This is a genomic window from Marinobacter shunpengi, from assembly GCF_045449715.1.
Lineage (GTDB): Bacteria > Pseudomonadota > Gammaproteobacteria > Pseudomonadales > Oleiphilaceae > Marinobacter.
The window spans coordinates 111,924-164,332 of the sequence record NZ_JBJJLA010000012.1 but is presented as its reverse complement, the minus strand read 5'-3'; the positions used below and the strand labels follow the sequence as shown (position 1 = coordinate 164,332).

Below are 52,409 nucleotides of genomic sequence, written 5' to 3'. Positions count from 1 at the left end.
TGGCCGTTGACAGGAATCGGTGAGGCTGTAGAATGCGCCCCACTTCGACGGACACGGCCCATGAGGCTTGAACGGGAAGGCGAAGTAAGCGGTTGTTTGATTTGGGTTTTTGCGGTTCAGGTCTTCTTCGGGAGCGGCGTTAAAAACCTTGAAATAATCGTTGACAAGGTGGCGATCTGATGTAGAATACGCGGCCTTGATTGAGCAGATGCTCAACGCTCTTTAACAAGTTGACCAAGTAATTCGTGTGGGCGCTGGCCGAGACTATCTGGCGACAGATAATCGAGGCAAGCGACTCGTCGAGAATGAGTTTTGTCTTGAGCAAGATTAGAGATCTTCGGATCTTGTATGATTTAAACTGAAGAGTTTGATCATGGCTCAGATTGAACGCTGGCGGCAGGCCTAACACATGCAAGTCGAGCGGAAACAGGGGGAGCTTGCTCCCCGCTGTCGAGCGGCGGACGGGTGAGTAATGCATAGGAAACTGCCCAGTAGTGGGGGATAGCCCGGGGAAACCCGGATTAATACCGCATACGCCCTTCGGGGGAAAGCAGGGGATCTTCGGACCTTGCGCTATTGGATGTGCCTATGTCGGATTAGCTAGTTGGTGGGGTAATGGCCTACCAAGGCGACGATCCGTAGCTGGTCTGAGAGGATGATCAGCCACATCGGGACTGAGACACGGCCCGAACTCCTACGGGAGGCAGCAGTGGGGAATATTGGACAATGGGGGCAACCCTGATCCAGCCATGCCGCGTGTGTGAAGAAGGCTTTCGGGTTGTAAAGCACTTTCAGCAAGGAGGAAAACGTGTTGGCTAATACCCAGCATGCTTGACGTTACTTGCAGAAGAAGCACCGGCTAACTCCGTGCCAGCAGCCGCGGTAATACGGAGGGTGCAAGCGTTAATCGGAATTACTGGGCGTAAAGCGCGCGTAGGCGGTTTGATAAGCGGGATGTGAAAGCCCTGGGCTTAACCTGGGAACGGCATTCCGAACTGTCAGGCTAGAGTATGGTAGAGGGTAGTGGAATTTCCTGTGTAGCGGTGAAATGCGTAGATATAGGAAGGAACACCAGTGGCGAAGGCGGCTACCTGGACCAATACTGACGCTGAGGTGCGAAAGCGTGGGGAGCAAACAGGATTAGATACCCTGGTAGTCCACGCCGTAAACGATGTCTACTAGCCGTTGGGACTCTTGAAGTCTTAGTGGCGCAGTTAACGCACTAAGTAGACCGCCTGGGGAGTACGGCCGCAAGGTTAAAACTCAAATGAATTGACGGGGGCCCGCACAAGCGGTGGAGCATGTGGTTTAATTCGACGCAACGCGAAGAACCTTACCTGGCCTTGACATGTTGGGAACTTTCCAGAGATGGATTGGTGCCTTCGGGAACCCAAACACAGGTGCTGCATGGCCGTCGTCAGCTCGTGTCGTGAGATGTTGGGTTAAGTCCCGTAACGAGCGCAACCCTTATCCCTAGTTGCCAGCACATCATGGTGGGAACTCTAGGGAGACTGCCGGTGACAAACCGGAGGAAGGTGGGGATGACGTCAGGTCATCATGGCCCTTACGGCCAGGGCTACACACGTGCTACAATGGCGCGCACAGAGGGCTGCAACCCCGCGAGGGTGAGCTAATCTCATAAAACGCGTCGTAGTCCGGATCGCAGTCTGCAACTCGACTGCGTGAAGTCGGAATCGCTAGTAATCGCGAATCAGAATGTCGCGGTGAATACGTTCCCGGGCCTTGTACACACCGCCCGTCACACCATGGGAGTGGATTGCACCAGAAGTGGTTAGTCTAACCTTCGGGAGGACGATCACCACGGTGTGGTTCATGACTGGGGTGAAGTCGTAACAAGGTAGCCGTAGGGGAACCTGCGGCTGGATCACCTCCTTAACGATAGCTGGAGGTTTCGGTCAGAGTCCACACGAATTACTTGGTCAATGAGAAGAGAGCAAAGGGTCTTTCGGGCCCGACTTGGCTTGTTTGTGACAAGCAAAACCGGGTCTGTAGCTCAGGTGGTTAGAGCGCACCCCTGATAAGGGTGAGGTCGGTGGTTCAAGTCCACCCAGACCCACCAAAATTGACCAGCTCGTCGTTGCGCCAGGACTCGCGTACTGATGTACGCTTCACCTTGGCGCGCCTAGATCTGATCAATTTTCCGAGTACGGCGAGTGAACACGGTTTGCCGGCTTGGTGAGTGGCTGATATTAGGGGCCATAGCTCAGCTGGGAGAGCGCCTGCCTTGCACGCAGGAGGTCGGCGGTTCGATCCCGCCTGGCTCCACCAAAACCTGGTCGACGATCCCTGAATACCTGACGCAAGTCAGTGTGCAGAAACAAGTGTTTCGAATTGATGACCATCGAAGCCCTTCTTTCTGATCACTGGGTCAGAATTGCTCTTTAACAATTCGGATGAGATTGAAACACGAGATTGATTCTTCTAGTTCAGAGTCAATCTCAGCGATAACGATCAAGCGTTATCCGGTGTGTCGTTGAAGTGGTTGTTTATAGCTTCAGTCGGCTGTCTCTGAATCTCGTCGAGAAGCGAGAAATGGTGAATCACTTCGGTGGTTGGCGATTTCCTGTTGAACGATGAGGCGCAGGTCAGTTGTCTTGGGGTTATATAGTCAAGCAACTAAGCGCATACGGTGGATGCCTTGGCAGTCAGAGGCGATGAAAGACGTGGAAGCCTGCGATAAGGCTCGGGGAGCTGGCAAACAAGCTGTGATCCGGGCATCTCTGAATGGGGAAACCCACCGACTTTCGGGTCGGTATCTTACACTGAATCCATAGGTGTAAGAGGCGAACCGGGGGAACTGAAACATCTAAGTACCCCGAGGAAAAGAAATCAACCGAGATTCCCTTAGTAGCGGCGAGCGAACGGGGACCAGCCCTTAAGCTGGACGACTGGTAGGAGAAGGTTCTGGAAAGGACCGCCATAGTGGGTGATAGCCCCGTATCCGAAACCTGAGTTCAGTGAAATCGAGTAGGACGGGTCACGTGTAATCCTGTCTGAACATGGGGGGACCATCCTCCAAGGCTAAATACTCCTGACTGACCGATAGTGAACCAGTACCGTGAGGGAAAGGCGAAAAGAACCCCTGTGAGGGGAGTGAAATAGACCCTGAAACCGTATGCGTACAAGCAGTCGGAGCCCCTTCGTGGGGTGACGGCGTACCTTTTGTATAATGGGTCAGCGACTTATGTTCAGTGGCGAGGTTAACCGTGTAGGGGAGCCGTAGGGAAACCGAGTCTGAATAGGGCGACTTAGTCGCTGGGCATAGACCCGAAACCGGGCGATCTATCCATGAGCAGGGTGAAGGTGCCGTAACAGGCACTGGAGGCCCGAACCCACTGTCGTTGAAAAGCCAGGGGATGACTTGTGGATCGGAGTGAAAGGCTAATCAAGCCCGGAGATAGCTGGTTCTCCCCGAAAGCTATTTAGGTAGCGCCTCGGACGAATACCACTGGGGGTAGAGCACTGTTTCGGCTAGGGGGTCATCCCGACTTACCAACCCGATGCAAACTCCGAATACCAGTGAGTACTATCCGGGAGACACACAGCGGGTGCTAACGTCCGTTGTGGAGAGGGAAACAACCCAGACCGCCAGCTAAGGTCCCCAAGTACCAGTTAAGTGGGAAACGATGTGGGAAGGCTCAGACAGCTAGGAGGTTGGCTTAGAAGCAGCCATCCTTTAAAGAAAGCGTAATAGCTCACTAGTCGAGTCGGCCTGCGCGGAAGATGTAACGGGGCTCAAACTGGTCACCGAAGCTGCGGCTGCATACGCAAGTATGCGGGGTAGGGGAGCGTTCTGTAAGCCTGCGAAGGTGTGTCGAGAGGCATGCTGGAGGTATCAGAAGTGCGAATGCTGACATGAGTAACGATAATGGGGGTGAAAAACCCCCACGCCGGAAGACCAAGGGTTCCTGCGCAACGCTAATCGGCGCAGGGTGAGTCGGCCCCTAAGGCGAGACCGAAAGGTGTAGTCGATGGGAAACGGGTTAATATTCCCGTACCTTGGGTAGCTGCGATGGAGAGACGGAGAAGGCTAGGTGAGCCGGGCGACGGTTGTCCCGGTTTAAGCGTGTAGGAAGGGGACTTAGGCAAATCCGGGTCCTCAATTCCGAGACGTGACGACGACTGCCCTTTCAGGGCGGGAAGTCATTGATGCCAGGCTTCCAGGAAAATCTTCTAAGCTTCAGGCTACTCGGGCCCGTACCCCAAACCGACACAGGTGGTCAGGGTGAGAATCCCAAGGCGCTTGAGAGAACTCGGGTAAAGGAACTAGGCAAAATGGTGCCGTAACTTCGGGAGAAGGCACGCCGGCGTTAGGTGAAACCCCTGCGGGTGGAGCCGAGGCCGGTCGAAGATACCAGGCCCCTGCGACTGTTTATTAAAAACACAGCACTGTGCTAACACGAAAGTGGACGTATACGGTGTGACGCCTGCCCGGTGCCGGAAGGTTAATTGATGGGGTTAGTCCTCGGACGAAGCTCTTGATCGAAGCCCCGGTAAACGGCGGCCGTAACTATAACGGTCCTAAGGTAGCGAAATTCCTTGTCGGGTAAGTTCCGACCTGCACGAATGGCGTAACGATGGGGGCGCTGTCTCTACCCGAGACTCAGTGAAATTGAAATCGCCGTGAAGATGCGGTGTATCCGCGGCTAGACGGAAAGACCCCGTGAACCTTTACTATAGCTTCACAGTGAACTTTGAGCATGTTTGTGTAGGATAGCTGGGAGGCTTTGAAACCGGGACGCCAGTTCCGGTGGAGCCAACCTTGAAATACCAGCCTGACATGTTTGAGGTTCTAACTTGGTCCCCTGATCGGGGATGAGGACACTGTGTGGTGGGTAGTTTGACTGGGGCGGTCTCCTCCCAAAGCGTAACGGAGGAGCACAAAGGTGGGCTAAGCATGGTCGGACATCATGCGGTTAGTGTAATGGCACAAGCCCGCTTAACTGCGAGACAGACACGTCGAGCAGGTACGAAAGTAGGTCATAGTGATCCGGTGGTTCTGTATGGAAGGGCCATCGCTCAACGGATAAAAGGTACTCCGGGGATAACAGGCTGATACCGCCCAAGAGTTCACATCGACGGCGGTGTTTGGCACCTCGATGTCGGCTCATCACATCCTGGGGCTGAAGCCGGTCCCAAGGGTATGGCTGTTCGCCATTTAAAGTGGTACGCGAGCTGGGTTTAGAACGTCGTGAGACAGTTCGGTCCCTATCTGCCGTGGACGTTGGAGATTTGAGGAAAGCTGCTCCTAGTACGAGAGGACCGGAGTGGACGAACCTCTGGTGTTCGGGTTGTCACGCCAGTGGCACTGCCCGGTAGCTATGTTCGGACGGGATAACCGCTGAAGGCATCTAAGCGGGAAGCCCCTTCCAAGATGAGATCTCCCCGGGCCCTCGAGGCCCCTGAAGAGCCGTTCAAGACCAGGACGTTGATAGGCCGGGTGTGTAAGCGCTGCGAGGCGTTGAGCTAACCGGTACTAATTGCTCGTGCGGCTTGACTATATAACACCCAAGACAACTGCGATAACCTTGATCGTAAAGCACTTCAATCTCATCCATCCCAGTGATCAACCGTTTTGCCTGACGACCATAGCGGTCTGGAACCACCTGATCCCATCCCGAACTCAGCAGTGAAACAGACCAGCGCCGATGGTAGTGTGGCGTTGCCCATGCGAGAGTAGGTCATCGTCAGGCTCTTAATCCCAAAACCCCGACAGCTAACGCTGCCGGGGTTTTTTATTGGCCGTTAGAAAGAGATGACCTACGAGAGTGTGAGCCTCGGTGCCCGACAGGGCAGGCGACGCGCAGCGTTGCCAGGGGCGAACGCCCGGAGCGTCTCGCGAAGGGCCGGGTCATCGTCGCAGCCCGAAGGGCTGCCGGTATCAGGTCACTTCGGATTCCAATTATGCGGTCCCAGGCCCGCTGACCGTGGAGCCTGAGCCGACGCGGTAAGGGGGGGCAGGACACGCCCGGCAAGTACATCCCAGGCCGATTCTTGCTCCTGCAACATCGGCATTTCCGCCATCCATGGCGGTCATAGAGCTCGACGAGCGCCTTCCCTGACGCTCGACGGTCCTGAAACCTCTTCCCCCGCCAGCTCTTCCAATCTTTTGAGATAACGCAACATCCAGAAAATAAAAAGCCCCAACACCAACCGGCATCAGGGCTTTACACTCCGTTAAAAGCAGCCTCTCAGTCCCGCAATCCCCCAAACCGCTTGTAAAAGCCCTCATTGGGCCCGGGCAACGGTCCTGAGGCATTCTCCAGGGTCTCGTCCAGCCAGGCTTCCGCTCTTTCATAGAGCTGCCGATAGAGGTTGCGACACAGTTGCCTGGCGCTTCGGCCTTCCCAATCACCGGGCAGCAGGGCGTCGGGCAGCAGTGGATCCCTCAGCAGGATCTTGCGGTACTCGTGGATCAGGAGTGTACGGGCGATGAGGCATTCCTCGGGCGAAAGGTTGTCTTCGTCCTTGAGTTCCTGCCAGAGGGGGCGGAACTGGTTCAGGAACCGTCGATAGCGCCCGCCCAGTTCATCCAGATTCCAGCTTTCTCGGACTTCCCGGCGCATGGCCCTTGAGCTTAGTGGTTCCACCGGATGGGTCTGCATCACGATGGTGTCATCGAACGCCTCCCATTCCTGGAGCAGAGGCAGGAGCTCCTCCCGGCGGATTCTGGGGTGAATCATCACGCCCTGTCCTATACTTCCAAAACTCAACCATTTCAGCTCTTCGCGAACCCGTCGTCGAGTGTCGCTGTCGAGCTGGGTCAGTAGTACCAGGGTCCAACTGCCGGTCCATTCCAGGCTGGACATGTCGTAGACGTTCTTGAAGGCCTGCTCAAACCGGCGTAGCCCCGGCCCTGTCAGGCTGTAATAGCTGCAACGACCGATCTTCTCCGCCTGCAGCCAATGCTCCTTGACCAGCCGATAGACGGACGTGCGGACCAGTCGCTCGTTGATACCGACGGGTTCAAGCAGACGGGCGAGGCTACCAAGCCATACGGTGCCGCCGCGGGGCACGATGGAGTCACCGTAAAGGGTGATGATAAGGGAGCCGGCCCGGATCGGGCGTTTTTTCTGGAACTGGTCAACCAACTGATCAAGCTGTTTTGTCGCGGACATAGGCTGGCACTGTGCTCAAGGGAAACTATGGCGAATTGGGTGCTTATTATCCTTATCTACCGGCCGCAGGTAAAACAGCCTCTTACCGATGGCCCTGATACGTCAGGTCTGAAACCGGTTGACACAAAGAATACGATACAATAACGTTAATTGTAAGTCTTGATATGTGTCAGGTATAGCAGGGACCGAGTTGATCAGCATGCTTATTGGTATCTGGCAACTGACAAACAGGGCAATCTGTTTCAGGGCACCGCTGGGACTTTCTGGTGAGGAAAGTGAATCATAATTACAACCACAAAATCCTCATTCGGTAACAAAAACAAACCGGAGCATATGCTGCTCTAAAACCTGGGAGAAAAACAATGGCCAAGAAAAGCCTCTTGCGTCGTGCTGGTGTGTTGGCGGCTTCGCTGGCAACCAGTCTGCTTGTGTCCGCACAGGCCGCTGAACCCATCAAGATTGGTACGTTCCTGTCTGTAACCGGTCCTGCGTCGTTTCTCGGCGATCCCGAACTCAAAACCCTTGAGATGTACGTCGAGAAGATCAACGAAGACGGCGGCGTACTCGGTCGTCCCCTGGAGCTCGTTCACTATGACGATGTGGGGGATGCCTCCAATGCCCGTAACTTCGCGGGGCGCCTGATCCGTTCCGATCGGGTGGACATCATCGTCGGGGGGAGCACCACCGGAGCCACCATGGCGGCCGCACCGCTGGTGGAACAGGCCCAGATTCCCTTCATTTCCCTGGCGGGCGCCGTCACTATCATCGATCCGGTAAAGAAATGGGTGTTCAAGACCCCCCAGTCGGACCGCATGGCCGCCGAGCGTATCCTGTGGGATATGAAGCGTCGCGGCTTTGACAAGATCGGGTTGATCTCCGGCACCGGTGGCTTCGGGGCGTCCGGTCGCACCCAGACCCTGGCAGTGGCTGATGAGTATGGCATCGAGGTGGTTGCCGACGAGACCTATGGCCCGTCCGATTCCGACATGACCGCCCAGTTGACCAATATCCGCAACACCGAGGGTGTGGATGCCGTGCTTAACTTCGGCTTTGGCCAGGGCCCGGCTATCGTGACCAAGAACTACGCCTCGCTGGACATTCAACTGCCGTTCTACCAGTCCCACGGTGTTGCCTCCGATGCTTTCCTGGATCTGGCAGGCTCCGCCGCCGAGGGGCTGAGGTTGCCGGCGTCACCCTTGCTGGTGCCGGACTCCCTGCCGGATGATGATCCCCAGAAGCCGGTCGTACAGGGCTACAAGGAAGCCTATGAGGCTCGCTGGGATTCCAAGGTATCCACGTTCGGCGGCTACGCCTATGACGGTCTGATGCTGGCTGTCCAGGCTATCGAAACCGCGGGTTCCACCGACAAGGCGGCGGTTCGTGATGCCCTGGAGGACATCGTGGGATACGTGGGCGTTACCGGTATCTACAACCTGGGGCCGGACGACCACAATGGCCTGACTCCGGAGTCCTTCCGCATTCTGGAAGTCAAGGATGGCGACTGGATGCTGGTCGAGTAACACCCTGACCAACCCTCAACCCCCGGTTCCGGTCATGGGGGCCGGGGGTGCCCGACGGTACGAATCCTATGCTCTCAGAATTCCTTCAATACCTGTTCACCGGTATCACCATCGGTGCCACCTACGCGCTGGTGGCCCTTGGTTTTACCATCATCTACAACGCCAGCCATGTCATTAACTTCGCTCAGGGCGAGTTCCTGATGATTGGTGGTATGGGAACCGTGGCCTTCATGGGCCTGGGCATTCCCATGTTCTTTGCGATCGTACTGGCCGTACTGCTGGCCTGCGCGGTGGGGGTTGCCCTGCAGCGACTGGCGATCGCTCCGGCCAAAAATGCCGATGTGGTGACTCTCATCATCATTACCATTGGTGCGTCCATCTTCATCCGTGGTATCGCACAGGTGATCTGGGGCAAGGATTACCATGTGGTGCCGCCGTTCAGTGGCGACGAGCCCATCCGCCTGTGGGGTGCCGTGCTTAACTCCCAGAGCCTCTGGGTGCTGGGGATTGGCGCCGTCCTGGTGGTGGCGCTGATTCTGTTCTTCACCCGGACCCTGGTGGGCCGGGCCATTCTCGGGACTTCCATGAACAAGCTGGCCGCCCAGCTCGTCGGTGTAAAAACCCAGATGGTATTAATGCTGGCGTTCGGGCTGTCCGCCCTGCTGGGCTCCGTTGCCGGGGTGACCGTGGCTCCGATTACATTTACTTCCTATGACATTGGCATCCTGCTGGCGCTCAAAGGTTTCGTGGCGGCGGCCATGGGTGGTCTCGGCAGCGGTCTGGGTGCCGTGGTAGGCGGCCTGCTGCTGGGCATCGTGGAAGCCATGACTGCCGGTTACATCTCTTCTGAGTACAAGGATGCCGTTGCCTTTTCAATGATTCTTCTGGTGCTGTTCTTCATGCCTCGTGGTCTGTTCGGTGCCCGTACCGTGGAGCGTGTGTAATGCTGGATCGATTCCTGAACTGGCGAATGAACTACGTGGTGGTTATCGCCATTGTGGTGTTCGTTCTCCCGCTAATGATGGAGAACCCGTTCTACTATGACATGGCAACGCAGATTGCCCTGATTGCCGCCACCGTGGTGGGCCTGAACCTGCTGGTGGGCTACGCCGGACAGATCAGCCTCGGGCATGCGGGGTTCTATGGCCTGGGCGCCTATTTCAGCGCCATTGCCTCTGGCACCTATGGGTGGCCATCGCTGCTGGCGCTGGTGGTGGGCGCCGCCCTGGTAGGGTTGATCGCCTTTATCGTCGGGCGTCCCATCCTGCGGCTGAAGGGGCACTACCTGTCTATGGCGACTCTGGCGGTGGGCTTTATCATCGCCATTATCCTCAACAACGAGGCCGGGCTGACCGGTGGTCCCGATGGCATGCCGGTGCCGTCGCTGTCCCTGTTTGGGTGGGAGCTGAGTATCTTTGGCATGTATTCCGTGCTCGGCATGGAAGTGCCCGGGCATGTAGCCTGGTACCTGGTGGCGGGCGTGGTGTTGCTGGTGGCGGTCGTCCTCGCCCAGAACATCATTGACTCGCCCATCGGCCGTGCCCTGCGTTCCATCCACGGTTCCGAGATCGCCGCCCGCACCGTTGGGGTGGACACCGCCCGTTACAAGAGCATGGTGTTCGTCATCTCGGCAGTATTTGCCAGCGTGATGGGCAGTCTGTTCGCCCATTTCAGTGGCTTTATCACGCCGGCCATTGCCAGCTTCGATCATTCGATTGTGCTGATTACCATGGTGGTCCTTGGCGGCATGGCGAGCCCTCTGGGGGTTATTATCGGTGCCATCGCGCTCAAGCTGCTGCCGCAGTTGCTGTCCGGTTTCCATGAATACGAGACCGCGGTGTTCGGCTTTATTCTCATGGCCACGATGATCTTCATGCCCAAGGGTTTCTACCCGACCGTGTCCGGATTTGTCCGGAGCAAACTGGCCAGGCAATCCGGAGGTGGGGCATGAGTGCCATGATCGATGTGAAAGGGCTCGACAAGGAGTTCGGCGGTGTCCATGCCATCGAGGGTCTGGAATTCTCCGTGGAACGGGGCCAGGTCTATTCGGTGATCGGGCCCAACGGGGCCGGTAAGACCACCCTGTTCAACCTGATCACCGGGTTCTATACCCCCACCCGGGGGGAGATTACGCTCAATGGCGAGAGTGTTGTGGGCATGGATCCCAACCGGCTTGCGGAGCGGGGCATGTGCCGTACCTTCCAGCAGATGCAGGTCTGCATGAACATGACGGCATTGGAAAACGTCATGCTCGGCCGCCATCTGCAGATCCGTAGTGGCCTGCTGACGTCCATGTTCCGATTGCCCCGGCTCTACCGGGAAGAGCGGGCCTGCCGGGAGCGCTGCCGGGAGCTGATGGAGTTTGTCGGGTGTGGTCAGTACCTGGAAACCGACGCGTCGGCCATGTCCTACGGCGCGTTGAAGCGACTGGAAATCGCCCGGGCCCTGGCCGCAGACCCCAGGATCCTGTTGCTGGATGAGCCGGCGGCGGGCCTGAACGCCACCGAAACCGCCGAGCTGGAGGAACTGATCCGCCGGGTGGCCAAAGAGGGTGTGACCGTGATGCTGGTTGAGCACGACATGAAGCTGGTCATGGGTATTTCTGACCGCCTGCTGGTGATCAACTACGGCCGCAAGCTGGCCGAGGGTACTCCCGAGGAAATCCGCAATAATCCGGACGTGATCGCTGCCTACCTGGGTGGCTGAGTGCAAGGGCTAGTCTTATGAATGAACAGAATCAAGGCAAGGTGCCTGCCCGGTCGCGCGGCGAGCAGGCGGTGGGCATTATCATCCGTGAACACCAGGGGTTGTGGCGGGTGCTCGACCTGCTGGATCAGCTACAGCAGGATATGAATGTGAACGATCAGCGCCCGGATGAGGTGCTGTTCAGTACCATCTTCGACTACATCCAGCACTTCTCCAACCGGGTGCACAGCCAGCCCACGGAGATCGTGCTGTATCGGAAGGTGCGGGAAAAGTCCCCGGAAACCGGTCCGCTGCTGGACAAGCTGGAACGGGGTTACGTTATCGGGCATCAGAAGCTGAGCGAACTGCGGGAGCTGCTGGCCACCTGCATCGACCACTGGCCCGAGGGCCGGGAAGCGTTCAGCCACGCCCTGAGCCGATTCATCCAGGCCCTTCGCAAGCACATCAAGAAGGAAGAGGGCGTGGTGATTCCCCGTGCCAAAGAGGTGCTGGGCGAAGTTGACTGGCAGCAGATTGCCGATGCCCGTGACCAGCAGAACGATCCCCTGTTCGGTGATCGGGTGCGGGAGGAATTCCGGGAGCTTCGTCACCGGATTGTCAGCTACACCCCTGAGCAGTATGGAGGTCTGGGGCTGAGTCATGCCACCAGTAAGCCGGAAACCGGCCAGGAGATGTTGTCTTTATCCGGCCTGGTGTCGTCCTATGGTCAGATCGAGGTGCTGCACGATATCGACCTGACTATCCGTTCCGGCGAGATTGTGTCCCTGGTGGGCGCCAATGGTGCTGGCAAATCCACCCTGCTGATGGCGATTTCCGGTCTCCAGCCGCTGGACAGTGGGGAGATGGTCTTCGAGGGTCGGAATCTCCGGAAGATGTCTCCGGACAAGCGGGTATCCAGCGGGATTGTGCAGGTACCGGAAGGCCGGCAGGTGTTCAAGGATCTGAGTGTCCACGACAACCTGCGCCTGGGAGCCTATACCCGCAAGCAGGGGCCCGAGGTGCAGTCGGATTTGCAGAAGGTGTACGGCCGGTTCCCGATCCTGGAGCAGAAGCGCCACAATTTGGCCGGTGAGCTGTCCGGTGGGCAGCAGCAGATGCTGGCCATCGGGCGGGCACTGATGGCCAGGCCCCGGCTGTTGTTGCTGGATGAGCCTTCCATGGGGCTGGCGCCTTTGATTGTGGAGGAGATTTTCGGGATTATCCGGGAGCTCAAGGAGGAGGGGATTACCGTCTTCCTGGTTGAGCAGAATGCGTCCCAGGCTTTGGCTTTGGCGGATCGTGGGTATGTGCTGGAGACGGGCCGTGTGGTGCTTGAGGGTACCGGGCGGGAGTTGCTCAGCAATGAGAAGGTTCGGGAGGCTTATCTCGGGATGTGAGTTTTGTGGGTGTTGGCCTTACGGTTTGGGTGCCGGGCCAGCAATCGGGTAGGGCTTTCCGGGACACGCCGTGGATACGTCCATGTAGGCTCTTCGAAAACGTCCATGTTTTCGAAGGTCCCGGAAAGCCCTACCCGACCACTGTCCCTCTACCTCGGGGTGACCTTTCAATCTTGAGTAGGTACCTGACCGCTTCCTCGGAATCCCATGGTAATGCTGCACTGGATTTTCAGAATGTAAAAAGCCGGACTGGTAGTTAGCCAGTCCGGCTTTTTGTTTGCGGCTCGCACATCCCAGTCCCCTCTCCCCTTGCGGGAGAGGGTTAGGGAGAGGGGAAGCGGTTAACTCCCCAACCCACTACTCACTGCTTCTTAGCCACCAACGTCAGAATGTCATAGCTGGCCACCAGCTCATCATTCTGGTTGGTCACTTCCACATCCCACATGACCACGCCCTGGGGATGGCCCTCGGGCGAGGTGCGGCCCTGGTCGATCTTGCGCTTGCAGGTCAGGCGGGCACGGATAGTGTCGCCCGGGGCCACCGGGGTGATGAAGCGCAGGGTGTCCAGGCCGTAGTTGGCTAGGACAGGGCCTTCGCCCGGGTAGACGAACAGGCCGGCTGCGGCGGACAGCACGAAGTAGCCGTGGGCGATGCGCTGGCCGAACTGGGTTTTCTTCGCCGCAATCTCGTCGAAGTGCATGTAGAAGTGGTCGCCGGAGAGGCAGCCGAAGTTGGTGATATCGGCTTCGGTCACGGTACGGCGGTGGGTGAGCAGGGATTCGCCCACCTGCAGGTCGTCGAAGGTGCGACGGAACGGGTGGATATCGTTTTCGATCACTTTCGCGCCACGGACGTACTCGCGGGTGACCGCAGCCACCATGGTGGGGGAGCCCTGGATGGCGGTGCGTTGCAGGTAGTGGTGAACGGCGCGGATGCCGCCCAGTTCCTCACCGCCACCGGCGCGACCCGGGCCGCCGTGCTTGAGCATCGGCAGGGGGGAGCCGTGGCCGGTGGATTCCTTCGCCGCTTCCGCGTCGAGGATCTGCAAACGGCCGTGCTGGGCCGCCAGTACCGGGATCATCTCGGCGGCGATGGCGGGGTCCTTGGTGGTCAGGGTGGTGACCAGGCTGCCCTTGCCCTTGGCGGCAATGGTCAGTGCCTGCTCGATGCCGTTGTAAGGCATCAGGGTGGCCACCGGGCCGAACGCCTCGATGTCGTGGGCGCCGCCGTCTTCCATCGGGTTCCGGCTGAGCAGGAGGTGGGGGGCGATAAACGCGCCCTTGTCGGTACCGGCACCCACCGGCTTGAAGCCGTTGTCCCTGCCGAACAGGCAGTCGCTGGTTTCCAGCAGGCGGTCGATGGATTCGGTTACGTCGCGGAGCTGATCCTGGGATGCCAGGGCGCCCATACGCACGCCTTCCTCGTTGGGGTCGCCGGCCTTGAGTTTGCCCAGGCGCTCCTTGATCCGTTCGGCGAGGGCGTCCACCTGGCCTTCAGGTACCAGTACCCGGCGGATGGCGGTGCATTTCTGGCCGGCCTTGGCGGTCATTTCCTTCACCACTTCCTTGGCGAAGATGTCGAACTCCTCGTCATCCGGCGTCACGTCCGGGGCCATGATGGCGCTGTTGAGGGAATCCGCTTCTGCGTTGAAGGGGATGCTCCTCGCCATGATGTTGGGGTGGTTCTTCAGCTTCCGGGCAGTGCTGGCCGAGCCGGTGAAGGTGACGAAGTCCTGTTCCTCCAGCCGGTCCAGAAGGTCGCCGGTACCGCCGATGACCAGTTGCAGGGCGCCTTCCGGCAGCAGGCCGGAATCGTTGATCACCCGTACCGCCGCTTCGGTCAGGTAGCTGGTGGCAGTGGCCGGTTTGACGATGCAGGGCATGCCTGCCAGGAAGGCCGGGGCGAACTTCTCCAGCATGCCCCAGATCGGGAAGTTGAAGGCGTTGATATGAACGGATACGCCACGCCTGGGCACCAGGATATGGGTGCCGTTGAAGTGGTTGTCCTTGCCCAGTTGCGTGACCGGGCCTTCGTGGGCGACGTTGCCGGAGGGCAGTTCCTTGCGACCGGTGGAGGCGTAGGTGAACAGGGTGCCGAAGCCACCGTCGATGTCGATCCAGGAATCGGCCTTGGTGCAACCGGTGTGATGGGAGATGGCATATAGCTCATCCTTGCGACCCTGGATATGGATCGCGAGCTCCTTGAGGATGGCGGCACGCTGCTGGAAATCCAGCGCCAGCAGGTTCTTCACGCCGGTGTTGCGGGCGTAGGCAACGGCTTCGCCGAAGTCGATGGTTTCCTCATGGGTATGGGCCACGGTCTCGCCGTTGATGGCGCTGGGCAGCGCTTTCGCTGCGGTCTCGCCGAACCACTGGCCGGCGATGTAACTCTGAAGGACTGACATTGAGCGTTCTCCCGGTAAACGTTGTTGTTAAGATGAACGAAGCCGGTCTCACGGGACCGGCTTTGCTGCAGGGGACTGGTTGCGTTTACATCTCGTCGAAGTCGAGCACGACTTTCTCGCTGACGGGGTAGCACTGGCAGGACAGCACATAACCCGCCTCGACCTCGTAATCCTCGAGGGCGTAGTTGGCGTCCATTTCCACATCGCCCTCCACCACCTTGGCCTTGCAGGTGGAGCAGACGCCGGCCTTGCAAGAGAAGGGCAGGTCGGCGCCCATGTCGTTGCCGGCATCCAGGATGCTCTTGGTGTTGCGGGTCAGGTCGAAGGTGAGGGCACGGCCGTCGGCCCTGACGGTGACTTCGCTCACCGCCTCCGGGTCCACCCGGGTTTCGGTCCGGTCCTGGCGTGGGGCGGGGGCGCCACCGGCCGGCGTGAACAGTTCGTAGTGGATTTTGCTCTTGTCCATGCCATGGCCGAGCAGCGACTCGCGGACCGTTTCGGTCATCACCTGGGGGCCGCAGATGAAGGCGGCGGTCAGGGTGTCGACACTCACCCAGTGATCGAACAGGGCATCGCACTTGCTGCCGTCGATGCGACCGTTGTACAGGTCAATGTCCTGCTCCTCACGGCTGAACAGGAACACCAGGTTGAAGCGACCCATAAACCGGTTCTTCAGGTCTTCCAGTTGCTCGCGGAACATGGTGTCGGCGGTGGACCGGTTGCCATAGAACAGGGTGACCCGGCTCTTCGGCTCGGTTTCCAGGGTGGTCTTGACGATGGACATGATCGGCGTGATGCCGCTGCCAGCCGCCACTGCCAGGTAGTCGCCCTCCCGCTGGGGATCCAGTTCCACGTAGAAGTGCCCCTGGGGTGGCATGACTTCCAGGGTCTGGCCGGGCTTGAGGCGCTCGTTGGCCAGGGTGGAGAAGCGTCCGCCGGGCACTTTCTTGATGGCGATGCGCAGCTCCCGGTCACCCACCCCGGTGCAGATGGAGTAGGAGCGGCGCACTTCCTCGCCGTCCAGCTCGGTCCGCAGGATCAGGTGCTGGCCCTGGTGGTAGCTGAACTGGTCCTGCAGGTCGTCCGGCAGGTCAAAACACAGTGAGACAGCGTCCCGGGTTTCTGACCGGACTTCGCGAATGGTGAGGGGATAGAACTTGTTCATATTGGTTCCGCTCTAGATACATTTGAAGTAGTCAAAGGGCTCGCGACAGTCCAGGCATCGGTACAGGGCCTTGCAGGCGGTGGAGCCGAATTCGCTGAGCCGTTCGGTGTGGTCACTGTCGCAATGGGGACAACGGATGGTTTCGTCCACACCCTTGAGCGTCAGCTTGCTGGCGCTGCCCACGGGCGGGGCGATGCCGAACGCCTGGAGTTTTTCGCGACCAGCATCGGTGATCCAGTCGGTGGTCCAGGCCGGGGTCAGTACCCGCCGGACCCGGCCGTTACGGATGCCCGCCAGGCCCAGGGCCTCGGCGATGGCGTCCTCAATCATTTCTGTGGCCGGGCAGCCGGAGTAGGTGGGGGTGACGTCCACAACCCACTCGCCGTTTTCCTCGGCAATGCGTCGTACCATGCCCAGTTCCACAACGCTGACCGCCGGCACCTCCGGGTCTTTCACCTCGTCCAGGAGGTCCCAGAGTTCCTCCGCCGTGATCGGCTTTGACCGGTCGCGGGCGGGAAGGCGGTCGCTGGCGATCACCGGCTGGTCGTCCAGCAGGGATCGCGGTTCGGGTCTACCAGGTCGTTGCATCCGGATACGCCCTTTGCAGGAACTGCATCTCGGCCAGGATGAAGCCCAGGTGCTCGGTGTGGTGTCCCACCTTGGCGCCCTTGTACATCCAGGCATCTTCCGGCGGCGGGGTCAGGGTGGCCTCGGTGAGCACTTCGTTCACCAAGCCCTTCCAGTCCGCGGCCAGCTGTTCGGGATCGGGGCCGATGCCGGCCTGGAACAGTTGCTGCTCCACGGCATCCGCCTCGATCATCTCGCCGGTGAAACGCCACAGATCATCCACGGCGGTCTGCATGCGCTGATGGCTTTCCTCGGTACCGTCACCAAAGCGTTTGACCCACTCGGAGGAGCGGCGCAGGTGATACTGCACCTCTTTGGCAGCCTTGGCAGCGATGCTGGCGATGCGCTCGTCCGGCGCATTGACCAGCGCGGCGATGGTGAAGTAGTGCCAGGCGTCGAAGAAGAACTGGCGGCCCATGGTGACGGCATAGTCCCCGTTGGGCTGCTCCACCAAGAGGGCGTTACGGTAGTGCTGGGTGTCGCGGCGGAAAGCGAGGTCGTCCGCGCTGCGGCCGTCGTCCAGCAGTTCGGCGGCATACTCATACCAGTTGCGGGCCTGGCCCACCAGGTCGAGGGCCACGTTCATCAGCGCCATTTCTTCCTCAAGTGCCGGTGCCTTGCCGCACAGTTCGCACAGGCGCTGGCCCAGGATCATGTCGGAATCCGCCAGGCGCAGCAGGTATTCCTGCAGTGCCTCTTTCTGTGTCATAGCCTTGCTCATGTGGCTCTCCCGTTACATATGGCCGACTTCGTCGGGCAGCTTGTAGAAGGAGGCGTGGCGATACACCTTGTCGTCCGACGGATCGAACAGCACTTCCTTCTCATCGGGGGATGAGGCGGTAATGGCGGAAGAGGGCACCACCCAGATCGACACGCCTTCGCTGCGACGGGTGTACAGGTCACGGGCATTTTCCATGGCCATGGCGGCGTCGGCGGCGTGCACGCTGCCGACGTGCTTGTGATTCAGGCCATGCTTGCTGCGTACAAAAACTTCGTAAAGGGGCCAGTCAGCCATAACTCTTCTCCTGTCAGGCAGCGTTCTGCTGTTTCTTTTGCTGTTTCTCGGCGTAGGCCCTGGCGGCCTCCCGTACCCAGGCGCCACCGTCGATGGCGTTCTTGCGGGTTTCGACGCGCTCCTTGTTGCAGGGGCCGTTGCCCTTGAGCACGTCATAGAACTCCTGCCAGTCGATCTCACCGAAATCGTAGTGGCCGCGCTCCTCGTTCCATTTCAGCTCCGGGTCCGGGGCGGTGCAGCCCAGGAACTCGAGCTGGGGAACGGTCTGGTCGATGAACATCTGGCGCAGTTCGTCGTTGCTCTTGCGCTTGATCTTCCAGGCCATGGATTGCTGGGAGTTGGGTGACTGGTCGTCGGACGGGCCAAACATCATCAGCGACGGCCACCAGAACCGGTTGATGGAGTCCTGCACCATCTGCTTCTGCTCCTCGGTGCCTTCCCGCATCAGGTCCAGCAGGATCTGGTAGCCCTGGCGCTGGTGGAAGCTCTCTTCCTTGCAGATGCGGATCATGGCCCGGGAGTAGGGGCCGTAGGAGGTGCGCTGCAGGATGACCTGGTTGACGATGGCCGCGCCGTCCACCAGCCAGCCCACGGTGCCCATGTCTGCCCAGCTCAGGGTCGGGTAGTTGAAGATGGAGGAGTACTTCACCTTGCCTTCGTGAAGCTTGTCGATCTCCTCGTCGCGATCCGCGCCCAGGGTTTCCATGGCGCTGTACAGGTACAGGCCGTGACCGGCCTCGTCCTGGATCTTGGCCATCAGCTGGAGTTTGCGCTTGAGGTTCGGCGCGCGGGTGACCCAGTTGCCTTCCGGCAGCATGCCCACCACTTCCGAGTGTGCGTGCTGGGAAATCTGGCGGACCAGGGTCTTGCGATAGCCCTCGGGCATCCAGTTCTTGGGCTCGATCTTGGTTTCCGCGTCGATCTTGAGCTGGAACTCGCGCTCCTCCGGAGACATTTCCTCCAGGGACTTGAGGCGCTTGGCGCCGGTTTCTACGAGTTGTGCGTACATGGTGTACCTCCGGTAAATAGGTTCTTGTTCCCGGGCAGGGTGGCTCCTTCTCGGACTCACCGCGTTCCTGTGCCCACAAGACCTGCTGGACGATGACTCAATTATTTATGATACCTTATCAAATATCAAGTGGTTTGATTCTGTATCATGTTGTTTGTCGGATCATCTCCGAATAAGCAGCAATTCTTTAGTCCTGGTATGCCTAATGCGGCCCTTAGGCGTTGTCTTGATGATGGTTTTGACGCGATACGCCAGAAAGCATGATTTCCATTTACTGTGTTTATCGGTTTGAGTTCCGGGACGAAAAAAGCCCCGTAAAAACGGGGCAAGGGCTGTAGAGCTACCGATGGTCGCTCTTCTCCACGATGAAGCTTTACCGGTGCTTATTTGCGCCGGTCGAAGACCCGCTTCGCCTTGCCTTCGGAGCGGGCCAGCCGTCCCGGCTCGGTAATGTCGATGCGGGTGCTGATACCAATGAAAGACTTGATGTTGTGGGCCAGCGTCTTGCTGATCGCCTCGCGCTGGTTGCTGTCGGCGCTGCTGTTGTCCGGTTTCAGTTCGCAGCGGATATCGATGCAATCCAGGTTGCCGTCCCGGTAGACCTCGATCTCGTAGTGCGGAGACAGTTCGTCCACCCGCAGGATCTGCTCCTCGATCTGGCTGGGGAACACGTTAACGCCACGGATGATCAGCATGTCGTCGCTGCGGCCGGTGATCCTGTCGATCCGGCGCATGGGGCGGGCGGTGCCCGGCAGCAGGCGGGTCAGGTCGCGGGTGCGGTAACGGAGAATGGGCAGCCCCTCCTTGGTAAGGGTGGTGAAGACCAGTTCGCCGTACTCACCGTCCGGCAGGACCTCGCCGGTGTCCGGGTTGATAATCTCCGGATAGAAGTGATCCTCCCAGATGGTCGGGCCGTCCTTGGTTTCAATGCACTCCATGCCCACGCCCGGGCCCATGACCTCGGACAGGCCGTAGATGTCCAGTGCATCGATACCCAGGCGTTCCTCGATTTCCTGGCGCATGGCGTTGGTCCAGGGTTCGGCGCCGAAAATGCCCAGGCGCAGGGGCAGATCATGGGGGTTGATGCCCTGGCGCTCGATCTCGTCCGCCAGGTTGAGCATGTAGGACGGCGTCACCATGATGATGTCCGGCTGGAAGTCCTTCAGTAGCTGGACCTGTTTCTCGGTCTGGCCGCCGGACATGGGGATGACGGTGCAGCCCAGCTTCTCGGCGCCATAATGGGCGCCCAGGCCGCCGGTGAACAGGCCGTAGCCGTAGGCCACGTGGACCCTGTCACCGGCATGGCCGCCCCCGGCGCGGATGGACCGTGCCACCACGCTGGCCCAGGTATCGATGTCCTTCTGGGTGTAGCCCACCACGGTGGGCTTGCCGGTGGTGCCGCTGGAGGCGTGCACCCGGACAATCTGCTCCATGGGAGTGGCGAACATGCCGAAGGGGTAGTTGTCCCGCAGGTCGTTCTTCATGGTGAACGGAACCTTGGCCAGATCCTCCAGGCTGTTGATGTCCATTGGCTTCAGGCCGATGTCGTCAAACGCCTTCCGGTAGAAGGGCACATTGGTATAGGCGTGATTGATGCTCCAGCGCAGGCGCTGTAACTGCACATGGCGCAGTTCATCGAGGCTGGCGGTTTCCAGGGGGTCGAGGGGGCCGATTTTCTGCATGGGTATTGTCATGTTTGTTTTCCCGCTGTTGGACTTATTAACAAATTCTGCTGGTCCGTCTGGCGTTTATTCCTGTGGATCGCCGGTATCGCGAACGCTGCCCTGGACCTGGTGGGACTTGCCCCGGAAGAGGGCGACGGTCCGGCCGTCCTGGTTGGTGATCTCGATGTCGTAGACTCCGGTGCGACGGCCCCGGGCCCGTTCGATCGCCCGGGCGGTCAACTGGTCGCCCTTGCGGGCGGAGGCCATGTACTCGATGCTGCAACCGGCGGCCACGGTGGCCAGGTCATAGGTGTTGCAGGCGAACGCGAAGGCGGAGTCGGCCAGGGTGAACATGTAGCCGCCGTGGCACATGCCATGGCCCTGGATCATGCGGTCGTCCACGGTCATGGTCAGGGTGGCCGTGCCCGGCCCGATGGCGACGATCTCCATGCCCAGGTTCTGGCTGGCGTAGTCCCGGCTGAACATGGCATCGGCGCATTCCCTGGCCAGGGTCTGGGGATCGGGTTGAGTCATTGTTCTGTGTCCCGTTGGTGCTTGTGGGCCCGCTGGCGGGGCTGTTGATTCGTCCGGGTGGGCGGATCAGCGCCCCTTGAACTCCGGCTGGCGCTTCTCCATAAAGGCGGCGACGCCCTCACGGTAATCCTCGCTCTGGCCTGCCTGGCGTTGCAGGTCCCGCTCCAGGTCCAGTTGTTCGTCCCAGGTATTGGTGGTGCTGGCGTTGAGTGCCTGCTTGATCAGGGCGAGGCCGGCGGTGGGCTGACTGGCAAAATGGGTGGCCAGCTTATCGGTCTCCTCGGTGAGGGCTTCGTCATCCACGCAACGCCAGATCAGCCCCCAGTCTTCCGCCTGTTCGGCCCGGATTTTCTCCCCAAGCAGGGCCATGCCCTTGGCACGGGCCATGCCCGCCAGCCTGGGCAGGATCCAGGTGCCGCCGGAGTCCGGTACCAGTCCAAGCTTGCAGAAGGCCTGCACGAAGCTGGCCGAACGGGCGGCGAGCACAATGTCGCAACTCAGGGCGATATTGGCGCCAGCGCCGGCGGCAACGCCGTTGACGGCACAGATGACCGGAACCGGCAGGTCCTTCAGGGTGCGGATCAGCGGGTTGTACCAGGTGTCGATGGAATGGCCGAGATCGGGGGCGTTGTCGCCGGGCGCCACATTGCGGTCACCCAGGTCCTGGCCGGCGCAAAATCCCCGGCCTGCGCCGGTGAGTATCAGTACCCGCACGGAGTCATCCCCCCTGACTGTATCGAGGGCCCTGCGCAGGGCTTCATGCATGTCGGCATTGAAGCTGTTGAGGCTCTGGGGGCGGTTGAGGGTGATGGTGGCTACCCCCTGCTCGATGGCAAGGAGGATGCTGTCTTCTGGCATGGTGTGCTCCGATTGTTCTTGTGGCTTTATACAAGCGCAGTATGTTTCTCAGTATAGGTCCTAATTGACACTAGTCAATAATCTTGAATCGAGATTGCGTATCGCTTTTGCTCTTAGTGTGTGGTTTTGATAATCGTCAGGAATAACAGGGGTTCCTTTAAAAGCAATTTTAAAACAATGACCTACGCTTCCATGGGTGAGTGCTTGTTCAGGGCGCTCAATGAGTTCGTGATACAGGATTGTGATCTTATTTTTGGTTACTGGTTGTTGTTTTCGGGAGTGGCGGGAGGGGTAACGGTGGACGGAGGGCGCTGCTATACTGATGGGCTGTTTCACGGCGTTGGTCGGCGTCGGACTGTTTGCGCCAGCGTCCCGGGGACACTGGACCAGGCGTATTGAGGAGCGAGGAATGAACGAAGCCCAGCGACAGTTTGCCATGGGAGTGGCCGGAGTCAGGCTCTGGTACGCCCGTGCGCCGTTGCCGGGGGCGGCCCCCAGTCCGGATTTCGACTTCGATGAACCGGGTGGGATCGCGACAGACGTGCCGGAGGCCGTGTCGGAGACACCGGTTGCCCGAGCACCCCGGCCCGCTTCGGAGGTATCCCGCCAGGGGCTGGCACGCCTGCAGGGGTTGATGGCGGATACGGCCAGTCGCCCTGGCGCCAGGACCGATAATGACAGCGCCCCTGCTGTTGATGGGGGAGCCGGGGTTGCGGCGGATTCCGGCGGGGAAGTGATCCGTCAGGAGGCTGACGCCGGACCGCAGGCTGATGCACCCGAGGAGCAGGCGTCACGGCACCAGGCCGGCGATGCCCTCGCCGGAGAGGCGGTCGCCTTCCACTGGCGATTCTGGCTGGGTGGTCAGTGGTTGCTGGTCAGTCGTTGCCCTGATAATGCCAGTCGCGCCCTGGAAGACCGGCTGGCGACCAACATCCTCAAGGCCCTTGGCGAGGACGTTGCGGGCCGGGAGGAAGTTCGCTGGCCGGTGTTCAGTAACCCGGCGGTGCCCGGGAACGATGCGGCCGGAGCGGTGGATGTGCTGTCGGCAATGGCTGAAACCGTGGCGCGGCCAAGACAGGTATGGCTGGGGCTGGTGCCGGAGGACTCTGCCCAGGCGGCAACGGGTGTATGGGATAAGCTTTGCGCGCCGCTTGGCCAGGCGGCGGTGTCCTTTCCCCTGAGTCTGGCGGCCCTGTCATCGGATCCCGACGGCAAGCGGCGGCTATGGCAGGCCCTGCAACAGATCGGGCGGGCGTAATGTCCGCCCTGGTGCAGACCCTCGGCGATATGCTCCGCATGAGTGAGGGGGTGAGGGCTCTGACCGAGTCGGATGTGGACGATATCCTCGAGATCGAGCGTCTCGGCTATGCCAGCCCATGGGGCGAGGGTGTTTTCCGGGATAGTTTCCGTTCCGGCTACGCCATACTGGGTATCGAACGGGAAGGCCGGCTGGAGGGCTATGGGGTGCTTGCCGTGCTCCATGATGAGGCCCACCTCCTGAACCTGTGCGTGCGTCCTGCCAGTCGCGGTCGTGGCCTGGCCCGCAAATTGTTGCGGGTATTGCTCAGGGGCGCCAGTGAGCAGGGGCTGCAACGGGTGGTGCTCGAGGTACGGGTCAGTAATCAGGTGGCCCGTGGGCTCTACCTTTCCGAGGGATTCCAGGTGGTTGGCAAGCGCCCGGGCTACTATCCGGACGGCGTTGCCCGGGAGGATGCTCTGGTCATGGCCCTGGGGTTGGCCGGGCCAGCCAATCCGGTTGCCTGAAGCGTTTGTATCCTGGTGCCTGATCGGCGAAAATGCGCGCCTTTTGACCAGCTCCGGAAGTTCCGGTCTCTATTCCAGAATCACCCGTTAACGCAAGTGTGAGGCTATGTCCGACAGTAAGATTGCCAGCGAAGTATCAAACCGGCGCACGTTTGCCATTATCTCGCACCCGGATGCCGGTAAGACCACCATTACCGAGAAGGTGTTGCTGTTTGGCGAGGCGATCCAGAAGGCGGGCACGGTCAAGGGCAAGAAATCCGGCCAGCACGCCAAGTCGGACTGGATGGAAATGGAGAAGGAGCGGGGCATCTCCGTGACCACCTCGGTCATGCAGTTCCCCTATGGCGGTCGCCTGGTCAACCTGCTGGATACGCCGGGGCACGAGGATTTCTCCGAGGACACCTACCGTACCCTCACGGCCGTGGACTCCTGCCTGATGGTGATTGATGCGGCCAAGGGTGTCGAGGACCGGACCATCAAGCTTATGGAGGTCACCCGCCTGCGGGATACGCCCATCCTCACCTTCATGAACAAGCTGGACCGGGATACCCGCGATCCGGTGGAGCTGATGGATGAGGTGGAGGACGTGCTGAAGATCGCCTGCGCCCCCATTACCTGGCCCATTGGCATGGGCAAGAGCTTCAAGGGCGTCTATCACCTGCTGCGGGATGAAGTGATCCTTTATCACACTGGCCAGGGGCACACCATCCAGGAGAAGCGCGTTATCTCCGGTCTGGATAATCCGGAACTGGATGAGGTGCTTGGCAGCTACGCGGACGACCTGCGGGACGAAATCGAGCTGGTGAAGGGGGCGTCCAACGAGTTCGACCATGAGATGTTCATGGCCGGACAACTGACCCCGGTCTTCTTCGGTACCGCCCTGGGCAACTTCGGTGTCGATCATATGCTGGACGGGCTGGTGGAGTGGGCGCCGTCGCCGCTGCCCAGGGAAACCGACAGCCGCACCGTGGAGCCCGCCGAGGACAGCTTCTCCGGTTTTGTGTTCAAGATCCAGGCGAACATGGATCCCCAGCACCGGGACCGGGTGGCCTTCCTGAGGATCGTCTCCGGCAAGTACGCCCAGGGCATGAAGGCAAGGCATGTACGCATCGGCAAGGAGGTGCGGTTTTCCGATGCCCTGACCTTCATGGCCGGTGACCGGGCCCATGCCGATGAGGCCTTCGCTGGCGATATCATCGGGCTCCATAACCATGGCACCATCCAGCTCGGCGATACCTTTACCGCTGGAGAAGACATGAAGTTCACCGGTATTCCGAACTTTGCGCCGGAGCTGTTCCGCCGCATCCGCCTGAAGGATCCGCTGAAGACCAAGCAGTTGCAGAAGGGGCTCATCCAGTTGTCCGAGGAAGGTGCCGTTCAGGTATTCCGGCCCATGCGCAACAACGACCTGATTGTCGGCGCCGTAGGTGTGCTGCAGTTTGATGTGGTGGTTGCCCGGCTGAAGAGTGAGTATAAGGTGGATGCCATCTATGAGCCGATCAACGTGGCCACCGCCCGCTGGATAACCTGCGACGACCCCCGCAAGCTGGATGAATTCGAGCGCAAGGCCAACGACAACCTGGCGCTGGACGGGGCGGACCGGCTGGCCTACATTGCTCCCACCATGGTCAACCTGCAACTGGCCCAGGAGCGGCACCCGGACGTCCGGTTCCACAAGACCCGGGAACACTGATAGCGGCAACCACGCAATCCGGAGGGATGCATGCGACTGGTGGATGCCCACTGCCATTTCGATTTTCCGGCGTTTGACGGGCGCAGGTACGGGGTCTGGGAGCGGGCCCGTCGGGCGGGAGTTGAGCGGCTGGTGATCCCTGGCGTCCGTCGCGCCGACTGGGACCGGGTTATCCGGGTGGCGGCGGAGTGCGACCAGTGGTGGTGCTGCCTGGGTATCCATCCATGGTTTGTGGGTGAGCATGACCAGGCCGCCATGGACGACCTGGAGCGTCGTCTGCGTCAGGCCGAAACTGGTTGCATCGCCGTGGGGGAATGTGGCCTTGATCGTCTGCACGGGGATCTGAATAGCCAGATGCCGTGGTTCGAAGCCCAGGTCGACCTGGCGAAATCCCTCGATATGCCCCTGGTTATCCATTCCGTCCGTACCCATGACGAGGTGGCTGCCGTCCTCAGGCGCCGGCGCCCGGATGTGCCGGTGCTCGTACATGGCTTCTCCGGCAGCTATGAACAGGGGAGGGCGCTGGTGGACCTGGGCTGTTTCCTGGGTATCGGTGGGGTGATCACCCACGACAGGGCCCGCAAGACCCGTGATGCGGTGGCCCGGTTGCCCGTGGATCGCATGGTTCTGGAGACGGATGCGCCGGACATGGCGCCGGCTGGTGTCGGCAAGGATCGGAACGAGCCCGCTAACCTTCGGCAAATACTGACAGCCCTGGCGGGTCTCGTGGGCCAGCCGGAGGTGTCGCTGGCCGCGGCCTTAACGCGCAACACCGGCCGGCTCTATCGGTGGTCTGGCTATTGCGGAGAGGCTCCCTAAAGGCTTGGAATCGGCAACAGGTTCGTATATACTCCGCGCCCTGGCTTTTCATGGGGATAATGTCGGCTCAGCCCCGAACGACATTGTCCCGGTCCGGGAGCGCCCAAGGCGCCCCGGCCAACAGGTATAAAACCTTGTCTGGCGTCACTCCCACATCGCCGGCATAGAGGTTTTTAAACGTTTATTTTTGTAGCGTTCAAGGCGGATTCAATGAAGACTCTGAGTGCGAAACCAGAAACCGTAACGCGTGACTGGTACGTTGTAGACGCAGCCGGCAAGACGCTGGGTCGTCTGTCAACCGAGATCGCCCGTCGTCTGCGGGGCAAGCATAAGCCTGAGTACACCCCTCATGTCGATACTGGCGATTACATCGTGGTGATCAACGCCAGCCAGATCCAGGTCAGTGGCAGGAAGGCTCAGGCCAAGATGTACTACAGCCATACCGGCTTCCCCGGTGGTATCAAGTCCATCAACTTCGAGAAGCTTGTAGACAAGGCGCCGGAGCAGATTATCCAGAAATCTGTGAAGGGTATGCTGCCGAAGGGTCCCCTCGGCCGCGCCATGTTCAAGAAGCTGAAAGTCTATGCCGGTGCTGAGCATCCCCATGCAGCCCAGCAGCCCAAAGAACTCGACATCTAACGGAAGGCGGATATGTCTGTAACACAAAATTACGGTACTGGTCGCCGCAAGAACTCCACGGCTCGCGTCTTTATCAAGCCGGGAAGCGGTAACATTACGATCAATGGTCGTACCATTGAGCAGTTCTTCGGTCGTGAGACCCTGCGCATGATCGTTCGTCAGCCGCTGGTAGTGGCTGAGTCCACCGATCGCTTCGATATCCAGATCACCGTTGCCGGTGGCGGCACCAGTGGTCAGGCCGGCGCGATCCGTCACGGGCTGACCCGTGCGCTGATGGATTACGACGAGACCCTGCGTCCGGCACTACGCAAGGCCGGCTACGTTACCCGTGATGCCCGTCAGGTAGAGCGGAAGAAAGTGGGTCTGCGCAAGGCGCGTAAGCGTCCGCAGTACTCCAAGCGTTAAATCCGGTCCACGGATTTTTCGGAAAAACCCGGTCCCGTGCCGGGTTTTTTTATGGTTGGTCGAGAGCAGGTGCTAGCATGGCTGCAGGCTGGCTTTGTGGCCTGGCTGCCGGTTATCCGCTTGTAAGGTGCGGGTAATTTCATTACCATTTGTGCGCTTATAATTTTGGGTTGTGAAGTCCTTTTTCAATGTGTGAGCGGCCTGAAGGGCGGTAATCGCATTGCCTGATGGGAGAAAACCATAATGAACAATGGCGACGTTAGCCAGGGCCGACGCCGTTTCCTGATCGGCGCGACTTCGGTGGTTGGGGGTGTCGGCGTCGTCGGTGCGGCCGTTCCGTTTGTGGCGTCCTGGAATCCCAGTGCCAAGGCGGAAGCTGCTGGCGCACCGGTCACCGTCAATGTCAGCAAGCTTGAGCCTGGTCAGCAGATGACCGTTGAATGGCGTGGCAAGCCGGTCTGGGTTGTCCGCCGCACCGATGAAATGATCGAGCAAATCCGCGAAATGGACGACCGGGTCAAAGACCCGCTGTCCGAGGATGCCGCTCAGCCAGACTATATCGAGGGAGAACTCCGCTCCCTGAAAGATCAGTACTCCGTGCTGGTTGGCATCTGTACACACCTGGGTTGCTCTCCCCAGTTCCGTCCGGAAGTGGCTCCGGCCGATCTGGGGGAGAACTGGCTCGGCGGTTACTACTGTGCCTGTCACGGTTCCCGGTACGACCTCGCCGGTCGGGTTTATCCCAACCAGCCGGCTCCGGCCAACCTGGAGGTGCCGCCCCATCGTTTTGACGACGAAAACACCCTGACCGTCGGTCTGGATCCAGAGGGGGCTGCGTAATGAATAAGCTAATCAACTGGGTCGACGAGCGTCTTCCGGTCGTCGAGGCGTGGAACAAGCACCTGGCAAAGTACTACGCCCCCAAGAACTTCAATATCTGGTACTTCTTCGGTTCACTGGCCATGCTCGTGCTGGTCAACCAGCTTGTTACCGGTATCTGGCTCACCATGAGCTACAACCCCTCTGCGGAGGGCGCCTTCGCCTCCGTCGAGTACATCATGCGTGATGTGGAGTGGGGCTGGCTGCTCCGCTACCTGCATTCCACCGGTGCGTCGGCCTTCTTTGTGGTGGTGTACCTCCACATGTTCCGTGGCCTGATGTACGGCTCCTACCAGAAGCCCCGGGAACTGATCTGGATCTTCGGTATGCTGATCTACCTGGTGCTGATGGCCGAGGCCTTCATGGGCTACCTGCTGCCCTGGGGGCAGATGTCCTACTGGGGGGCCCAGGTCATCGTTAACCTGTTTGGCGCCATCCCCGTGATCGGCGACGACCTGTCCCTGTGGATTCGTGGTGACTACCTGATCTCCGGTATCACCCTGAACCGCTTCTTCGCCCTGCACGTGGTGGCGCTGCCGATCGTCCTGCTGGGGCTGGTGGTCCTGCACATCCTGGCGCTGCATGAAGTGGGTTCCAACAACCCTGACGGTATCGACATCAAGAAGAACAAGGACGAGAACGGTGTGCCTAAAGATGGTATTCCTTTCCATCCTTACTACACCGTTCACGACCTGCTTGGTGTTGCCGTGTTCTTCTTTGTCTTCTTTGTGGTGGTGTTCTTCTTCCCGGAGATGGGAGGGCTCTTCCTGGAAAAGCCGAACTTTGAGCCGGCCAACGCTCTGAAGACACCGGATCACATCGCCCCGGTATGGTACTTCACGCCGTTCTACGCCATGCTGCGTGCGGTAACCGTGGACCTGTTCGGTCTGGATGCCAAGTTCTGGGGTGTGGTCGTGATGGGTGCCGCCATTGCCATCCTGTTTGTGCTGCCGTGGCTGGACCGCAGTCCCGTGCGCTCCATCCGTTACAAGGGCTGGATCAGCAAGGTTGCCCTGATCATCCTGGCGGTAAGCTTCATTATCCTGGGCTATCTGGGCATCGTGCCGGCTACTGAAGGCCGTACGATGGTGGCACAACTGCTGACCACTCTGTATTTCCTCTACTTCATTCTCATGCCGTTCTACACGCGTTGGGAAAAAACCAAGCCAGTACCAGAGAGGGTGACAGGATGAAAAAACTGATTCTGGGTCTTTTCATGACAGTCCTGCCGGCTCTGTCGCTGGCCGCCGGCCCCAGTGTACCTCTGGACACGATGGAGCCGGATCATACCAATGATGCCTCCCTGCAGCGGGGTGCAGCCATGTTTATGAACTACTGCATGGGCTGCCACTCCCTGGAGTACGGTCGCTATAAGCGGGTTTCCGATGATCTGGGCATTCCGGCGGAACTGATGGAGGAGAACCTGATCTTCACCGGTGCCAAGATCGGCGAGCTGATGGAAATCGGTATGGACAAGGACGCTGCTGCCGACTGGTTCGGGAGTGCTCCGCCTGATCTGACCCTGGTGTCCAGGGTTCGGGGTGAGGACTGGCTCTACTCATATTTCCGTGCCTTCTACAAGGACGACACCCGGCCGCTGGGTGTGAACAATGCCGTTTTTGAGAACGTGGGTATGCCCCACGTGCTGGTGGACCTGCAGGGTCTCTGCGCCGTGCCGCCTAAAGTCGGTACCAACGCCAGTGTTGATCCGCTCAGCGGTAACGTCCGTGGCACCGATATCTGCGACGATTGGGCCATCGAAGGCAGCATGGAGCCCGCCGAGTTCAACCGGGCCATGTACGATCTGACCAACTTCCTGTCCTACATGGGTGATCCGGTCAAGGTCGAGCGTGAGCGTCTGGGTATTCTGGTTCTGATCTTTGTGGCGGTGTTCTTTATCTTCGCCTATCTGCTGAACCGTGAGTACTGGAAAGACGTGCACTGACGTTTTAGCGTATAATTGACGCTGACAAGACCCAGCGGGCCAAATTCTGGCCCGCTGGTTTTTTGCGTTCAGCAGTCGCTATCTGTCTTATTATCTTGGAGTCGTTCTATGGGCGTTGTGACCAAGAGGTCATCAATGACGTTTTTCTCGGACCCTGCCAGCCATTACAGCCATCGGGTTCGTATCGTGCTCGCGGAAAAGGGTGTCACCGTCGACGTTGTGGATGTAGATCCGGACAATCCGCCGTCAGAGCTCGCGGACCTGAATCCGTACAATGCCCTGCCGACCCTGGTGGACCGTGACCTGGTGCTTTATGAGCCCAACATCATGATGGAGTACCTGGATGAGCGTTTCCCGCATCCACCACTGCTGCCAGTGTACCCGGTGGCCAGGGCAAACAGCCGATTGATGATTCATCGCATCCAGAAGGACTGGTGTGGCCTGGTGGACCAGATCCTGGCAGAGCCTTCGGCGAAATCATCGGATCCGGCCCGCAAGGAGTTGCGGGAGAGCCTGCAAGCCACCGCGCCGCTGTTCGGCGAAATGCCGTTCTTCCTGTCCGAGGAATTCACTATCGTCGATTGCTGCATTGCACCGATCCTCTGGCGATTGCCGTCACTGGGTATTGAGCTGGATGCCAAGCAGGCGAAGCCGATTACCAAGTACATGGACCGGATCTTTGCCCGTGAAGGGTTCAAGGCAAGTCTGTCGGACCTGGAAGAAGACATCCGCAGTTAATGGACGGGTACGCCGCCAATGGTGTCGTACCCCGAAAGCCGGGAGAGCAATGTGTCTGAACACAAGGTGACAATGACGTCCAGCCGTCCCTATCTGGTCAGGGCTTTCAACGAGTGGATACTGGATAATCACTGCACGCCTCATATCGTGGTGGACGCCAGTATCCAGGGAGTGCAGGTTCCCGCTGACCATGTGGCGAACGGGCAGATTGTGCTCAATATCAGCCCATCGGCTGTAAAGGCGCTGGCTATCGGTGATGAGGCCCTGGAGTTCAGTGCCCGGTTTGGTGGCGTGCCGATGCAGGTCTACATCCCGCTGCCGGCAGTGATGGCCATCTATGCCCGGGAAAACGGTGAGGGTATGGTCTTTGGCAGTGAGCCGGGATCACCCGACCCGGATGGAGGCAAGTCCCGGGAGTCTGAGCGCGATACAAAAGATGATTCCGGGCGCCCCAGCGGTCGGCCCAGCCTCAAGGTCGTCAAATAGGCGAACCTCTCTTTGCTGACTGGCTGGCGTTCCGGCCGGTCAGCCACTCCCCCTTTTTCTAACCGCCGAACAGGTTCTGTTCGACCAGGCGGCACAGCGCGCCGGTGATCAGTATCATGATCGGTGTGGCGGCGACTGGGTCCAGATCGTTGAGGGTGATTTCCAGGTCCTGGGCCTGCAGCAGTGAGCTGATGTCCGTCTTGTCCTTGGCGCTGATGACGATAACGCCGATCTCGCGGTCGTGGGCCGCCTGGATGGCCTGGATCAGATTCGCCTTGTGGCCGTCATCCACGAACACCACGAGAGTGTCGCCGGGTTTGCCTATGGCTGTTACCTGGCGAGCGAAGGTGTCATTGAACCGGTTGTCCCGGCAGATGGCGGAATAGGTGGTGGCATCGGCCCCCAGGTTGATGGCCGGTAAGCCCGGCCTGTCCTGGTTCAGGCGCCCCAGTAGTGCCGTGCAGAAGTACTGGGCAATGGTGTTGGCGTTGCCATTGGCACAGGCCAGGATCTTGCCATCACCCAGAAGCGTCCTGACCAGGGCGTCCGCCACGTCAGGGATAAGGGGCGTGGCCAGGCTGGCAGCCATGGCCGTGTGCTCCATGTGGTCAGCAAACCACTGACTGACATCGTCTTCGCTGTTACTCATGGTTCTGCCTGAATAGCATTCCTGATCCACTGAATCCGGTACTTGTGGGTATCGCCCGGGGCGATGGACACGACATCGATCCGGCTGTCGTGATTCCAGAGTCCGTGACGGTGAAGGTAGTAGGTGGCCGCCCTTACCAGGCGTTGCTGCTTGCGCCAGCCGATGGAGCCGGCGCCGTCCGTCAGGCCGCCCCGTTTCCGGAACCTTACCTCGAAAAACACCAGCGTCCGGTCATCCCAGCCGATCAGGTCGATCTCACCACCACGACTGTGTACATTGCGATCCACGATGGTAACGCCGCGACTGGTCAGGTAGCGTGCGGCCACGCCTTCAGCCTCGTGGCCCTGCTGCTTGCGGGTGCTGGCCGCTCCCTGTCGTTCCTGCTTGCCTTCCCTGGCCGTCATTTCAGTTTATCACGCTGTCCGTTTCTTCTCCGGTTTCAGGCTCGCTATCGTCCTCGTCCTGTTCGGAGGCGATAACGGGCTCCCCTTCGTCGAACACGCCCCACATCTGATGGCGGTGAACCCGGTTGTTGGCATCGAGCCAGAGCTCACCTGTATGACCGGTTACCCGGCTGTCGGCTATCTGCTGCATCAGCGGCAGGTTGATGCTCAGGGTCCAGGCGTCGGCTCCCATGGCAAAGAGCCTGCCCAGAGGGCCGTCCAGATTGTCGAACGACTCGTAGGCCTGCTGGCGGAACTCGGGTTCCCGGTCCAGTATCCAGGGCAGGTCGGTGAAGTAGACGCCATTGATATCCCGGTCACGAGCCGGGGAGGGACGTCCGCTGTAGATGATGGACGGGGAGAACACTGGCACATCGTTGGCGTAGTAGAAGGAGAACAGGGGCTTGAACTGCCGCGCGATCATCGGTTCCGCCACCATGATAATGGATTCCGCGTCCTGGCGACGACGGGGTTCGAACTCGATGTTCAGGCCCATGGTCCGCTCCAGTTCAATAGCCCGTTCGCGGCTGATATTAATGCCCAGCAGCTCGGCGCTCACATCCCGGAAGTTGTCTTCCTCCGAGTAGCGTTCCATATCCAGGATAATACCACCGAGTTCCTGCATGCGTTCTTCCAGGGCCGATGCGATTCGGTCTCCCCAGTCGCCTTCGGGAATCAGCACCAGGGCCTGGCCGACACCATCCTCGACAATCCGCTCGGCAATCTGGCGGGCCTCGTCCTCCACCGACAGGCCGAACTGGAACAGTTGCGCCGGTGTGGGGCCGTCCTGCTCGGGTGCGTAGTTCAGGGCCAGTACCGGCACGGGGAGATCGGAGCGGCTGGCCAGGGCCGCGACCTCATCCTTGGCCAGGGGGCCCACGATCAGGTCGGGGTCGCTGGCCAGCAATTCCGGTAGGACCTCCTCGAAGGGGCGGCCATTGGTGTCCACGATGGTAATGGACGTGTTTGACGGGGTGGCCGGCTCGGGGGGCTGTGCGCGGCGGTTTCCTTCATCCCCCTCCAGGGCGGTGTCCTGGTCGCTGCTGCTTTCATTGTTTCTGGTTGCGGTCACCTGGGCACCGTTGCCGGCACTGTCGTTGGTGGTGACTGCTGCCTGGGCACTTTCCTGTTCGGCGGCATAGTAGGCAGCCAGGAAGCCCTCACGAACCATATTACCGGCGGCGGACAGTGGTCCGGACAGGGGGAGCGCCAGGGTAATGCGCTCCGGGCGCTGCTCCAGTACCTGGGTCAGCAGGGCCAGCTCGGTGGGGACGGTTTCGGCACCGGGGTGGCCTGACCAGTTGAAGCGCCAGTTACGCACGGCGTGACCCTGGGCCTCCAGGCTCATGCCTGGCTGCCGGAGGGTGGCCGCCAGTTCGTACCAGCCCTGGTTTTCGAAGCCGATGGCGGATGTGGCGGTGTCATTCAGGGCGGCGTCCGGGGTTTCCTTCAGGGTCTGCCAGATGCGGTCGTTCAGTTGCTGGCGGTCAATGCCCAGCAGTTCCGGCTGGATGTTCATCAGGAACCGGGCTGATGGTAGCGGAGCCTGGGCCAGGCTGTAGGCGTCGTCCTGAAGCTGGGCAGCCCTGGCCTGGAGGTCCTCCGGGTACTGCTGGTACTGGGTTTCGGGCATGGCGGCCACCAGGTCGGCAGCCCACTCCCGGTCCTCAAGTGCCACGGCGCTGTCCATGCTCAGCAACAGGTACTGGTCGGCCACCTCCGGTTCGGGCTCGTCAAAGGCCGTGCTGAGCAGTACCTCGCGGGCATATTCGTGCTCGCCACGCTCCTGGAAGGTGGCGGCTGACCGTAGCAGGAAACGCTGGCTTTCCAGTCCGGCGGAGAGTTCCTGGGCCGCCGACAGGGCATCGCCCGCAGACTGCAGGGAACTGTCCTGCAACTGGATGGGTGTGCATCCACTGGCCAGCAGGGCAGTCAATGTGGATGCCACGGCAAGGCGACGCAGGTTCGGGAGGTGACAACGCATATCAGGCAGGGCTCCTTGAGGTGCCGGCACGGTGCCGGCATAGTGTCTCTCTAATTGGTCGTGTCAGGGGCTGCAAGTTTACCAGCTTGGCGGCCATTTCACAGTTTCATAGCGGGGATTTTGGGTTGGAAGCGGATCAAGCGACATTGACGCCCGTCGGTACACTTTTCATCGTGGCAACACCCATCGGCAACCTGGATGACCTCACCGCCCGCGCGGGGCAGGTGCTGGGGCAGGTTGACCTGGTGGCAGCGGAGGATACCCGCCATAGCGGCCGGCTGCTGCAGCACCTGGGTATACACAAACCCATGTGGGCCCTGCATGACCACAATGAGCGGGAGCGGGCGTCGGCACTGTTGGACCGTATCGGACAGGGGGAATCGGTAGCGCTGATATCTGATGCCGGTACGCCGCTGATTTCCGATCCCGGCTATGTGCTGGTCAGGGAGGCGCGGCAGCGGGGTATCCGGGTCAGCCCCGTGCCGGGGGCCTGCGCCATGGTGGCGGCCCTGAGTGCGGCCGGATTACCCACGGACAGGTTCCTGTTCGAAGGCTTCCTGCCCGCCAAGGCGTCTGGCCGGCGCAAGGCGCTGGCTGCCCTGTCCCGGGAGACTGCGACCCTCGTGTTCTATGAATCGCCCCGCCGTATTCGCGATCTGCTGTCGGATATGGCGCAGGTCTTCGGTGGCGACCGGGAGGTAGTGCTGGCGCGGGAGCTGACCAAGACCTTTGAAACCTTCTACCCGGGGCAGGTGGCGGATGTTCTCGTCAGGCTTGAGGGTGACCCCAATGCAGGCAAGGGGGAGTATGTGGTCATGGTGGCTGGGGCTCCGCCCGTGCAGGAAGAGGGTTCCGCTGTTGATGCCGACCAGGTGCTGGCCCTTCTGTTGCCGGAGCTGCCGGTAAAGAAAGCGGCCAGGATTACCGCGGAACTGACGGGGCGCTCCCGCAACGAACTGTACCAGCGGGCCCTGGAACTCCGTGATTCCCGATAAATCCCTTGCGCCGCTCCCGGTGCGGGGGTATGGTCTCGCCTGAGCTCGCCAGACAGTCGCCGCCGGTATCGCCGGGGGAGGAAAGTCCGGGCTCCGCAGGGCAAGGTGCCAGGTAACGCCTGGGCGGCGCGAGCCGACGGAAAGTGCAACAGAAAGTATACCGCCTAAGCGCCTTCGGGCGCCGGTAAGGGTGAAATGGTGCGGTAAGAGCGCACCGCGTGGCTGGCAACAGTCCACGGCGATGGTAAACCCCACCTGGAGCAAGACCAAATAGGAGTCCTATGGCGTGGCCCGCGCTGGACTCGGGTAGGTTGCTTGAGGTCTGTGGCAACGCAGGCCCTAGATGAATGACTGTCCACGACAGAACCCGGCTTATCGGCGAGCTCTCCTTTCCTTTTTTCATTAAGATATTGTCAGCCCTGTCGTAATGTGGGATGTGTAGTTTTACGACAGGATTTTATATAGCAAAAAAATCTTAGACTTCGTTCATTTTCTCCGAAAGTTTTTGCAGGCTTTTGATTTGCCGGAAGTTCTCCCCCGTCTCTTTCCGTATATCCTTTTTGTTCCCCGCTAACCCCTTGTCATTAAAGAAACTTTCGTAATGTGCGCGCTCTTTTTAGCGCTTGCATTGTGGTAGGCGTGTTCCTATAGTGTGCAGAAGTGGGAAAAAGTGGAAAATCGTGGTTTGTGGTGGTTCAGTAGTGGTGGCCGGTGGGTCATGGTGTGAGAACTCACCAGCGGGAAGTCACATAACAGGTAGGAGCGGCAGCAGGGTCTGCACCTTGAGCGATGAGCAACTTTCTTGGCAGTCACGCAATCAACATGGACGCAAAGGGTCGCCTGGCGATTCCTGCCCGTGTGCGTGAAGAACTCCAGGATGAGTGCAATGGTCGCATCGTGCTCACAGCCAATGCCGATGAGGAGCGCTGTCTTCTTATCTATCCCGAGCCGGTCTTCGAGAATGTGCGCTCCCAGGTGCTCGCGCTTCCCAACATGAACCGGAAGGCCCGCCGACTTCAGCGGCTGATCCTCGGCCATGCCACTCCCCTTGAACTGGATTCCGCCGGTCGTGTGCTGGTGCCACCCACGCTGCGTTCCTACGCGCGACTGGAGAAGAAACTTATGTTGATTGGTCAGGGCAAGAAGCTGGAGCTCTGGAGTGAGGAGCGCTGGTTCGCCTGGCTGGATGAGTCCGATGATGACGATGAAATGCCGCCGGAAATGGAGGCCCTGTCGCTATGATCGACGGGCGCTCCTTCGACCCGGAGGCGGGGCAGTCGCTTCATCGTTCCGTGTTGCTGGACCAGGCGGTGGACCTGCTGGTGGTTCAGCCCGGGGGGCGTTTTATCGATGGCACCTTCGGTCGCGGTGGTCACAGTCGGTTGATATTGAAGCGGTTGGAGGGCGATGGCCGGCTGATCGGCATCGACAAGGACCCGGAGGCGGTCCGGTTTGGTGAAGCTCTGGCGGCCGAAGACGGCCGCTTCGTCGTTTATCACGGTTCATTCGCCGATATGGATGACGCAGCGTCCAGGCAGGACTGGGAAGCCGGGTCCGTGACCGGGGTGTTGCTGGATCTGGGCGTATCGTCGCCCCAGCTGGATGACGCGGAACGCGGCTTCAGCTTTATGAGTAACGGCCCCCTGGATATGAGGATGGACACGTCCCGAGGGCCCAGTGCGGCGGAATGGCTGAACACTGCGGCGGAGAAGGAGATTGCCGACGTGATCTGGCGCTTCGGTGAGGAACGTTTTTCCCGCCGCATTGCCAGGGTCGTGGTCCAGCAACGGGCCGAGGAGCCACTGGCCACTACACGCCAGTTTGCGGAGCTGGTCCGGAAGGCGGTTCCGAAGAAGGAAAAGCACAAGCATCCGGCGACGCGGAGCTTCCAGGCGGTGCGGATCTTCATCAACCGTGAGCTGGAAGACCTGGAGTCAGGCCTGGAAAAGGCCGTGCAACTGTTGGCGCCGGGTGGTCGGCTGGTAGTGATCAGTTTCCATTCCCTGGAGGACCGGATCGTCAAGCGGTTCATGAGGGATCTTTCCCGCGGGCCGCAGTTGCCTCGCGGGTTGCCGGTGCGGGCGGAAGAGGTGGAGCCGCCCTATCGGACCGTGGGCAAGGCCCTGAAGGCCAGTGAGCCCGAGATACAGGAAAATGTCCGTGCACGTAGCGCCGTGATGAGGGTTCTTGAGCGCCGTGCCGACGATAAGGGAGTGGCATCGGAATGAGTGCAGTCACACTGGAAAAGCCGGCAAAGGCGCCGGTACTGACCCGGGACAACGTGCGTACGCGGGTGTCCGACGCGCTGAAACTGTCCGCGCGGATTTTTCACGCTCTGTCAGAGCCCCGGGTGGTGGTCACCCTGGGTCTGGCGGCGCTGCTGATCGGTTCGGCCATTGGCGTGGCGGTCAGCGCCCACCAGAACCGGGAGTTGTACAACACCCTGGCGGAACTACAGGCACAGCGGGACGGTTACCAGCGGCAGTGGAGTCAGCTGCTGCTGGAGCAAAGTGCCCTGAGTGCTCACGGCCGGATTGAGCATAAGGCCGTGGAGGAACTGGATATGGTCGTGCCCGGCCAGGAACACATAGTACTGGTGCCCTATGCCAGCACTGGATCGGCGATAGCCGCAGGTAGATAGAGTCGATCATGGCCCGGAATCAGGAATCCGTCACACTCATGCAGAAAGTCGCCGCCGGGCTCCAGGCCTGGCGGTTTGGCTGTGTACTGGGGGTATTCCTGATGGTGACAGCGGTGCTGGGATGGCGGCTGGTGGACCTGCATGTGGTGGACCAGGAATTCCTGCGTCAGCAGGGGGATGTCCGCACCATCCGCGTGGACAGTATTGATGCCCACCGTGGCATGATCACCGATCGCTATGGTGAGCCCCTGGCGGTCAGTACGCCGGTGGAGACCCTGTGGGCCAACCCCGGCGAGGTGGACCCGGACGACCCTCGCCTTACCACGGCGGCCAGCCTGCTGGGTATCAACGAGGCACGGCTGCGCCAGCGCCTGCGGGACTATTCCTCGCGGGAGTTTATCTATGTCCGTCGCAAGATCCAGCCGTCCCTGGCACGGGAGGTCCTGGGGCTGGAAATTCCGGGGCTGTACAGTCGTCAGGAGTACAAACGGTACTATCCAACCGGTGAGGTCGCCGCGCATCTGGTGGGCTTTACCAATATTGATGAACAGGGTCAGGAAGGTATCGAGCTGTCGTATAATGAGTGGCTCAGTGGCGTTCCCGGGCGCAAGCGCGTGCTTCGGGACAACCGCGGCCGCCTGATCCGGGACCTGTCTCTGATCCGTGATGCCAAGCCCGGGAAGGACCTGACCCTAAGCCTTGACCTGCGCCTGCAGTACCTGGCTTACCGTGAGCTCAAGGCGGTGGTTCAGGCCCATGATGCCCGGGGCGGAACCCTGGTCATGCTGGACGTGTCCACGGGTGAGGTTCTGGCCATGGTTAACCAGCAATCCTACAACCCCAACGATCGGGCATCCCTGAGCCCCGAGAAGCTGCGCAACAAGGCGCTCACGGACCTCTTCGAACCCGGTTCCACCATGAAGCCTCTGGCCATGGCGGCGGCTCTGGAGTCCGGGGAGTACCAGGTCGATTCAATGATCGATACGTCGCCGGGCTACCGTCGCTTCGGGCGTTTTACCATCCGTGATCATCGCAATTACGGACAGCTGTCCATGACAGGGATCATCTCCCGTTCCAGCAACGTTGGCATCAGCATGATCGCCAATGATATCGGGGGGGATGTGATCAGGGACTTCTATTTTCATCTGGGCCTCGGCCAGCCTACCGGTATCGGTTTCCCCGGTGAGGCGGTCGGGGTGTTGCCCATGACCAGCGACTGGCGTCCCGTGGAGGAGGCCACCCTGTCCTATGGCTATGGCATGAGCGTGAATGCCCTGCAACTGGCCCAGGCCTACATGGTGGTGGCCAACGGCGGCACCCGCTACCCGGTGACACTGAACCGCCGGGACGAGCCCGCTGTCGGGCAGCGTGTGATGTCGGAAACCGTGGCCGCCCAGGTCCGTGACATGCTGCAGGAAGTGGTGGAGAACGGCACCGGAAAGCGTGCCAACCCGGCGCTCTACACGGCTGGCGGCAAGACCGGCACCGTGCACCTGGTGGGCGCACACGGCTATGAGGACAGCCAGTACAAGGCCATCTTTGCCGGCATGGCGCCCATGGACAACCCGCGAATTGTGACTGTGGTGGCCGTGGACGCCCCGCAGGGAGGAGATTACTACGGTGGTGAAGTCGCCGCACCGGTGTTCGCCCGCGTTATGAGCGATGCCCTGCGGCTGCTGAATGTGAGACCAGAGCTGACCGCTGTGGAAGCGGCCGCCCAGACGCCCGGCCAGTCCGGGGAGCGAGGGTAGGTTCATGTGCATGACGTCACTGAGTACGCTGATGCAGGGCATTGTTGAGGTGCCTTCGGTCTTTGATGTCACCATCCATGGTTTGCGAACGGACAGCCGGCAGGTGGCCAAGGGCGATGCCTTCGTGGCCCTGTCCGGCAGTCGAACGCCGGCGGATCACTATGTTGACGACGCCATCCGCGCCGGCGCTATCGTGGTTATCCTGGAGGTTGCGGAGCCGGCCCCCTGCTACGAGTACCAGGGGGCGTTGGTGGTTCCGCTGCCCTCCCTGCGCCGGAACCTGGGGCGCATTGCCGACCGCTTCTATGAGCATCCGTCCCGGCGAATGCGGCTGGTTGGCGTCACCGGAACCAACGGCAAGACATCCGTCAGCCACTTCATCGCACAATTGCTGAACGCCGCGGACATTCCCTGCGGCGTGCTTGGCACCCTGGGCTATGGTATGCCCGGCAACCTGACCACATCGACCCACACCACCCCCGATGTGGTGGAGGTGAACCGGGCGCTGTTCGATATGGCGCGCAAGGGGGCAAGAGCCGTGGCCATGGAGGTGTCTTCCCACGCTCTGGACCAGGGGCGTATCGATGGTGTCACCATGACCGGTGCGGTGTTCACCAACCTGACCCGGGATCACCTGGATTACCACGGCTCCATGGAGGCCTATGGCCAGGCCAAGGCCTCGCTGTTTGCGCGGGAAGGGCTGCATTTCGCCATCATCAATATCGATGATCCGTTCGGTCGCCAACTGCACGAACAAACGGATGGTCTCTGTGACCGGGTTCGATACAGTCTTCACGAATCCCAGACAGAACTGTGGCTGACCCGCTTCGTGCCGTCCCCCGACGGTTTCGAGGCGGATGTCGATGGTCAGTGGGGGAGCTTCTCCGTATCCGCGCCCCTGATGGGCAGCTTTAATGCCAGCAACCTGTTGGCGGCCATGGCGGCGGTGTTGAGTCTGGGGGTGTCCGTGGACACCGTGACCCAGGCCGTAAGCCGCCTTGAACCACCACCTGGTCGTCTGGAGAGCTTTGCCGGTCCTGCTGGCGTGCGGGTGGTGGTGGATTACGCCCACACCACGGATGCCCTGGCCAATGCCCTGGCGGCACTGCGACCCCACACCTCAGGCCAGTTGATCTGTGTGTTCGGTTGCGGCGGTGACCGCGACACCGGCAAGCGACCTGAGATGGCCCGCGAAGCGGAACGTGTCGCGGACCGGATCATCATCACGGATGACAACCCCCGTACCGAATCTCCCGAGACCATTGTGGGGGACATCCTCCAGGGGCTGGAAAACCGGGAATCCGCCACGGTCATCCACGATCGTGCCGACGCCATCCGCACTGCCATTGATATGGCCAGGCCAGGCGATGTCGTATTGGTGGCGGGCAAGGGCCATGAGGCCTGGCAGGAGCGCAACGGCAAGCGCACGCCCTTCAGTGATGTGGCCCATGTACAGGAGGCCCTCGGTCTCAATGGGGGTGCTGCATGATGCAGGCGTTGTCCCTGGCGGAGATCGCCCGGGTGCTGGGTGTCAAGGCGCCTGCGGCTGCCGGTTCGGCCCGTGATATCTGCACCGATACCCGGGCGTTGCAGCCGGGAGACCTGTTTGTTGCCCTGCGGGGCGAACGATTTGACGGCCACGGCTTCCTGGAAACCGCCCGGGAGGTGGGCGCCGTCGCGGCGGTGGTTGATACCGCCGATGCGAAAGTGGCGCTGCCGCAACTGGTGGTGCCGGACACTATCCAGGCACTGGCGGATCTGGCCCGCCGCAACCGGGAGCTCAGCGACGCCCGGGTAATTGCGGTCACCGGTAGCAGCGGCAAGACCACACTCAAGGAAATGCTGTCGGCCATCCTCTCCAATGAGGGTGCAACACTCGCCACCCTGGGGAACCTGAACAATCACATCGGCGCACCGCTGACCTTGTTCCGGCTGTCGCCGAAGCACCGTTACGCGGTCATCGAGCTGGGCGCCAGTGGTGTGGGTGAGATCACCCATACCGTTGCTGCCACACGTCCTGAAGTGGCGGTGATCACCAATGCCGGCGAGGCCCACCTGGAGGGCTTCGGCAGTTACGAGAACATCGTCCTGGCCAAGGGCGAGATTATCGATGGCGTCGTTGACGGCGGCACGGTAGTACTCAACCGGGACGACCCGGCCTTCGGCACCTGGAAAAAGCGCGCCGGAAACCGTCGGGTGGTGTCCGTCAGTGCCCGGGGGGACGCTGCGGATTACCGGTGCATCGGTTACCGGTTCGGGGACGGTGCCTACACCATCCAGGTGGAGACGCCGGACCATGGTGAGCGCTCGCTGGTCCTGAAACTGCCGGGTGAGCACAACATCTGCAACGCGTTGCTGGCCATGGCCGCTGCCGAGGCGGTTGGTGCCGGTGACACCGCCGTTCGTCAGGGGCTGGAGGCAGTGCGGCCCGCCGCCGGTCGGCTTGAGCGCAAGCGCCTCAATGACCGCGTGACCGTGATCGATGACAGTTACAACGCCAACCCGACCTCCATGAAGGCGGCCCTGGATGTCCTGGCCCGGGAGGCTTCCACCCGTGTCGCGGTACTGGGCGGCATGGCCGAGCTTGGTCCGGAGGGTGATCGCCTGCATCGGGAGGTGGGAGAGCACGCCCGCAACCAGGGTATCGAACAGCTGCTGGTGGTGGGTACGACGGAAGGGTGCGATGCACTGGTTTCGGGTTTCGGTGACGACGCCCGTCGGTTTGACACACACCAGCAGGCCGTGGAATGGCTGCTGGCCCATATGACCGGGCCCATGACTGTACTGGTCAAGGGATCCCGCAGTTCTGCCATGGACCAGGTAGTAAAGATGTTACAAGAAAAGGTGAACAATCCATGCTGCTCTGGCTGACAGAACTGCTATCGCCATACATCACCGAACTGACGGTGTTCCAGTACCTGACGCTGCGGGCCATCCTCGGCATCCTCACGGCGCTGGTTATCTCCCTGCTGATCGGTCCCATGATGATCCGCAAGCTGAGCCAGTACCAGATTGGGCAGGCAGTGCGTGACGATGGCCCCCAGACCCATCTCAGCAAGGCCGGTACCCCGACCATGGGGGGGGCGCTGATCCTGGTGGCGGTGGCCGTCACCACTTTGCTGTGGGCGGACCTGGACAACCGTTACGTCTGGATCACCCTGGCGGTAACCATGGGCTTTGGTGCCATCGGCTGGGTGGATGACTATCGCAAGGTGGTGGAGCGCAATCCCCGGGGCCTGCCGGCCCGCTGGAAGTATTTCTGGCAGTCGGTGATCGGCGCGACAGCGGCGGTGGCCCTGTTCTACAGCTCGTCGCTGCCCCAGGAAACATCGCTCTATTTGCCGTTCTTCAAGAATGTCTCCCTGACCCTGGGGCCGGTCCTGTTCATCCTGCTGACCTATTTCGTGATTGTCGGCAGCAGCAACGCGGTCAACCTGACCGACGGCCTGGACGGGCTGGCGATCATGCCCACGGTGATGGTGGGGGGCGCGCTGGCGGTATTCGCCTACGTGTCCGGCCACTCGCAGTTTTCCGACTACCTGCTGATTCCCCACTTGCCGGGCAGCGGGGAGCTGATTGTGTTCTGTGGCGCCCTGGTAGGCGCGGGCCTGGGCTTCCTGTGGTTCAACACCTATCCGGCCCAGGTGTTCATGGGCGATGTGGGGGCCCTGGCATTGGGGGCGGCGCTCGGGGTGGTGGCGGTCATCGTCCGCCAGGAGATCGTGCTGTTCATCATGGGGGGCGTCTTCGTGATGGAGACCATTTCGGTGATCCTGCAGGTGGGGTCCTACCGGCTGACCGGCCGGCGGATCTTCCGCATGGCGCCCCTGCATCATCACTTTGAACTCAAGGGCTGGCCGGAGCCCCGGGTGATTGTCCGCTTCTGGGTGATCACCGTGATTCTGGTACTGATCGGGCTCTCGAGCCTGAAACTGCGATAGGAACGGGAACAAGCATGGCTGTAATCGCATCGGATCGTCGCACACTGGTGGTTGGCCTGGGTAAGACCGGGCTCTCCTGCGTGCGCTATCTGACCGACCTCGGGCGCGAGGTATCGGTGGCGGACAGTCGTGCCCAGCCGCCGGGAATGGACGAATTGCGCGCCGACTACCCCGACATTGAGGTGCGTACCGGCGAGTTCGACAGCGACTGGTTCCGCACCTTCAACGAACTGGTGGTCAGCCCGGGCATTGCCGTTGCCGAGCCGGCCATCGCTGCGGCTGCGAAGCAGGGTGCCCGTATCCGGGGCGACATCGATCTGTTTGCCGAGGCGGCGCAGGCGCCGATCATTGCCATCACCGGCTCCAACGGCAAGACCACGGTAACCACCCTGGTGGGCGAGCTGGCGGCGGCCTGCGGGGTCAGGGCCGCCGTGGGCGGTAATATCGGTACACCGGCGCTGGACCTGCTGGCGCAGACGCCGGACGTGTACATCCTGGAACTGTCCAGTTTCCAGTTGGAAACCACCCACGAACTGAATGCCGAGGTGGCCACGGTCCTCAACGTCAGTGACGACCATATGGACCGCTATCCCTCCAAGATGGCGTACTACCAGGCCAAGCAACGCATCTTCCGGGGCGCCCGCAATGCGGTGGTCAACCTGGACGATGCCCTGAGCACGCCCATGGCCCGGGACACCCTGAACTTCATCTGTTACGGCTTCCACCGGGTGAACCCGGAGACCTTCAGCACCCGCGAGGACGAGCATGGGCTGTGGATCACCTGGGGTCTGGACAATCTGCTGAACACCGCCGACCTGAAACTGGCGGGGCTGCACAACGTCAGCAACGTTATGGCGGCCCTGGCCATCGGCCTGGCCGCCGGCTGGTCGCTGGAGACCATGGTACGGGCGGTCCGTGACTTCCGGGGACTGCCCCATCGCTGCGAACCGGTCCGGACGGTGAACGGCGTCGAGTACATCAACGACTCCAAGGGCACCAACGTGGGGGCCACCGTGGCGGCCCTGGACAGCCTGGCGCCCGCCTGCAACCGGATCGTCCTGATTGCCGGTGGTGATGGCAAGGGTGCGGACTTCAGCCCCCTGGCACGGCCGGTGTCCGAACATTGCCGGGCCGTGGTGCTGATTGGGCAGGATGCCGGACGACTCCGCGAGGTGCTGGCTGGCGGCATGAAGGTGATCACCGCCCATTCCATGGCTGAGGCGGTCACCCTGGCCTCCGACCTGGCCCATGAGGGCGACCGGGTGCTGCTGTCCCCGGCCTGCGCCAGTTTCGATATGTTCACCGGCTACGAGGACCGTGGTGAGCGGTTCCGTCTGGCCGTGGAGGGCTTGTGATGCAGGCGGCGAACATTCATCCGGCAAGGGTTTATCGGGGGCTCTGGTCCCAGCCGCTGCCGTGGCTGGTGGTCAGTGCTGGCACCCTGCTCATGCTGGGTGTGGTGATGATCGCGTCCGCCTCCATGGACACCGCTGCCGCCAACCTGGGCAACAGCTACCACTATGCCGTGCGTCAGTTGCTGTTTGCAGGCCTTGGTTGTGCCCTGGCACTGGCTGCCGCCAACGTGCCGGTGTCCTGGTGGTATCGCAGTGGCTGGCTGTTGCTGGCCATTGGTATGGCGTCCCTGTTGCTGGTACTTACCCCCCTGGGCAAGACCGTCAATGGTTCCACCCGCTGGATCCCGCTGGGGCTGTTCAACGTGCAGGTATCCGAGGTGGCCAAGCTGTGCCTGATTGCCTACCTGGCGGGGTATGTGGTGCGCCGCCGGGACGAACTGGTGAACACCTGGTGGGGATTCGTCAAGCCGGTGCTGGTGCTAGGCCTGGCGTCGGCCCTGCTGGTAATACAGCCGGACTTTGGCGCCACCGTGGTATTGATGACGGCGGCCCTGGGCATGATCTTCCTCAGCGGGGTCCGGCTGAGCCGGTTCATGCCGTTGATCGCCGTGTGCGTGATCCTGGGGGCTGCACTGGTGGTTACACAGCCCTACCGACTCAAGCGGGTGGTGAGTTACCTGGATCCCTGGCAGGACCAGTACAACTCCGGCTACCAGCTTACCCAGTCACTGATCGCCTTCGGGCGCGGCGAGTGGTCCGGCGTGGGCCTGGGCAACTCCATCCAGAAGCTGTTCTACCTGCCGGAAGCCCACACCGATTTCATCTTCGCCATCACGGCGGAAGAGTTCGGTCTGTTGGGGTCCATGGCGGTGCTGGCGCTGTTCGCGGTGTTGGTGCTGTCAGGCTTTGCCATCGCCCGCAAGGCGGAAAAGCAGGGCATGGGGTTCGCCGCCTGCTTCGCCTATGGCCTGACCCTGCTGTTGGGCCTGCAGGCGATGATCAATATAGCGGTCAATACCGGGCTGCTGCCCACCAAGGGCCTGACCCTGCCGTTGATGAGCTACGGCGGATCCAGCCTGATTGTGGTCTGTATCAGCATCGGCATCCTGGTGCGCATTGAAATGGAGCGTCAGCAGCAACTGTCACCCGATACGGACGACAAAACGGTAGCCCCGCGGCCGAGGGGGGCATCATGACCCCACGGCGTTTCCTCGTCATGGCCGGTGGTACCGGCGGCCACGTGTTCCCGGCCCTGGCAACCGCCCGCCGGCTCCAGGAGCTGGGGCATGAGGTGCAGTGGCTGGGCTCCGCCGGTGGTATGGAGGAACGGCTGATTGCCGACACCGATATCCCGCTGTCGGTGATCAGCGTATCCGGCCTCCGGGGCAAGGGGCGCCTGGCGCTGCTGTTGGCACCATTCCGGTTGATCCGGGCGCTGTGGCAGGCGCTCCGGGTGATGAACCGGGTAAAGCCGGACTGCGTGATCGGTATGGGCGGTTTTGTCACCGGGCCGGGTGGCCTGTCCGCCTGGCTGACCCGCCGGCCGCTGCTGGTCCATGAACAGAACGCCATTGCCGGCATGACCAACCGGATCCTGGCGCGTCTGGCTGAGACAGTCATGGAAGCTTTTCCAGGCAGTTTCGGGGAAGGCGTGGTGACCCGGTGTACCGGCAATCCGGTCCGCGCCGATGTGGCGGCCATACCGACTCCCGATGAGCGTATGGCGGATCGCACCGGCAGGATTCGTATCCTGGTGGTGGGGGGCAGTCTGGGCGCCCAGGCCATCAATGAAAAGATGCCGGCCGCCGTAGCCCGCCTGCCCGGGGAACAGCGCCCGGAAATCCGCCACCAGTGTGGTGAACGCAACCATGAGGCGGCGCTGGCGGCCTACGAGGGCGCCGGTGTGGAGGCGTCCGTAGAGCCTTTCATCAAGGATATGGCGGAAGCCTATGCCTGGGCCGACCTGGTGGTCTGCCGGGCCGGGGCGCTGACCATATCGGAGCTTTGCGCGGTGGGCGTCGGTGCGTTGCTGGTGCCGTTCCCCCATGCGGTGGACGACCACCAGACCCGCAATGCGGATTACATGGTCAAGGCCGGGGCGGCCCTGCTGATGCCCCAGCGCAAACTGACCGATGACTTGCTGGCAGATACCCTGGCGGACCTGCTGGGGAGCCGCGAACACATTATTGACATGGCACGTGCAGCCCGTACGCTGGCGCGCCCCGATGCAACGGAGAGAGTCGTGAATTACTGTCTGGAGGCTGCCCATGTCTGAGGTAACCAACCCGCCCCTGGTCTACCAGGTGCCGGAAATGCGCCGCATCCGCCACATCCACTTCGTTGGCATTGGCGGTGCCGGCATGTGCGGTATTGCCGAAGTGCTCCGCAACCAGGGCTATGACGTGTCCGGTTCCGACCTCAGGGAAAGCCCGGTCACGGATCGCCTGAAGGGGCTGGGCGTGACGATCCATATTGGTCACCGGGAAAGTAACAGCGACGCGGCGGACGTGGTCGTGGTGTCCACGGCGGTCGGTTCCGACAACCCGGAAGTGACCTCGGCCCGCAGCCGGCGGGTGCCCATCGTGCCCCGGGCGGAGATGCTGGCGGAAATCATGCGCTACCGCCACGGCATTGCGGTGGCCGGTACCCATGGCAAGACCACCACCACCAGCCTGATTGCCTCGATCCTTGGCGAAGCGGGCCTGGATCCCACGTTCGTGATTGGTGGCAAGCTCAACAGCGCCGGCACCAATGCCCAGCTTGGCGACAGCCGCTATCTGGTGGCGGAAGCGGATGAGAGCGACGCCTCCTTCCTGCACCTGACGCCGGTGATCTCGGTGGTGACCAACATTGAGGCGGACCACATGGACACCTACGGTGGCGATGTGGCGCAGCTCAAGAAGACCTTTGTGGAGTTCCTCCATAACCTGCCGTTCTATGGCGTGGCGGTGATGTGCCTGGACGATCCCTACGTGGAGGAAATCCTGCCCCGGATTTCCCGGGCCATCATCACCTACGGCATCGATCGGGAAGACGCCGACTACCGTGCCGTCGACATAGAGACTGACGGTCTCAGCACCCGTTTCCTGGTGAAGCGTCCTGGTGGCCTCAGTGACCTCAAAGTGAAGTTGCGCATGCCCGGGCGCCATAACGTACTCAACGCCCTGGCGGCCATTGCCGTGGCCACTGACGAAGGCGTGGCGGACGCCGCTATCTGCCGTGGCCTGGCCGGTTTTGCCGGTGTTGGCCGCCGGTTCCAGGTCTACGGTGACTACCCCGTGGGCAAGGGCAGCGTGACCCTGGTGGACGACTATGGCCACCATCCCACGGAAGTGGAGGCGGTCATCCGCGCCGCCCGGGACGCCTGGCCGGGCCGGCGTCTGGTCATGCTGTACCAGCCGCACCGGTATTCCCGTACCCGGGACCTGTATGAGGACTTTGTGCGGGTACTGTCGGACGTGGACACCCTCCTGATGATGGACGTGTATTCGGCGGGGGAAAGCCCGGTGCCCGGCGCGGATGCCCGCTCCCTGTGCCGGAGTATCCGGCAGCGGGGGCAGGTGGACCCGATCTTTGTGGAGGATGCCAGCGAACTGGAGGGGGTGCTCAGGAATATCCTGCAGGAGGGGGATCTCCTTATGACCCAGGGCGCCGGCGATATCGGCGGAGTATCAGCAAAACTGGCAGCAAACGGAGTGATTGGACGTGGCTGAGTCCCGGTACCGTAACTACAAGGTCAGCGCAGAAACCCGCGAACGGCTGGGGCGTGTGGCTGTCTTCATGGGTGGGGATTCCGCCGAGCGGGAAGTTTCCCTCAAGAGCGGTCAGGCGGTGACCCGCGGCCTGCAGGATGCCGGTGTCGATGCGTTCTCCGTGGATGTGACCGGGTGCCTGCTGAAAGCCGTGGAAGATGCCGACTTCGACCGGGTATTTATCGCCCTCCATGGCCGTGGCGGCGAGGACGGTACCCTGCAGGCCATCCTGTCCCAGGCCGGTATTCCCTATACCGGCAGCGAAATGCTGGCATCGGCCCTGGCCATGGACAAACTGCGGACCAAGTTCGTGTTTGCCGGTTGCGGTCTGCCGACGCCTGCCTTCCGGGCCATGAACGGTGAAGACGAGGCCGGTGCCATCGTGTCGGACCTCAGGTTCCCGCTGAGCGTGAAGCCGTCCCGGGAAGGCTCCAGCATCGGCGTGCGCAAGGTCCGCAACCGGGATGAACTGGTCGCGGCCTACCGGGAAGCGGCCACCCATGATCCGCTGGTACTGGTGGAGGAGTGGATCGAAGGGCCGGAATACACCGTCAGCATTCTGCAGGATAAGGCCCTGCCGGTGATCGGCCTGAGCACCGATCACGATTTCTATGATTACGATGCCAAGTACCTGGCCGACGACACCCAATACCGGGTGCCCTGCGGGCTGGACGAGTGGCAGGAGACCCTGATCCAGAACCTGGCGGTGGAAGCCTTCCGGGTGATTGGCGGCCGTACCTGGGGCCGTGTCGACATCATGGAAGACGAGGAAGGGCGTTTCTGGCTGCTGGAGGTGAATACCGTACCGGGCATGACGGACCACAGCCTGGTGCCCATGGCGGCCCAGGCAGCGGGTATCGGCATGTCGGAGCTGGTGGTGAGGATCCTGCTGGACACCCTGGAAACCGGAGAGGGCGACGATGCTTGAGCAGATGCTGCTGAGAGGCCGGTTTGTACCGTCGGAGCCGCCGAAACGGCGCGGGGCGACGTCTGCCGAGCCTGATCAGGGTCTGCTGGATGTACTGGCACAGCTGTTTGGCAGTGTGCCCTGGACAAAACTTGGGCTGGGCATGGCGGTGGTGCTGGTCACCGCCATGGTGCCCTGGGGAACGGGCCAGCTCCTGGCCGCTATGGACCGTCAGTTCATGCACGTGGAGGTGGTCGGGGCCCTGAAGGGCGAGAGTCGCAATGCCCTGGAGCGCCACACCGGTGAGTGGTTGGGCAAGAGCTTTTTTACCACCGACCTGGCCGACATCAAGGTGTCGCTGGAGCAGCGCCCCTGGGTGGAGAGCGCGGCCGTAAGGCGGGAATGGCCCGACCGGCTGGTGGTGGAAGTGCGTGAACACAAGCCGCTGGCCTACTGGAATGACCGGGCGTTGATCAGTCGCACCGGCGAAGTCTTCCGGCCCGGCAACCGTGACGTGGCGGGGGGGCTACCCAGGCTGCGGGGCCCGGAAGGGCGGTCACGGGAGGTGATCGATATGGGCCGCACCATGGCGAATGCGCTGGAGGCCCGGGGCATGGGTTTCGCCGGGATTGCGCTGGAGGAACGGGGGGCCTGGACCCTGACCCTGGCCAACGGCATCGAAGTGGCGCTGGGCCGTGACCAGGTTGAACAACGGTTTGAACGCTTCCTGACCGTATACGGCGAGCGACTGGCCAGCCGGGCGGATCAGGTGGAACGAATTGACGCCCGCTACACCAATGGGGTGGCGGTCCGGTGGAAACCGCTGGCCCAGGCGTCGGACAACAATTCATGAATGGCTATTGGTGAACTGCATGTCATCGGTTGATACGGAAAACATGATTGTCGGCCTGGATATTGGCACCTCCAAGGTGGTGGCCATTGTCGGCAAACGCAAGCTGGATGGAACCATCGAGGTGGTGGGCATTGGTTCCCATGCCTCCCGAGGACTCAAGCGGGGGGTGGTGGTCAATATCGAAACCACTGTGCAGGCCATACAGCGGGCCGTGGAGGAAGCCGAGCTGATGGCCGGTTGTCGCATCCACTCCGTCTATGCGGGCATCGCGGGCAGCCACATCAAGAGCCTCAACTCCCACGGCATCGTGGCCATCCGCGACCGGGAAGTGACCCAGGCGGATATCGACCGGGTCATCGACGCGGCCCAGGCGGTGGCGATTCCGGCGGACCAGAAGATCCTGCATATCCTGCCCCAGGAGTTCGTGATCGATAACCAGGAGGGCATCAAGGAACCCATGGGCATGTCCGGTGTGCGCCTGGAAGCGAAGGTCCACCTGGTGACCTGTGCGGTGAACGCGGCCCAGAACATCGAGAAGTGTGTTCGCCGCTGTGGCCTGGATGTGGACGACATCATCCTGGAGCAACTGGCCTCGGCCCACTCGGTACTGACAGAGGACGAGAAGGAGCTGGGGGTCTGCCTGGTGGACATCGGCGGTGGCACTACCGACATCGCGGTATTTACCGGCGGCGCCATCCGCCACACCTCGGTGATTCCGATCGCCGGTGACCAGGTCACTAATGACATCGCCATGGCCCTGCGCACACCGACGCAGAACGCCGAGGATATCAAGATCAAGTATGCCTGCGCCCTGACCCAACTGGCCGGGGCGGACGAGACCATCAAGGTGCCCAGCGTGGGTGACCGGGCGCCACGCAACCTGTCCCGTCAGGCGCTGGCGGAAGTGGTGGAGCCCCGTTACGAGGAGCTGTTCACCCTGGTGCAGTCGGAACTGCGCCGTAGCGGGTTCGAGGACATGATCCCCGCGGGCATCGTTGTTACCGGCGGTTCCTCCACCATGGAAGGGGTGGTGGAACTGGCCGAAGAGATCTTCCACATGCCGGTACGGCTTGCCTCGCCGCAGGCCGTTTCCGGCATGACGGAGGTGGTCAACAACCCGATCTACGCCACTGGCGTCGGGTTGCTGATCCATGGCTTCCGCCAGATGGATCTGGGACAGGGGCCCGTTCTTAGGGGAGAGGATGCACCCTCCCTGCTGGAACGTATGAAAGCCTGGTTTACCGGGCATTTCTGAAGACAGCTGCATCACACGAAGGTATCTCGAAAAGAACAATCAGCCGGGAACTGGCTGAACATCTGCACGAAGGAGAAGGGGAAATGTTTGAACTAGTCGATAATGTCCAGCAGAGCGCTGTGATCAAGGTTATCGGTGTTGGCGGTGGCGGCGGCAACGCCGTGCGGCACATGCTCAACAGCGACGTGGAAGGCGTGGAATTCATCTGCGCCAATACCGACGCCCAGGCGCTTCACGACCTGGACGCCAAACAGATTATCCAGCTTGGTGGCAATATCACCAAAGGCCTGGGTGCCGGTGCCAATCCGGAAATCGGTCGTCAGGCAGCAATGGAAGATCGCGATCGTGTTGCGGATGCCATCAAGGGCGCTGATATGGTCTTCATCACCGCTGGCATGGGTGGCGGAACCGGTACCGGCGCCGCGCCCATTGTGGCGGAAGTGGCCCGTGAGATGGGTATCCTGACGGTGGCGGTAGTGACCAAGCCGTTCCAGTTCG

The 52,409-nt window shown here is 61.0% G+C and carries 46 protein-coding genes, 2 tRNA genes, 3 rRNA genes, 1 other RNA gene and 1 pseudogene (1 of these 53 only partly in view); 40 read left to right on the top strand and 13 right to left on the bottom strand.

The genetic code is table 11. The features are described 5' to 3' along the window. The 6 genes from ACJO3T_RS07330 to rrf form a co-directional block, all read left to right on the top strand. Positions 1-180 (top strand): hypothetical protein (locus ACJO3T_RS07330; protein WP_406978166.1); only part of this gene is annotated, 180 nt, incomplete at its 5' end. Positions 181-355: 175 nt separating this feature from the next. Then, positions 356-1,896, top strand: a 16S ribosomal RNA gene (locus ACJO3T_RS07325). A gap of 107 nt (positions 1,897-2,003) precedes the next feature. Then, positions 2,004-2,080, top strand: a tRNA-Ile gene (locus ACJO3T_RS07320). A gap of 133 nt (positions 2,081-2,213) precedes the next feature. After that, positions 2,214-2,289 (top strand) — tRNA-Ala (locus ACJO3T_RS07315). A 338-nt stretch (positions 2,290-2,627) separates the two neighbouring features. Continuing rightward, positions 2,628-5,522, top strand: a 23S ribosomal RNA gene (locus ACJO3T_RS07310). Between the two features lie 77 nt (positions 5,523-5,599). Beyond that, positions 5,600-5,714: ribosomal RNA gene (gene rrf, locus ACJO3T_RS07305) — 5S ribosomal RNA — on the top strand. The 16S, 23S and 5S rRNA genes sit together here with 2 tRNA genes alongside, the layout of an rRNA operon. 498 nt (positions 5,715-6,212) lie before the next feature. Here the strand turns inward: rrf and paaX are convergent. Continuing rightward, positions 6,213-7,139 carry a phenylacetic acid degradation operon negative regulatory protein PaaX gene (gene paaX / locus ACJO3T_RS07300; RefSeq protein ID WP_406961236.1) on the bottom strand — a complete coding sequence of 309 codons (927 nt, stop codon included), beginning with the start codon at positions 7,137-7,139 and terminating at the stop codon, positions 6,213-6,215. A gap of 362 nt (positions 7,140-7,501) precedes the next feature. Between paaX and ACJO3T_RS07295 the strand changes: the two genes are divergently transcribed. The 6 genes and pseudogenes from ACJO3T_RS07295 (at position 7,502) to ACJO3T_RS07270 (ending at position 12,741) form a co-directional block, all read left to right on the top strand. After that, positions 7,502-8,659 (top strand): ABC transporter substrate-binding protein, encoded by a 1,158-nt coding sequence (locus ACJO3T_RS07295; RefSeq protein WP_406978165.1) that lies wholly within the window; start codon positions 7,502-7,504, stop codon positions 8,657-8,659. A gap of 68 nt (positions 8,660-8,727) precedes the next feature. Continuing rightward, positions 8,728-9,603, top strand: coding sequence for a branched-chain amino acid ABC transporter permease (locus ACJO3T_RS07290; RefSeq protein WP_406961239.1), 876 nt, complete (start codon positions 8,728-8,730; stop codon positions 9,601-9,603). Further along, the gene (locus ACJO3T_RS07285) at positions 9,603-10,610 is read left to right on the top strand and encodes a branched-chain amino acid ABC transporter permease (protein ID WP_406978164.1); all 1,008 of its coding nucleotides are present in this window, start codon (positions 9,603-9,605) and stop codon (positions 10,608-10,610) included. The genes ACJO3T_RS07290 and ACJO3T_RS07285 overlap by 1 nt, the downstream gene beginning before the upstream one ends. Next, positions 10,607-11,365 (top strand): ABC transporter ATP-binding protein, encoded by a 759-nt coding sequence (locus ACJO3T_RS07280; protein ID WP_406978163.1) that lies wholly within the window; start codon positions 10,607-10,609, stop codon positions 11,363-11,365. The genes ACJO3T_RS07285 and ACJO3T_RS07280 overlap by 4 nt, the downstream gene beginning before the upstream one ends. A 17-nt stretch (positions 11,366-11,382) precedes the next feature. Continuing rightward, a pseudogene (locus ACJO3T_RS07275) lies at positions 11,383-11,832 on the top strand (hemerythrin domain-containing protein); the annotation flags it as partial. Between the two features lie 204 nt (positions 11,833-12,036). Continuing rightward, positions 12,037-12,741 carry an ABC transporter ATP-binding protein gene (locus tag ACJO3T_RS07270; protein ID WP_406962355.1) on the top strand — a complete coding sequence of 235 codons (705 nt, stop codon included), beginning with the start codon at positions 12,037-12,039 and terminating at the stop codon, positions 12,739-12,741. 361 nt (positions 12,742-13,102) lie between these two features. Here ACJO3T_RS07270 and paaZ read toward each other — a convergent pair whose 3' ends face one another. The 9 genes from paaZ to paaG form a co-directional block, all read right to left on the bottom strand. Next, entirely contained in the window at positions 13,103-15,145 is a 2,043-nt protein-coding gene (gene paaZ / locus ACJO3T_RS07265; RefSeq protein ID WP_406978162.1) for a phenylacetic acid degradation bifunctional protein PaaZ, read from the bottom strand. Positions 15,146-15,230: 85 nt separating this feature from the next. Next, the gene (gene paaE, locus ACJO3T_RS07260; protein ID WP_406978161.1) at positions 15,231-16,310 is read right to left on the bottom strand and encodes a 1,2-phenylacetyl-CoA epoxidase subunit PaaE; all 1,080 of its coding nucleotides are present in this window, start codon (positions 16,308-16,310) and stop codon (positions 15,231-15,233) included. Between the two features lie 12 nt (positions 16,311-16,322). Beyond that, on the bottom strand, positions 16,323-16,898 hold the full coding sequence (paaD, locus tag ACJO3T_RS07255; protein ID WP_406978160.1) for a 1,2-phenylacetyl-CoA epoxidase subunit PaaD: 576 nt from the start codon (positions 16,896-16,898) through the stop codon (positions 16,323-16,325). Then, complete coding sequence (gene paaC / locus ACJO3T_RS07250; protein ID WP_406978171.1) at positions 16,882-17,646, bottom strand: 1,2-phenylacetyl-CoA epoxidase subunit PaaC; 765 nt, start codon at positions 17,644-17,646, stop codon at positions 16,882-16,884. Before paaC ends, paaD begins: the two co-directional genes overlap by 17 nt. A gap of 24 nt (positions 17,647-17,670) precedes the next feature. Beyond that, positions 17,671-17,952 carry a 1,2-phenylacetyl-CoA epoxidase subunit PaaB gene (gene paaB, locus ACJO3T_RS07245; protein WP_406961250.1) on the bottom strand — a complete coding sequence of 94 codons (282 nt, stop codon included), beginning with the start codon at positions 17,950-17,952 and terminating at the stop codon, positions 17,671-17,673. Between the two features lie 13 nt (positions 17,953-17,965). Further along, positions 17,966-18,961 carry a 1,2-phenylacetyl-CoA epoxidase subunit PaaA gene (paaA, locus tag ACJO3T_RS07240; protein WP_406961252.1) on the bottom strand — a complete coding sequence of 332 codons (996 nt, stop codon included), beginning with the start codon at positions 18,959-18,961 and terminating at the stop codon, positions 17,966-17,968. Positions 18,962-19,344: 383 nt separating this feature from the next. After that, positions 19,345-20,655, bottom strand: coding sequence for a phenylacetate--CoA ligase PaaK (paaK, locus tag ACJO3T_RS07235; RefSeq protein WP_406961254.1), 1,311 nt, complete (start codon positions 20,653-20,655; stop codon positions 19,345-19,347). A gap of 54 nt (positions 20,656-20,709) precedes the next feature. Continuing rightward, a complete protein-coding gene (gene paaI, locus ACJO3T_RS07230; protein WP_406961256.1) occupies positions 20,710-21,159 on the bottom strand; it encodes a hydroxyphenylacetyl-CoA thioesterase PaaI in 450 nt (149 codons plus the stop codon). Between the two features lie 66 nt (positions 21,160-21,225). Further along, a complete protein-coding gene (gene paaG / locus ACJO3T_RS07225; RefSeq protein ID WP_406978159.1) occupies positions 21,226-22,017 on the bottom strand; it encodes a 2-(1,2-epoxy-1,2-dihydrophenyl)acetyl-CoA isomerase PaaG in 792 nt (263 codons plus the stop codon). 409 nt (positions 22,018-22,426) lie between these two features. On the opposite strand from paaG, the gene ACJO3T_RS07220 reads away from it, so the two are divergent. The 11 genes from ACJO3T_RS07220 to ACJO3T_RS07170 all read left to right on the top strand — a co-directional run bounded on the left by ACJO3T_RS07220 (position 22,427) and on the right by ACJO3T_RS07170 (position 31,385). Next, complete coding sequence (locus ACJO3T_RS07220) at positions 22,427-23,275, top strand: hypothetical protein (protein ID WP_406978158.1); 849 nt, start codon at positions 22,427-22,429, stop codon at positions 23,273-23,275. After that, entirely contained in the window at positions 23,275-23,781 is a 507-nt protein-coding gene (gene rimI, locus ACJO3T_RS07215) for a ribosomal protein S18-alanine N-acetyltransferase (protein WP_406961261.1), read from the top strand. Before ACJO3T_RS07220 ends, rimI begins: the two co-directional genes overlap by 1 nt. A 106-nt stretch (positions 23,782-23,887) precedes the next feature. Then, on the top strand, positions 23,888-25,474 hold the full coding sequence (gene prfC, locus ACJO3T_RS07210; RefSeq protein ID WP_406961263.1) for a peptide chain release factor 3: 1,587 nt from the start codon (positions 23,888-23,890) through the stop codon (positions 25,472-25,474). 30 nt (positions 25,475-25,504) lie between these two features. After that, a complete protein-coding gene (locus ACJO3T_RS07205; protein ID WP_406978157.1) occupies positions 25,505-26,293 on the top strand; it encodes a TatD family hydrolase in 789 nt (262 codons plus the stop codon). Positions 26,294-26,503: 210 nt separating this feature from the next. Then, complete coding sequence (rplM, locus tag ACJO3T_RS07200) at positions 26,504-26,932, top strand: 50S ribosomal protein L13 (protein ID WP_406961267.1); 429 nt, start codon at positions 26,504-26,506, stop codon at positions 26,930-26,932. Between the two features lie 12 nt (positions 26,933-26,944). Beyond that, complete coding sequence (gene rpsI / locus ACJO3T_RS07195) at positions 26,945-27,337, top strand: 30S ribosomal protein S9 (protein WP_406961269.1); 393 nt, start codon at positions 26,945-26,947, stop codon at positions 27,335-27,337. Between the two features lie 243 nt (positions 27,338-27,580). Further along, the gene (gene petA, locus ACJO3T_RS07190) at positions 27,581-28,177 is read left to right on the top strand and encodes a ubiquinol-cytochrome c reductase iron-sulfur subunit (protein ID WP_406961271.1); all 597 of its coding nucleotides are present in this window, start codon (positions 27,581-27,583) and stop codon (positions 28,175-28,177) included. Further along, complete coding sequence (locus ACJO3T_RS07185) at positions 28,177-29,409, top strand: cytochrome b (protein WP_406961273.1); 1,233 nt, start codon at positions 28,177-28,179, stop codon at positions 29,407-29,409. The genes petA and ACJO3T_RS07185 overlap by 1 nt, the downstream gene beginning before the upstream one ends. Further along, entirely contained in the window at positions 29,406-30,161 is a 756-nt protein-coding gene (locus ACJO3T_RS07180; protein WP_406961275.1) for a cytochrome c1, read from the top strand. Before ACJO3T_RS07185 ends, ACJO3T_RS07180 begins: the two co-directional genes overlap by 4 nt. Before the next feature lie 108 nt (positions 30,162-30,269). Then, positions 30,270-30,899 carry a glutathione S-transferase N-terminal domain-containing protein gene (locus tag ACJO3T_RS07175; protein WP_406961277.1) on the top strand — a complete coding sequence of 210 codons (630 nt, stop codon included), beginning with the start codon at positions 30,270-30,272 and terminating at the stop codon, positions 30,897-30,899. Between the two features lie 72 nt (positions 30,900-30,971). Beyond that, on the top strand, positions 30,972-31,385 hold the full coding sequence (locus ACJO3T_RS07170) for a ClpXP protease specificity-enhancing factor (protein ID WP_406962359.1): 414 nt from the start codon (positions 30,972-30,974) through the stop codon (positions 31,383-31,385). A 58-nt stretch (positions 31,386-31,443) separates the two neighbouring features. On the opposite strand, the gene ACJO3T_RS07165 is transcribed toward ACJO3T_RS07170, so the two are convergent. The 3 genes from ACJO3T_RS07165 to ACJO3T_RS07155 are packed head-to-tail and all read right to left on the bottom strand — an operon-like array spanning position 31,444 to position 34,461. Continuing rightward, the gene (locus tag ACJO3T_RS07165; RefSeq protein WP_406961279.1) at positions 31,444-32,034 is read right to left on the bottom strand and encodes an SIS domain-containing protein; all 591 of its coding nucleotides are present in this window, start codon (positions 32,032-32,034) and stop codon (positions 31,444-31,446) included. Next, a complete protein-coding gene (locus ACJO3T_RS07160; protein WP_406961281.1) occupies positions 32,031-32,438 on the bottom strand; it encodes a YraN family protein in 408 nt (135 codons plus the stop codon). Before ACJO3T_RS07160 ends, ACJO3T_RS07165 begins: the two co-directional genes overlap by 4 nt. A gap of 1 nt (position 32,439) precedes the next feature. Next, complete coding sequence (locus ACJO3T_RS07155) at positions 32,440-34,461, bottom strand: penicillin-binding protein activator (protein WP_406978156.1); 2,022 nt, start codon at positions 34,459-34,461, stop codon at positions 32,440-32,442. Between the two features lie 173 nt (positions 34,462-34,634). On the opposite strand from ACJO3T_RS07155, the gene rsmI reads away from it, so the two are divergent. The 17 genes from rsmI to ftsZ all read left to right on the top strand — a co-directional run. Next, on the top strand, positions 34,635-35,456 hold the full coding sequence (gene rsmI / locus ACJO3T_RS07150; RefSeq protein WP_406961285.1) for a 16S rRNA (cytidine(1402)-2'-O)-methyltransferase: 822 nt from the start codon (positions 34,635-34,637) through the stop codon (positions 35,454-35,456). Positions 35,457-35,496: 40 nt separating this feature from the next. After that, positions 35,497-35,847: RNase P RNA component class A (gene rnpB / locus ACJO3T_RS07145), an RNA gene on the top strand. A gap of 398 nt (positions 35,848-36,245) precedes the next feature. Further along, complete coding sequence (gene mraZ / locus ACJO3T_RS07140) at positions 36,246-36,698, top strand: division/cell wall cluster transcriptional repressor MraZ (protein WP_406961287.1); 453 nt, start codon at positions 36,246-36,248, stop codon at positions 36,696-36,698. Next, a complete protein-coding gene (gene rsmH, locus ACJO3T_RS07135) occupies positions 36,695-37,684 on the top strand; it encodes a 16S rRNA (cytosine(1402)-N(4))-methyltransferase RsmH (protein ID WP_406978155.1) in 990 nt (329 codons plus the stop codon). Before mraZ ends, rsmH begins: the two co-directional genes overlap by 4 nt. Next, a complete protein-coding gene (gene ftsL, locus ACJO3T_RS07130) occupies positions 37,681-38,097 on the top strand; it encodes a cell division protein FtsL (RefSeq protein WP_406961291.1) in 417 nt (138 codons plus the stop codon). Before rsmH ends, ftsL begins: the two co-directional genes overlap by 4 nt. A gap of 8 nt (positions 38,098-38,105) precedes the next feature. Beyond that, entirely contained in the window at positions 38,106-39,848 is a 1,743-nt protein-coding gene (locus ACJO3T_RS07125) for a peptidoglycan D,D-transpeptidase FtsI family protein (RefSeq protein ID WP_406978154.1), read from the top strand. 4 nt (positions 39,849-39,852) lie between these two features. After that, positions 39,853-41,337: a UDP-N-acetylmuramoyl-L-alanyl-D-glutamate--2,6-diaminopimelate ligase gene (locus ACJO3T_RS07120; RefSeq protein ID WP_406978153.1), complete on the top strand. Its 1,485-nt coding sequence runs from the start codon at positions 39,853-39,855 to the stop codon at positions 41,335-41,337. Continuing rightward, positions 41,334-42,719 (top strand): UDP-N-acetylmuramoyl-tripeptide--D-alanyl-D-alanine ligase, encoded by a 1,386-nt coding sequence (locus tag ACJO3T_RS07115; protein ID WP_406978152.1) that lies wholly within the window; start codon positions 41,334-41,336, stop codon positions 42,717-42,719. Before ACJO3T_RS07120 ends, ACJO3T_RS07115 begins: the two co-directional genes overlap by 4 nt. Beyond that, positions 42,704-43,789: a phospho-N-acetylmuramoyl-pentapeptide-transferase gene (mraY, locus tag ACJO3T_RS07110; protein ID WP_406961299.1), complete on the top strand. Its 1,086-nt coding sequence runs from the start codon at positions 42,704-42,706 to the stop codon at positions 43,787-43,789. The genes ACJO3T_RS07115 and mraY overlap by 16 nt, the downstream gene beginning before the upstream one ends. 14 nt (positions 43,790-43,803) lie before the next feature. Then, a complete protein-coding gene (gene murD, locus ACJO3T_RS07105; RefSeq protein ID WP_406978151.1) occupies positions 43,804-45,144 on the top strand; it encodes a UDP-N-acetylmuramoyl-L-alanine--D-glutamate ligase in 1,341 nt (446 codons plus the stop codon). Further along, complete coding sequence (gene ftsW, locus ACJO3T_RS07100) at positions 45,144-46,340, top strand: putative lipid II flippase FtsW (RefSeq protein ID WP_406961303.1); 1,197 nt, start codon at positions 45,144-45,146, stop codon at positions 46,338-46,340. The genes murD and ftsW overlap by 1 nt, the downstream gene beginning before the upstream one ends. Continuing rightward, positions 46,337-47,419, top strand: coding sequence for an undecaprenyldiphospho-muramoylpentapeptide beta-N-acetylglucosaminyltransferase (gene murG / locus ACJO3T_RS07095; RefSeq protein WP_406978150.1), 1,083 nt, complete (start codon positions 46,337-46,339; stop codon positions 47,417-47,419). The genes ftsW and murG overlap by 4 nt, the downstream gene beginning before the upstream one ends. Continuing rightward, a complete protein-coding gene (gene murC / locus ACJO3T_RS07090) occupies positions 47,412-48,857 on the top strand; it encodes a UDP-N-acetylmuramate--L-alanine ligase (protein ID WP_406978149.1) in 1,446 nt (481 codons plus the stop codon). Before murG ends, murC begins: the two co-directional genes overlap by 8 nt. After that, positions 48,850-49,824, top strand: coding sequence for a D-alanine--D-alanine ligase (locus ACJO3T_RS07085; protein ID WP_406961308.1), 975 nt, complete (start codon positions 48,850-48,852; stop codon positions 49,822-49,824). The genes murC and ACJO3T_RS07085 overlap by 8 nt, the downstream gene beginning before the upstream one ends. Further along, positions 49,817-50,656, top strand: a complete 840-nt coding sequence (locus ACJO3T_RS07080; protein ID WP_406961310.1) for a cell division protein FtsQ/DivIB — start codon at positions 49,817-49,819, stop codon at positions 50,654-50,656. Before ACJO3T_RS07085 ends, ACJO3T_RS07080 begins: the two co-directional genes overlap by 8 nt. A 19-nt stretch (positions 50,657-50,675) precedes the next feature. Then, the gene (gene ftsA / locus ACJO3T_RS07075) at positions 50,676-51,911 is read left to right on the top strand and encodes a cell division protein FtsA (RefSeq protein WP_406961312.1); all 1,236 of its coding nucleotides are present in this window, start codon (positions 50,676-50,678) and stop codon (positions 51,909-51,911) included. A gap of 83 nt (positions 51,912-51,994) precedes the next feature. After that, positions 51,995-52,409 carry the beginning of a cell division protein FtsZ gene (gene ftsZ / locus ACJO3T_RS07070; RefSeq protein WP_406961313.1) on the top strand. The gene runs 743 nt beyond the window's last position, so 415 of the gene's 1,158 nt are visible here — the first part of the coding sequence; the start codon lies at positions 51,995-51,997; its stop codon lies beyond the right edge, outside the window.

Excerpts from the sequence above, each read along its gene's own strand:
- ACJO3T_RS07125 (WP_406978154.1), top strand. The coding sequence starts at position 38,106 with ATGGCCCGGAATCAGGAATCCGTCACACTCATGCAGAAAGTCGCCGCC.
- ACJO3T_RS07160 (WP_406961281.1), bottom strand. The coding sequence starts at position 32,438 with ATGACGGCCAGGGAAGGCAAGCAGGAACGACAGGGAGCGGCCAGCACC.
- rimI (WP_406961261.1), top strand. The coding sequence starts at position 23,275 with ATGTCCGCCCTGGTGCAGACCCTCGGCGATATGCTCCGCATGAGTGAG.
- rpsI (WP_406961269.1), top strand. The coding sequence starts at position 26,945 with ATGTCTGTAACACAAAATTACGGTACTGGTCGCCGCAAGAACTCCACG.
- paaI (WP_406961256.1), bottom strand. The coding sequence starts at position 21,159 with ATGACTCAACCCGATCCCCAGACCCTGGCCAGGGAATGCGCCGATGCC.
- paaE (WP_406978161.1), bottom strand. The coding sequence starts at position 16,310 with ATGAACAAGTTCTATCCCCTCACCATTCGCGAAGTCCGGTCAGAAACC.
- ACJO3T_RS07205 (WP_406978157.1), top strand. The coding sequence starts at position 25,505 with ATGCGACTGGTGGATGCCCACTGCCATTTCGATTTTCCGGCGTTTGAC.
- paaK (WP_406961254.1), bottom strand. The coding sequence starts at position 20,655 with ATGACAATACCCATGCAGAAAATCGGCCCCCTCGACCCCCTGGAAACC.
- ACJO3T_RS07155 (WP_406978156.1), bottom strand. The coding sequence starts at position 34,461 with ATGCGTTGTCACCTCCCGAACCTGCGTCGCCTTGCCGTGGCATCCACA.
- prfC (WP_406961263.1), top strand. The coding sequence starts at position 23,888 with ATGTCCGACAGTAAGATTGCCAGCGAAGTATCAAACCGGCGCACGTTT.
- ACJO3T_RS07165 (WP_406961279.1), bottom strand. The coding sequence starts at position 32,034 with ATGAGTAACAGCGAAGACGATGTCAGTCAGTGGTTTGCTGACCACATG.
- ACJO3T_RS07185 (WP_406961273.1), top strand. The coding sequence starts at position 28,177 with ATGAATAAGCTAATCAACTGGGTCGACGAGCGTCTTCCGGTCGTCGAG.
- rsmH (WP_406978155.1), top strand. The coding sequence starts at position 36,695 with ATGATCGACGGGCGCTCCTTCGACCCGGAGGCGGGGCAGTCGCTTCAT.
- paaZ (WP_406978162.1), bottom strand. The coding sequence starts at position 15,145 with ATGTCAGTCCTTCAGAGTTACATCGCCGGCCAGTGGTTCGGCGAGACC.
- murG (WP_406978150.1), top strand. The coding sequence starts at position 46,337 with ATGACCCCACGGCGTTTCCTCGTCATGGCCGGTGGTACCGGCGGCCAC.
- ACJO3T_RS07220 (WP_406978158.1), top strand. The coding sequence starts at position 22,427 with ATGAACGAAGCCCAGCGACAGTTTGCCATGGGAGTGGCCGGAGTCAGG.
- ACJO3T_RS07295 (WP_406978165.1), top strand. The coding sequence starts at position 7,502 with ATGGCCAAGAAAAGCCTCTTGCGTCGTGCTGGTGTGTTGGCGGCTTCG.
- ACJO3T_RS07270 (WP_406962355.1), top strand. The coding sequence starts at position 12,037 with ATGTTGTCTTTATCCGGCCTGGTGTCGTCCTATGGTCAGATCGAGGTG.
- paaD (WP_406978160.1), bottom strand. The coding sequence starts at position 16,898 with ATGCAACGACCTGGTAGACCCGAACCGCGATCCCTGCTGGACGACCAG.
- paaG (WP_406978159.1), bottom strand. The coding sequence starts at position 22,017 with ATGCCAGAAGACAGCATCCTCCTTGCCATCGAGCAGGGGGTAGCCACC.
- ACJO3T_RS07170 (WP_406962359.1), top strand. The coding sequence starts at position 30,972 with ATGACGTCCAGCCGTCCCTATCTGGTCAGGGCTTTCAACGAGTGGATA.
- murC (WP_406978149.1), top strand. The coding sequence starts at position 47,412 with ATGTCTGAGGTAACCAACCCGCCCCTGGTCTACCAGGTGCCGGAAATG.
- ACJO3T_RS07285 (WP_406978164.1), top strand. The coding sequence starts at position 9,603 with ATGCTGGATCGATTCCTGAACTGGCGAATGAACTACGTGGTGGTTATC.
- mraZ (WP_406961287.1), top strand. The coding sequence starts at position 36,246 with ATGAGCAACTTTCTTGGCAGTCACGCAATCAACATGGACGCAAAGGGT.
- paaX (WP_406961236.1), bottom strand. The coding sequence starts at position 7,139 with ATGTCCGCGACAAAACAGCTTGATCAGTTGGTTGACCAGTTCCAGAAA.
- murD (WP_406978151.1), top strand. The coding sequence starts at position 43,804 with ATGGCTGTAATCGCATCGGATCGTCGCACACTGGTGGTTGGCCTGGGT.
- paaB (WP_406961250.1), bottom strand. The coding sequence starts at position 17,952 with ATGGCTGACTGGCCCCTTTACGAAGTTTTTGTACGCAGCAAGCATGGC.
- ACJO3T_RS07180 (WP_406961275.1), top strand. The coding sequence starts at position 29,406 with ATGAAAAAACTGATTCTGGGTCTTTTCATGACAGTCCTGCCGGCTCTG.
- paaC (WP_406978171.1), bottom strand. The coding sequence starts at position 17,646 with ATGACACAGAAAGAGGCACTGCAGGAATACCTGCTGCGCCTGGCGGAT.
- ACJO3T_RS07120 (WP_406978153.1), top strand. The coding sequence starts at position 39,853 with ATGTGCATGACGTCACTGAGTACGCTGATGCAGGGCATTGTTGAGGTG.
- ACJO3T_RS07115 (WP_406978152.1), top strand. The coding sequence starts at position 41,334 with ATGATGCAGGCGTTGTCCCTGGCGGAGATCGCCCGGGTGCTGGGTGTC.
- ACJO3T_RS07290 (WP_406961239.1), top strand. The coding sequence starts at position 8,728 with ATGCTCTCAGAATTCCTTCAATACCTGTTCACCGGTATCACCATCGGT.
- petA (WP_406961271.1), top strand. The coding sequence starts at position 27,581 with ATGAACAATGGCGACGTTAGCCAGGGCCGACGCCGTTTCCTGATCGGC.
- ACJO3T_RS07280 (WP_406978163.1), top strand. The coding sequence starts at position 10,607 with ATGAGTGCCATGATCGATGTGAAAGGGCTCGACAAGGAGTTCGGCGGT.
- ACJO3T_RS07080 (WP_406961310.1), top strand. The coding sequence starts at position 49,817 with ATGCTTGAGCAGATGCTGCTGAGAGGCCGGTTTGTACCGTCGGAGCCG.
- mraY (WP_406961299.1), top strand. The coding sequence starts at position 42,704 with ATGCTGCTCTGGCTGACAGAACTGCTATCGCCATACATCACCGAACTG.
- ftsL (WP_406961291.1), top strand. The coding sequence starts at position 37,681 with ATGAGTGCAGTCACACTGGAAAAGCCGGCAAAGGCGCCGGTACTGACC.
- rplM (WP_406961267.1), top strand. The coding sequence starts at position 26,504 with ATGAAGACTCTGAGTGCGAAACCAGAAACCGTAACGCGTGACTGGTAC.
- paaA (WP_406961252.1), bottom strand. The coding sequence starts at position 18,961 with ATGTACGCACAACTCGTAGAAACCGGCGCCAAGCGCCTCAAGTCCCTG.
- ftsA (WP_406961312.1), top strand. The coding sequence starts at position 50,676 with ATGTCATCGGTTGATACGGAAAACATGATTGTCGGCCTGGATATTGGC.
- ACJO3T_RS07175 (WP_406961277.1), top strand. The coding sequence starts at position 30,270 with ATGGGCGTTGTGACCAAGAGGTCATCAATGACGTTTTTCTCGGACCCT.
- ftsW (WP_406961303.1), top strand. The coding sequence starts at position 45,144 with ATGCAGGCGGCGAACATTCATCCGGCAAGGGTTTATCGGGGGCTCTGG.